51 protein-coding genes and 1 pseudogene (1 of these 52 running past the window's edge) are annotated in these 56,171 nt (G+C 72.3%); 21 read left to right on the top strand and 31 right to left on the bottom strand.

Annotated elements, in window-relative coordinates; genetic code table 11:
- A protein-coding gene (locus ABZ693_RS20905) for an MDR family MFS transporter (RefSeq protein WP_359879260.1) crosses the window boundary here: on the bottom strand, positions 1 to 542 show its 5' end (the start). Its footprint begins 1,126 nt before the window's first position; 542 of the gene's 1,668 nt are visible here — the first part of the coding sequence; its start codon is at positions 540 to 542; its stop codon lies off the left edge, out of view.
- 105 nt (positions 543 to 647) lie between these two features.
- On the opposite strand from ABZ693_RS20905, the gene ABZ693_RS20900 reads away from it, so the two are divergent.
- Positions 648 to 1,211, top strand: coding sequence for a TetR/AcrR family transcriptional regulator (locus tag ABZ693_RS20900; protein WP_359879257.1), 564 nt, complete (start codon positions 648 to 650; stop codon positions 1,209 to 1,211).
- A 53-nt stretch (positions 1,212 to 1,264) separates the two neighbouring features.
- Here ABZ693_RS20900 and ABZ693_RS20895 read toward each other — a convergent pair whose 3' ends face one another.
- Positions 1,265 to 1,939 (bottom strand): M23 family metallopeptidase, encoded by a 675-nt coding sequence (locus ABZ693_RS20895; RefSeq protein WP_359879255.1) that lies wholly within the window; start codon positions 1,937 to 1,939, stop codon positions 1,265 to 1,267.
- Positions 1,940 to 2,431: 492 nt separating this feature from the next.
- On the opposite strand from ABZ693_RS20895, the gene ABZ693_RS20890 reads away from it, so the two are divergent.
- Positions 2,432 to 5,521 carry an NACHT domain-containing protein gene (locus ABZ693_RS20890; protein ID WP_359879252.1) on the top strand — a complete coding sequence of 1,030 codons (3,090 nt, stop codon included), beginning with the start codon at positions 2,432 to 2,434 and terminating at the stop codon, positions 5,519 to 5,521.
- Between the two features lie 89 nt (positions 5,522 to 5,610).
- Here ABZ693_RS20890 and ABZ693_RS20885 read toward each other — a convergent pair whose 3' ends face one another.
- Positions 5,611 to 8,136, bottom strand: a complete 2,526-nt coding sequence (locus tag ABZ693_RS20885) for an ATP-dependent Clp protease ATP-binding subunit (protein WP_359879250.1) — start codon at positions 8,134 to 8,136, stop codon at positions 5,611 to 5,613.
- 450 nt (positions 8,137 to 8,586) lie between these two features.
- Between ABZ693_RS20885 and ABZ693_RS20880 the strand changes: the two genes are divergently transcribed.
- Positions 8,587 to 9,264, top strand: a complete 678-nt coding sequence (locus tag ABZ693_RS20880) for an SCO3374 family protein (protein ID WP_359879247.1) — start codon at positions 8,587 to 8,589, stop codon at positions 9,262 to 9,264.
- On the opposite strand, the gene ABZ693_RS20875 is transcribed toward ABZ693_RS20880, so the two are convergent.
- From ABZ693_RS20875 to ABZ693_RS20830, 10 genes are all read right to left on the bottom strand, one after another.
- The gene (locus ABZ693_RS20875; protein ID WP_359879244.1) at positions 9,243 to 9,581 is read right to left on the bottom strand and encodes a histone-like nucleoid-structuring protein Lsr2; all 339 of its coding nucleotides are present in this window, start codon (positions 9,579 to 9,581) and stop codon (positions 9,243 to 9,245) included. The two genes, ABZ693_RS20880 and ABZ693_RS20875, sit on opposite strands and share 22 nt — an antisense overlap.
- A gap of 144 nt (positions 9,582 to 9,725) precedes the next feature.
- Entirely contained in the window at positions 9,726 to 10,385 is a 660-nt protein-coding gene (locus ABZ693_RS20870) for an amino-acid N-acetyltransferase (RefSeq protein ID WP_359879241.1), read from the bottom strand.
- Positions 10,386 to 10,394: 9 nt separating this feature from the next.
- Positions 10,395 to 10,889, bottom strand: coding sequence for a BlaI/MecI/CopY family transcriptional regulator (locus tag ABZ693_RS20865; protein ID WP_359879238.1), 495 nt, complete (start codon positions 10,887 to 10,889; stop codon positions 10,395 to 10,397).
- Between the two features lie 161 nt (positions 10,890 to 11,050).
- Entirely contained in the window at positions 11,051 to 11,230 is a 180-nt protein-coding gene (locus tag ABZ693_RS20860; protein WP_359879236.1) for a hypothetical protein, read from the bottom strand.
- A gap of 14 nt (positions 11,231 to 11,244) precedes the next feature.
- Positions 11,245 to 11,925, bottom strand: a complete 681-nt coding sequence (locus ABZ693_RS20855; RefSeq protein ID WP_359879326.1) for a hypothetical protein — start codon at positions 11,923 to 11,925, stop codon at positions 11,245 to 11,247.
- A gap of 325 nt (positions 11,926 to 12,250) precedes the next feature.
- A complete protein-coding gene (locus tag ABZ693_RS20850; protein ID WP_359879233.1) occupies positions 12,251 to 13,057 on the bottom strand; it encodes a type III pantothenate kinase in 807 nt (268 codons plus the stop codon).
- Positions 13,057 to 14,091: a carboxylating nicotinate-nucleotide diphosphorylase gene (gene nadC / locus ABZ693_RS20845; RefSeq protein ID WP_359879230.1), complete on the bottom strand. Its 1,035-nt coding sequence runs from the start codon at positions 14,089 to 14,091 to the stop codon at positions 13,057 to 13,059. Before nadC ends, ABZ693_RS20850 begins: the two co-directional genes overlap by 1 nt.
- Positions 14,092 to 15,927: an L-aspartate oxidase gene (locus ABZ693_RS20840; RefSeq protein WP_359879228.1), complete on the bottom strand. Its 1,836-nt coding sequence runs from the start codon at positions 15,925 to 15,927 to the stop codon at positions 14,092 to 14,094.
- Complete coding sequence (gene panC / locus ABZ693_RS20835) at positions 15,924 to 16,946, bottom strand: pantoate--beta-alanine ligase (protein WP_359879226.1); 1,023 nt, start codon at positions 16,944 to 16,946, stop codon at positions 15,924 to 15,926. Before panC ends, ABZ693_RS20840 begins: the two co-directional genes overlap by 4 nt.
- The gene (locus ABZ693_RS20830; RefSeq protein ID WP_359879323.1) at positions 16,943 to 17,842 is read right to left on the bottom strand and encodes a Rossmann-like and DUF2520 domain-containing protein; all 900 of its coding nucleotides are present in this window, start codon (positions 17,840 to 17,842) and stop codon (positions 16,943 to 16,945) included. The genes panC and ABZ693_RS20830 overlap by 4 nt, the downstream gene beginning before the upstream one ends.
- Before the next feature lie 466 nt (positions 17,843 to 18,308).
- On the opposite strand from ABZ693_RS20830, the gene ABZ693_RS20825 reads away from it, so the two are divergent.
- Positions 18,309 to 19,517, top strand: coding sequence for a threonine aldolase family protein (locus ABZ693_RS20825; protein ID WP_359879224.1), 1,209 nt, complete (start codon positions 18,309 to 18,311; stop codon positions 19,515 to 19,517).
- A gap of 222 nt (positions 19,518 to 19,739) precedes the next feature.
- Here ABZ693_RS20825 and ABZ693_RS20820 read toward each other — a convergent pair whose 3' ends face one another.
- Both ABZ693_RS20820 and ABZ693_RS20815 read right to left on the bottom strand, forming a co-directional pair.
- Positions 19,740 to 20,183 carry a nuclear transport factor 2 family protein gene (locus ABZ693_RS20820; RefSeq protein WP_359879221.1) on the bottom strand — a complete coding sequence of 148 codons (444 nt, stop codon included), beginning with the start codon at positions 20,181 to 20,183 and terminating at the stop codon, positions 19,740 to 19,742.
- Between the two features lie 197 nt (positions 20,184 to 20,380).
- Positions 20,381 to 20,603: pseudogene (locus ABZ693_RS20815) on the bottom strand (alpha/beta hydrolase); the annotation flags it as partial.
- Positions 20,604 to 20,678: 75 nt separating this feature from the next.
- Between ABZ693_RS20815 and ABZ693_RS20810 the strand changes: the two are divergent.
- From ABZ693_RS20810 to ABZ693_RS20800, 3 genes are all read left to right on the top strand, one after another.
- On the top strand, positions 20,679 to 21,815 hold the full coding sequence (locus tag ABZ693_RS20810; protein WP_359879219.1) for a sensor histidine kinase: 1,137 nt from the start codon (positions 20,679 to 20,681) through the stop codon (positions 21,813 to 21,815).
- A complete protein-coding gene (locus tag ABZ693_RS20805; RefSeq protein ID WP_359879216.1) occupies positions 21,812 to 22,579 on the top strand; it encodes a response regulator transcription factor in 768 nt (255 codons plus the stop codon). Before ABZ693_RS20810 ends, ABZ693_RS20805 begins: the two co-directional genes overlap by 4 nt.
- A 389-nt stretch (positions 22,580 to 22,968) precedes the next feature.
- Positions 22,969 to 24,060 carry a DUF5937 family protein gene (locus ABZ693_RS20800; protein WP_359879213.1) on the top strand — a complete coding sequence of 364 codons (1,092 nt, stop codon included), beginning with the start codon at positions 22,969 to 22,971 and terminating at the stop codon, positions 24,058 to 24,060.
- Positions 24,061 to 24,090: 30 nt separating this feature from the next.
- Here the strand turns inward: ABZ693_RS20800 and ABZ693_RS20795 are convergent, their stop codons facing one another.
- Both ABZ693_RS20795 and ABZ693_RS20790 read right to left on the bottom strand, forming a co-directional pair.
- Complete coding sequence (locus ABZ693_RS20795; RefSeq protein WP_359879210.1) at positions 24,091 to 24,771, bottom strand: response regulator; 681 nt, start codon at positions 24,769 to 24,771, stop codon at positions 24,091 to 24,093.
- A gap of 51 nt (positions 24,772 to 24,822) precedes the next feature.
- A complete protein-coding gene (locus ABZ693_RS20790; RefSeq protein WP_359879207.1) occupies positions 24,823 to 26,016 on the bottom strand; it encodes a sensor histidine kinase in 1,194 nt (397 codons plus the stop codon).
- Between the two features lie 150 nt (positions 26,017 to 26,166).
- Here ABZ693_RS20790 and ABZ693_RS20785 point away from each other — a divergent pair, with 150 nt between their 5' ends.
- Positions 26,167 to 27,204: an SAM-dependent methyltransferase gene (locus tag ABZ693_RS20785; RefSeq protein ID WP_435842486.1), complete on the top strand. Its 1,038-nt coding sequence runs from the start codon at positions 26,167 to 26,169 to the stop codon at positions 27,202 to 27,204.
- Positions 27,205 to 27,209: 5 nt separating this feature from the next.
- Positions 27,210 to 28,367, top strand: coding sequence for an NADH-quinone oxidoreductase subunit D (locus tag ABZ693_RS20780; RefSeq protein WP_359879205.1), 1,158 nt, complete (start codon positions 27,210 to 27,212; stop codon positions 28,365 to 28,367).
- 113 nt (positions 28,368 to 28,480) lie between these two features.
- Here the strand turns inward: ABZ693_RS20780 and ABZ693_RS20775 are convergent, their stop codons facing one another.
- The 4 genes from ABZ693_RS20775 to ABZ693_RS20760 all read right to left on the bottom strand — a co-directional run bounded on the left by ABZ693_RS20775 (position 28,481) and on the right by ABZ693_RS20760 (position 32,204).
- A complete protein-coding gene (locus ABZ693_RS20775) occupies positions 28,481 to 29,605 on the bottom strand; it encodes a hypothetical protein (protein WP_359879203.1) in 1,125 nt (374 codons plus the stop codon).
- 131 nt (positions 29,606 to 29,736) lie between these two features.
- Positions 29,737 to 30,738: an ABC transporter substrate-binding protein gene (locus ABZ693_RS20770; RefSeq protein WP_359879200.1), complete on the bottom strand. Its 1,002-nt coding sequence runs from the start codon at positions 30,736 to 30,738 to the stop codon at positions 29,737 to 29,739.
- Positions 30,731 to 31,486 (bottom strand): ABC transporter permease, encoded by a 756-nt coding sequence (locus tag ABZ693_RS20765; protein WP_359879197.1) that lies wholly within the window; start codon positions 31,484 to 31,486, stop codon positions 30,731 to 30,733. The genes ABZ693_RS20770 and ABZ693_RS20765 overlap by 8 nt, the downstream gene beginning before the upstream one ends.
- A 1-nt stretch (position 31,487) precedes the next feature.
- Complete coding sequence (locus tag ABZ693_RS20760; RefSeq protein WP_359879194.1) at positions 31,488 to 32,204, bottom strand: ABC transporter permease; 717 nt, start codon at positions 32,202 to 32,204, stop codon at positions 31,488 to 31,490.
- A 151-nt stretch (positions 32,205 to 32,355) separates the two neighbouring features.
- On the opposite strand from ABZ693_RS20760, the gene ABZ693_RS20755 reads away from it, so the two are divergent.
- Positions 32,356 to 33,438, top strand: coding sequence for an ABC transporter ATP-binding protein (locus tag ABZ693_RS20755; RefSeq protein WP_359879191.1), 1,083 nt, complete (start codon positions 32,356 to 32,358; stop codon positions 33,436 to 33,438).
- Here the strand turns inward: ABZ693_RS20755 and ABZ693_RS20750 are convergent.
- Entirely contained in the window at positions 33,425 to 34,537 is a 1,113-nt protein-coding gene (locus tag ABZ693_RS20750; RefSeq protein ID WP_359879188.1) for an alpha/beta hydrolase, read from the bottom strand. The genes ABZ693_RS20755 and ABZ693_RS20750 overlap by 14 nt on opposite strands.
- Before the next feature lie 177 nt (positions 34,538 to 34,714).
- Between ABZ693_RS20750 and ABZ693_RS20745 the strand changes: the two genes are divergently transcribed.
- From ABZ693_RS20745 to ABZ693_RS20720, 6 genes are all read left to right on the top strand, one after another.
- Positions 34,715 to 36,592: a phosphatidylglycerol lysyltransferase domain-containing protein gene (locus ABZ693_RS20745; RefSeq protein ID WP_359879186.1), complete on the top strand. Its 1,878-nt coding sequence runs from the start codon at positions 34,715 to 34,717 to the stop codon at positions 36,590 to 36,592.
- A 34-nt stretch (positions 36,593 to 36,626) separates the two neighbouring features.
- Positions 36,627 to 37,490 carry a dihydropteroate synthase gene (gene folP, locus ABZ693_RS20740; RefSeq protein WP_359879184.1) on the top strand — a complete coding sequence of 288 codons (864 nt, stop codon included), beginning with the start codon at positions 36,627 to 36,629 and terminating at the stop codon, positions 37,488 to 37,490.
- Positions 37,491 to 37,600: 110 nt separating this feature from the next.
- Positions 37,601 to 38,143 carry a nuclear transport factor 2 family protein gene (locus ABZ693_RS20735; RefSeq protein WP_359879319.1) on the top strand — a complete coding sequence of 181 codons (543 nt, stop codon included), beginning with the start codon at positions 37,601 to 37,603 and terminating at the stop codon, positions 38,141 to 38,143.
- Between the two features lie 236 nt (positions 38,144 to 38,379).
- Positions 38,380 to 38,739: a dihydroneopterin aldolase gene (gene folB, locus ABZ693_RS20730; protein WP_359879181.1), complete on the top strand. Its 360-nt coding sequence runs from the start codon at positions 38,380 to 38,382 to the stop codon at positions 38,737 to 38,739.
- A complete protein-coding gene (gene folK / locus ABZ693_RS20725) occupies positions 38,736 to 39,335 on the top strand; it encodes a 2-amino-4-hydroxy-6-hydroxymethyldihydropteridine diphosphokinase (protein ID WP_359879178.1) in 600 nt (199 codons plus the stop codon). Before folB ends, folK begins: the two co-directional genes overlap by 4 nt.
- 49 nt (positions 39,336 to 39,384) lie before the next feature.
- Positions 39,385 to 39,873 carry a DUF3180 domain-containing protein gene (locus ABZ693_RS20720; protein WP_359879176.1) on the top strand — a complete coding sequence of 163 codons (489 nt, stop codon included), beginning with the start codon at positions 39,385 to 39,387 and terminating at the stop codon, positions 39,871 to 39,873.
- A 90-nt stretch (positions 39,874 to 39,963) separates the two neighbouring features.
- Here ABZ693_RS20720 and folE read toward each other — a convergent pair whose 3' ends face one another.
- The 6 genes from folE to dacB all read right to left on the bottom strand — a co-directional run bounded on the left by folE (position 39,964) and on the right by dacB (position 47,723).
- The gene (folE, locus tag ABZ693_RS20715) at positions 39,964 to 40,569 is read right to left on the bottom strand and encodes a GTP cyclohydrolase I FolE (protein WP_359879173.1); all 606 of its coding nucleotides are present in this window, start codon (positions 40,567 to 40,569) and stop codon (positions 39,964 to 39,966) included.
- A gap of 133 nt (positions 40,570 to 40,702) precedes the next feature.
- A complete protein-coding gene (ftsH, locus tag ABZ693_RS20710) occupies positions 40,703 to 42,724 on the bottom strand; it encodes an ATP-dependent zinc metalloprotease FtsH (RefSeq protein WP_359879170.1) in 2,022 nt (673 codons plus the stop codon).
- A 189-nt stretch (positions 42,725 to 42,913) separates the two neighbouring features.
- Positions 42,914 to 43,453 (bottom strand): hypoxanthine phosphoribosyltransferase, encoded by a 540-nt coding sequence (hpt, locus tag ABZ693_RS20705; RefSeq protein ID WP_359879316.1) that lies wholly within the window; start codon positions 43,451 to 43,453, stop codon positions 42,914 to 42,916.
- A gap of 50 nt (positions 43,454 to 43,503) precedes the next feature.
- Positions 43,504 to 44,580, bottom strand: a complete 1,077-nt coding sequence (gene tilS, locus ABZ693_RS20700; RefSeq protein WP_359879169.1) for a tRNA lysidine(34) synthetase TilS — start codon at positions 44,578 to 44,580, stop codon at positions 43,504 to 43,506.
- Positions 44,581 to 44,867: 287 nt separating this feature from the next.
- Positions 44,868 to 46,010, bottom strand: coding sequence for a zinc-dependent metalloprotease (locus tag ABZ693_RS20695; RefSeq protein ID WP_359879166.1), 1,143 nt, complete (start codon positions 46,008 to 46,010; stop codon positions 44,868 to 44,870).
- A gap of 207 nt (positions 46,011 to 46,217) precedes the next feature.
- Complete coding sequence (gene dacB / locus ABZ693_RS20690) at positions 46,218 to 47,723, bottom strand: D-alanyl-D-alanine carboxypeptidase/D-alanyl-D-alanine endopeptidase (protein WP_359879164.1); 1,506 nt, start codon at positions 47,721 to 47,723, stop codon at positions 46,218 to 46,220.
- 105 nt (positions 47,724 to 47,828) lie between these two features.
- Between dacB and ABZ693_RS20685 the strand changes: the two genes are divergently transcribed.
- Both ABZ693_RS20685 and ABZ693_RS20680 read left to right on the top strand, forming a co-directional pair.
- Positions 47,829 to 48,320, top strand: a complete 492-nt coding sequence (locus tag ABZ693_RS20685; protein ID WP_359879161.1) for an inorganic diphosphatase — start codon at positions 47,829 to 47,831, stop codon at positions 48,318 to 48,320.
- A gap of 117 nt (positions 48,321 to 48,437) precedes the next feature.
- On the top strand, positions 48,438 to 50,123 hold the full coding sequence (locus ABZ693_RS20680; protein ID WP_359879158.1) for a threonine/serine exporter family protein: 1,686 nt from the start codon (positions 48,438 to 48,440) through the stop codon (positions 50,121 to 50,123).
- A 110-nt stretch (positions 50,124 to 50,233) separates the two neighbouring features.
- Here ABZ693_RS20680 and ABZ693_RS20675 read toward each other — a convergent pair whose 3' ends face one another.
- A complete protein-coding gene (locus ABZ693_RS20675; RefSeq protein ID WP_359879156.1) occupies positions 50,234 to 50,950 on the bottom strand; it encodes a DedA family protein in 717 nt (238 codons plus the stop codon).
- Positions 50,951 to 51,202: 252 nt separating this feature from the next.
- Between ABZ693_RS20675 and ABZ693_RS20670 the strand changes: the two genes are divergently transcribed.
- Entirely contained in the window at positions 51,203 to 51,571 is a 369-nt protein-coding gene (locus tag ABZ693_RS20670) for a YbjQ family protein (RefSeq protein ID WP_359879153.1), read from the top strand.
- A gap of 37 nt (positions 51,572 to 51,608) precedes the next feature.
- On the opposite strand, the gene ABZ693_RS20665 is transcribed toward ABZ693_RS20670, so the two are convergent.
- Positions 51,609 to 52,370, bottom strand: a complete 762-nt coding sequence (locus ABZ693_RS20665; protein ID WP_359879150.1) for a MerR family transcriptional regulator — start codon at positions 52,368 to 52,370, stop codon at positions 51,609 to 51,611.
- Between the two features lie 139 nt (positions 52,371 to 52,509).
- Between ABZ693_RS20665 and ABZ693_RS20660 the strand changes: the two genes are divergently transcribed.
- Positions 52,510 to 53,826: an ion channel protein gene (locus tag ABZ693_RS20660; RefSeq protein ID WP_359879147.1), complete on the top strand. Its 1,317-nt coding sequence runs from the start codon at positions 52,510 to 52,512 to the stop codon at positions 53,824 to 53,826.
- A 95-nt stretch (positions 53,827 to 53,921) separates the two neighbouring features.
- Entirely contained in the window at positions 53,922 to 55,340 is a 1,419-nt protein-coding gene (gene gad / locus ABZ693_RS20655; RefSeq protein WP_359879144.1) for a glutamate decarboxylase, read from the top strand.
- Positions 55,341 to 55,426: 86 nt separating this feature from the next.
- On the opposite strand, the gene ABZ693_RS20650 is transcribed toward gad, so the two are convergent.
- Complete coding sequence (locus ABZ693_RS20650; protein ID WP_359879141.1) at positions 55,427 to 56,044, bottom strand: PadR family transcriptional regulator; 618 nt, start codon at positions 56,042 to 56,044, stop codon at positions 55,427 to 55,429.
- Positions 56,045 to 56,171 lie beyond the last annotated feature (127 nt).

Genomic DNA, 56,171 nt, shown 5'->3' with positions numbered 1-56,171 from the left:
CCGCCGACCAGCGGTCCGCCGATCATGGCGAGCGCCATGATGCCGGCCATCATGCCCTGGTACTTGCCGCGCTCACGCGGCGGGATCAGGTCGCCGATGATCGCCATGACGCCGACCATGAGACCGCCGGCGCCCAGACCCTGGACGGCGCGGAAGCCGATGAGCTGGCCCATGTCCTGGGCCATGCCGCTGAGCGCCGAGCCGATCAGGAAGATGACGATCGAGGTCAGGAAGACGCTCTTGCGTCCGAACATGTCGCCGAGCTTGCCCCAGATCGGGGTGGAGGCGGCGGTGGCCAGGGTGTAGGCGGTGACGACCCAGGAGAGGTGCTCCAGGCCGCCGAGCTCGCCGACGATCGTCGGCATGGCCGTGCCGATGATCATGTTGTCCAGCATCGCGAGCAGCATCGCGATCATGAGGGCGAGGAGGACGACCCGGACGCTGCGCGGCTGCGGCCCCGCCTCGGTGTCCCCCGTCGTCCCCTCCGCCACCGTCGTCTCGGTGTCCTTCGGATGTATCTGTTTCGTCTTCGCGTCGGCCATGTCCCCCACGTCGCTCCCTTACTTGCCGCCCGGCTAGTTACTACACTGGGGAAAGTAGACGTCCAACTAGCCGGTCGTCAAGTAAGTTTCGTGGGAGCGAGAAGCATGGCCCAGGCACGAGGCAACACCCGCCAGCGCATCCAGAGCGTGGCCCTGGAGCTCTTCGCCGAGCAGGGGTACGAGAAGACCTCGCTGCGCGAGATCGCCGAACGCCTCGACGTCACCAAGGCCGCGCTCTACTACCACTTCAAGACCAAGGAAGACATCCTCATCGGGATCTTCCAGGACCTCACCGCCCCCATGGACGAGCTGATCGCCTGGGCGGGCCGACAGCCGCGCACCCTGGAGACCAAGCAGGAGATCCTGCGCCGTTACCAGGTGAACCTGATCGCCGCCGCCCCGCTGTTCCGCTTCATGCAGGACAACCACGCGGTGGTGAGCAAGCTCAGCGTCGGGCTCACGTTCAAGGAGCGCATGCTCACGCTGAACGACCTGATCCAGGAGCCGGGCTCCTCGCTGACCGACAAGGCCCGCTGCATCAGCGCGATCTTCACGCTGCACGCGGGCACGTTCTTCATGGCGAACGTCGAAGGCGACCCCGAGGACAAGCGGAAAGCCGTCCTCGAGGTCGCCCTCGATCTGGTCGAACAGGCCCAGAAGGGCCACTGAGCGGCCGCCGCCCGTCAGGGCGGGGGCTCGGACTCAGTCACGTCCGGCATATGTCAGATGGTGACGCCGTGGGTACGCAGGAACGCGACCGGGTTCACGGCGGAACCGTAGTTCGGGGTGGTGCGGATCTCGAAGTGCAGGTGCGGGCCGGAAGAGTTGCCGGTGTTGCCCGAGAGGGCGATCTGCTGACCGGCGGAGACCTTCTGGCCGGCGTTGACCTGGATCTTCGACAGGTGGGCGTACTGGGAGTACGTGCCGTTGGCGTGCTTGATGACGATGGCGTTGCCGTACGCGGGGCCGTCGCCGCCACCGTTCGGGCCGGCCTTCACGACGGTACCGTCGGCGGCGGCCTTGACCACGGTGCCGACCGGGACGGCGAAGTCCTGGCCGGAGTGCTTGTGGGCCCACATGGCGCCGCCCTGGTTGTACGAGGCGGACAGGGCGTAGGAGCTGACCGGCTTGACCCAGGCAGCGGACTTCTGCGCGGAGACGGTCTTGGCCTGCGCCTTGACGGCGGCGGCCTTGACCTGAGCGGCGACCTTCGCCTGGACGTCGGCCTGGTTGGCGACGGCGGCGGACGCGGTGACGTTCACAGGGCTGGTGACAGCCGCCGCGTGCTCGGCGGCGAACGCGGAGCCCGCACCGGCCACCAGCGACGCTCCCAGGCCGGCGGCGGCGAGGGCGACGGCGGTGGTACGGATGCTGGGCTTCGTGACGCGCTTCGACATACGGGGGAAACCTCCGGTGGAACGGGATCCCGACGCGAATGCTGTGAGCGGTGAGCGCCGGGCTTGCTCATCCTTGGTAACCCGGCTCCCCAACCAACCCAAAACGCCCTATCTACGACATAGGGTCGTAACGATCTCCGCGGAAGTTCACCCCTTGACGGCCCTGCCGGGCGCCCCCGAGAACCGGCGTCCAGGCCGCCCCGCACCCCGGTTTATCCGCACGTCAGGGCCCCACCGCCCCGGCCGACCCGCGACTCCGCGCCCGCCTCGCTCCGCTTGCGACTCCGCTCCCCCCTCTCCGCCCGCCAATGTCCTGAATCAGCCATAAAAGTCATCACTATTCCACTTAGTACCCTCCGAAAACGCTGTGGCGCCTCTCACGACGCGAAAGGCGCTAATGCGACCTGGGTCACTCGATAAGCCCCCGGAAAACCGGTCCGCCACTACGCTGACGAGCCCCGGGGACCACCGGGGAGCACCAGGGGGAGACAGATGGACCCAGCAGTCGCCGGCAGCCGCCTCGCCACCGCCGCCATCGGGCCACTGATGAAGAAACTGCTGGTCAACGACGTTCCCGGGGCCGGGCTCCCGGGGTCCGCCCGCCGGATCCGGCTCTCGGGCCTCGTCTCCTTCCGCGGCGAGAAGCGCACGCTGACCGACAAGGACGTCCGCAAGCTCGCCGCCACCCTCGTCGAACGGGCCGCGGCCGGCCCCGGCGAGCCGCCGTTCCCCGCCGACGAGACCGAGGCCGTGACGGACGCGCTGGCCGCCGGCCTGCTCGCCCTCGGCGACCTCGACATGGACGACGTCCAAGCCGTCCACCTCGGCCACGAGGCCCTCGCGGGGCGCCTGCGCGCCGCCGCCCCGCCCCCGGACGGACTGGCCACGTCCTCGGTCCTCTTCCTGGAGGCGGCCACCGAGACCGCCTGCCGCCACATCCTGGAGTTCTTCACCCAGCGCCCCTCCTTCGTGGCCCGCACCCTGGTCGAGCAGTCCCGCGGCCAGGCCGACCTCGCCACGAAAACGGACGCCCTCCTGGACCGCCTCCCCCACCCGGACGCCCGCGACGCCGCCTTCGAGCGCCGCTACCTGTCCCACCTGGCCGCGAAGCACGGCCGGCTCACCATCTACGGCATCGACCTGTACCGGTCGGAGGCCGAGTGGCCGCTGGACATGGCGTATCTGTCGCTGGAGGCGACGGGGAGCGGGGAGGGGGCGGCCGATGCCATCCGGCTCGCGACAGGCGCCGGGAGGGAAGAGATGGCCGATGCCGCCTGGCTCGCGACCTTCACCAGGCACCAGACCGACCCCACGGCCGCCTACCGCACCCGCTCCGTACGTGCCGATCTCGCCCTCGTGGAACACCACCGAATCCTGCTGCGCGGCCAGGCGGGCTCCGGCAAGACCACGCTCAGCCAGTGGCTCACCCTCGCGGCGGCGGCCGAAGAGCCCGTGGAGGGCATGACGTATCTCTGGGGACGCGTCCCCTTCGTCCTCCCGCTGCGCACCCTCACCCGGCACGGCGAGCGACTGCCCGCCGTCGCGGACTTCCTCTCCGCCGCCGACTGCCCGCTCCCCGCACCGGACGGCTGGATCGACCGGGTGCTGTCCGCCGGACGCGGCTTGGTCCTCGTCGACGGCATCGACGAGATCCCCGAGGCCGAACGCGGCCGGGCCCGCACCTGGCTGCGCGACCTGCTCGCCGCGTACGGGGAGGGGAACCGCTGGCTGGTGACCTCACGCCCCACGGCGGTGCGTGACGACTGGCTGGCCGGGGACGGCTTCACCGAGCTCACCCTCTCCCCTATGGCCCGCGCCGAGGTCACCACCTTCGTCCAGCGCTGGCACCGCGCGGCGGGCCCCGGCGCCGCCTCGTACGAGCAGCCCCTCCTCGACGCCCTGCGCGCCAACGAGGACATCGGCCGGCTCGCCACGAACCCCCTCATGTGCGGTCTGATCTGTGCCCTCCACCGCGACCGCCGGGGTTTTCTGCCACGCGGCCGCAAGAGCCTGTACGAGGCCGCCCTGTCGATGCTCCTGGAGCGCCGCGACCGCGAACGGGACATGGGGTCGCCGTCGGGCGTCGAACTGTCCGAGGACGCGCAGATCCGGCTGATCCAGCGCCTCGCCTACTGGCTCACGGTGAACGGCCGCACCCAGATCGACCGCGAGCGAGCGAAGACGATCACCGCCGAGGCCATCCCCGCCGTTCCGGAGGCCCATGCCGTCGGCGACCCGGACAAGGTCTTCGCGCATCTCCTCCAGCGCAGCGGCCTGCTCCGCGAGCCCACAGCCGAGACGGTGGAATTCGTCCACCGCACCTTCCAGGACTTCCTCGCCGCCAAGCACCTGGTGGAGCGCTGGGACATCGGGCTGCTGGTCAGCCACGCAGGCGACGACCAGTGGGAGGACGTCATCCGCATGGCCGCGGGGCACGCCCGGCCGCGCGAGTGCGACGAGCTGCTGCGCGAACTGCTGACCGTCGCGGACTCCGCCGACGGCCGTGCCACCCAGCTGCGGGTCCTGGTCGTGGCGGCGACCGCGCTGGACCACGCGACCGAGGTCTCCCCGGACGTGCGGGAGGAGATCCTGGCGCGGACCGCCGAGGTCGTCCCGCCCCGCTCGCCCGAGGAGGCCCGCGCGCTCGCGGCAGGCGGACGGGCGGTACTGCACCTGCTGAACGGCCCCGGCGACCTCGACGCGCCGGACGCGCTGCACTCTGTGATTGCCGCCTCTCACATCGTGTCCGGTGCGGCCCTCCCCTATCTGGCCCGCTTCGCGGACCATCCCGATCTCGACGTCCGTTCCCAGCTGATCTGGGCGTGGCCGCGCTTCGACCCCCAGGAGTACGCCGAGGAGGTCGTCGTCCGGCTCGATCCGACCGATCTCCGGTACTTCGTGCCGGGCGACGAGCACGCCGGCGAGCTGCTGCGGCTCGGACTGCGCCCCGACCTGCTGGAGATCGGCGAGCGCGTCTCGGACGAAGCGCTCGCCCGGCTGCTCACCGCCTGCGATCCGGTCTTCCTTCGGTTGCGACGAGCCGGCAAGCAGCACTCCCTGACAGCGCTGGCCGGGCTGACCCGGCTGTCCTCCCTGGTCATCGGGCTGAACTCGACCACCGTCTGGTCCGCCGCCGACCTGCCCGCCGGGGCACCACTCGCCGCTCTGGAACTGCCGGCCGCCTGGCCCCAGGAAGGGCTGAGGCATCTGGAGCGCCTGGAGCACCTGCACACGCTGAACTTGTGGCGGTCCCCCCTCCTGACTGCCGGGGCCTGGGTCCAGCTCGCCGCCCTCACCCGGATCCGCACCCTGCGAATCGACTGCAACGACCTCGCCTTCTGTCCGGACGGTGTCACGCTCGACAACGTCAAGACCGTCCATTTGACCCACGACAACCATCCGGAGCTGGACCGGCTCGTACGGCTCTTCCCGACGCTGGAGGCGCTCCATCTCACGGCCCGCTCAGAGGAGACGGTCGATGTGGCCGCCCTGGCCGGGTTGCCGGGGCTGCGAATCCTGAGAACGGGCCACGAGCTGACCGGCACCGAGCATCTCCCCCCGGCGGTCGAGATCATCACCTGACCCACCCCCACGCCAAAGGGGCGGCCCCGGAACCGTCACCGGTTCCGGGGCCGCCCCTTACTGCGTCTACCGCTTCACGCCGTGGCGCGTCACGCTTCCTTCGAGAGGTTCGGGCCCGCGCCGCCCGCCGCCTCGACCGGAGGAACGTCGGGCAGGGCCGACTTCTCCTCGCCGCGGAAGGTGAAGGTCTTCTCCTCGCCCTCGCCCTCGGTGTCCACGACCACGATGTGGCCGGGGCGCAGCTCGCCGAAGAGGATCTTCTCCGAGAGGGTGTCCTCGATCTCGCGCTGGATCGTCCGGCGGAGCGGACGGGCGCCGAGCACGGGGTCGTAGCCCTTCTTGGAGAGGAGCTCCTTGGCGGACTGGGAGAGCTCGATGCCCATGTCCCGGTCCTTCAGGCGCTCGTCCACCCGGTTGATCATCAGGTCGACGATCTTGAGGATGTCGTCCTGCGTCAGCTGCGGGAAGACGATGACGTCGTCCACACGGTTGAGGAACTCCGGGCGGAAGTGCTGCTTCAGCTCGTCGCTGACCTTCGCCTTCATCCGCTCGTAGTTGGACTTCGTGTCGCCCTGGGCCGCGAAGCCGAGGTTGAAGCCCTTCGAGATGTCCCGGGTCCCGAGGTTGGTCGTCATGATGATGACCGTGTTCTTGAAGTCCACGACCCGGCCCTGGGAGTCGGTCAGGCGACCGTCTTCCAGGATCTGGAGAAGGGAATTGAAGATATCGGGGTGGGCCTTCTCGACCTCGTCGAAGAGAACCACGGAGAACGGCTTGCGGCGCACCTTCTCGGTGAGCTGGCCGCCCTCTTCGTAGCCCACGTATCCGGGCGGGGAACCGAAGAGCCGCGAAACCGTGTGCTTCTCGCTGAACTCCGACATGTCGAGGGAGATCATCGCGTCCTCGTCGCCGAAGAGGAATTCGGCGAGCGCCTTGGACAGCTCGGTCTTACCGACACCGGACGGGCCGGCGAAGATGAACGAACCGCCGGGGCGCTTCGGGTCCTTCAGGCCGGCACGGGTACGCCGGATGGCGCGCGAGAGCGCGATGACGGCGTCCTTCTGACCGATGACGCGCTTGTGGAGCTCGTCCTCCATGCGCAGCAGGCGGCTCGACTCCTCCTCGGTCAGCTTGAAGACCGGGATGCCGGTGGCGGTCGCGAGGACCTCGGCGATCAGCTCGCCGTCGACCTCGGCGACGACGTCCATGTCGCCGGCCTTCCACTCCTTCTCGCGCTTGGTCTTCGCGGCGAGGAGCTGCTTCTCCTTGTCACGGAGCGAGGCGGCCTTCTCGAAGTCCTGCGAGTCGATCGCGGACTCCTTGTCCCGGCGGACGGCGGCGATCTTCTCGTCGAACTCGCGGAGGTCCGGCGGCGCGGTCATCCGGCGGATGCGCATCCGGGAGCCGGCCTCGTCGATCAGGTCGATCGCCTTGTCCGGCAGGAAGCGGTCGGAGATGTAGCGGTCGGCCAGGGTCGCGGCCTGGACCAGGGCCTCGTCCGTGATGGAGACGCGGTGGTGGGCCTCGTAACGGTCGCGCAGACCCTTGAGGATCTCGATCGTGTGCGGCAGCGACGGCTCGGCGACCTGGATGGGCTGGAAGCGGCGCTCGAGGGCCGCGTCCTTCTCCAGGTACTTGCGGTACTCGTCGAGGGTGGTCGCACCGATGGTCTGGAGCTCACCGCGGGCCAGCATCGGCTTGAGGATGCTGGCGGCGTCGATCGCGCCCTCGGCGGCACCCGCACCCACGAGGGTGTGGAGCTCGTCGATGAACAGGATGATGTCGCCGCGGGTGCGGATCTCCTTGAGGACCTTCTTCAGGCGCTCCTCGAAGTCACCGCGGTAGCGGGAGCCGGCGACCAGGGCACCGAGGTCGAGGGTGTAGAGGTGCTTGTCCTTGAGGGTCTCGGGCACCTCGCCCTTGACGATGGCCTGGGCCAGGCCCTCGACGACCGCCGTCTTGCCGACGCCGGGCTCGCCGATGAGGACCGGGTTGTTCTTCGTACGGCGGGACAGCACCTGCATGACCCGCTCGATCTCCTTCTCGCGCCCGATGACCGGGTCGAGCTTGGATTCGCGGGCGGCCTGGGTGAGGTTGCGGCCGAACTGGTCCAGGACGAGGGAGGTCGAGGGGGTGCCCTCGGCGGGACCGCCGGCGGTGGCGGCCTCCTTGCCCTGCTGGTAGCCGGAGAGCAGCTGGATGACCTGCTGCCGCACCCGGTTCAGGTCGGCGCCCAGCTTCACGAGGACCTGGGCGGCGACGCCCTCGCCCTCGCGGATCAGGCCGAGCAGGATGTGCTCGGTGCCGATGTAGTTGTGGCCGAGCTGGAGGGCCTCACGGAGCGAGAGCTCCAGGACCTTCTTGGCACGAGGAGTGAAGGGGATGTGCCCGGACGGGGCCTGCTGGCCCTGACCGATGATCTCCTCCACCTGCTGGCGGACCGCCTCGAGCGAAATCCCGAGGCTCTCCAGGGCCTTAGCGGCGACACCCTCACCCTCGTGGATAAGGCCCAGAAGGATGTGCTCGGTGCCGATGTAGTTGTGGTTGAGCATCCGGGCTTCTTCCTGAGCCAGGACGACAACCCGCCGCGCGCGGTCGGTGAACCTCTCGAACATCGTTAATCGCTCCTCAGAGCGGTCAGTCAGTTAGGGGTCGATCCCCTCCCTGTCCTTCCGCAGCTTAGTCCCGCAAGCGGGGACCGCTCATTCCAACTGCCGACATCCGTCCGGATCCCCCCTTACTTCTCGGGGTGACCGCTTGCCGAACAGCCGACAAATGCTCCAACTCGATGGTGCGAGACGATGTTCCCGCAGGCCAAGCTGTCAGCCTCGGCTTAAGTACGCCGATGGCGAACGTGCGACGCTTCTGCCCGCGAGACGCCCCTCCCCACATGGAATGTCTTACCCGTAGGCACGGACACTCCATGCGGCGCACCCCGGTTCCCTCCGCTACGGGCGAACAACCTTGCGCGCCCGAATGCACCCGTACGCCCCCATCATGGACACTCCTCGCTCCGGATCAAGGACCGAACGTGACCGATCGGCGGGCGAGGGCGTTCCCCCGGCATGCCGTCCGACGCCCCCGGCCCGGGCCCCGTCCCCGGCCCCCGTACGCCCCCCGGCGCCGGTCCGGCCCTCCCGGGCCCCCGGGTCCCGCAGGACCTGTGGGCCCGGTGGTACGCGCGCGAGCTGGGCTGGCCGGCCGAGGCCGGGCCGCCCGCGCGGCTGGTGACAGGGGTGGCTTTCGACGCGCTGGAGCTGCCCGCCGAGGCCGGTCGGGAGACGCTGCGCCGGATGGGTGCCGAGACCGGTCCGGTGGCCCTCGCGGGGCGGCGCGCGTACTTCCTCGTCGCCCCGGGAAACGCCGATGAACTGCCCGGGCTCCTGGAGTGGCTGGAGTGGGGCGGGATCCACCTCGACCTGCGAATCCTCGGCGCGGAAGGCCACATGACCGCCCCCGCGCCGCCCGCCTGGCGGGACGACGCCGACGCCGCGGTGTGGCTGCGGGCTCCCCGGCCGGATCACGGCGCGGAGTCCGCGCTGCCGGCCCTGCACCGCTCCCCCATGGGCGGTGCGGGCGGCTGCCCCTGCCTGGCGCGGCTCGTCGCCACGGCCGCCGCGGCGTGCCATCGGGCACGACTGCTGGACGCGGCCCGCGGCCACCGGCCGGAGCCGGATGCCGTAAAGCCTGCCGCTCCGCTAAAGGCGGCTCAGCGGGCGATTCAGCGGTTGGCGTCCTCGTAAGCCGCCTTGATGTCGGCCGGCACACGACCGCGGTCGTTCACGCTGTAACCGTTCTCCTTGGCCCACGCGCGGATCTTCGCGGTGTCCGGGCTGCCGGCGGAAGCGGCGGCGCGACCCTTGCCACGGGCGCCGGCACCGCGCCCGCCGGTACGGCGGCCATTCTTGGTGTACGGCTCGAGCAGGCCACGGAGCTTTTCCGCGTTGGCGGTGGTGAGGTCGATCTCGTAGGACTTCCCATCGAGCGCGAACGTCACGGTCTCGTCCGCCTCGACGCCGTCGAGGTCATCGACAAGAAGGACCTGAACCTTCTGTGCCACCGGATTTCCTTTCATCGAAAATGCAGTACGCGGAAAGGAAACCGCTTTTCCCGGAAAAACACAAACCCCTGGGAGAGGTTCAGAACCCCGACAGCGCGGGAAACGTGCGCGATTCGGACATAGATGGTCCGTTCTGTGCCCGCTTCACAGGTGCAGAAGCATCCGGCTGTTGCCCAAGGTGTTCGGCTTCACTCGTTCGAGTCCCAGGAACTCCGCGACACCCTCGTCATAGGAACGCAGGAGCTCGCTGTAGACATCTCCGTCGACCGGAGTCTCCCCGATCTCGGTGAAGCCGTGCTTCGCGAAGAAGTCCACTTCGAAGGTGAGGCAGAATACCCGCCGCACACCGAGCCATCGGGCGGTGTGCAGCAACTTGTCGAGCACCTGATGTCCCACTCCGGCGCCCTTGAAGGAGGGATCCACCGCGAGAGTACGGACTTCCGCGAGGTCTTCCCACATCACGTGCAGCGCACCGCAGCCGACGACCGTGGCGTCGTCGTCGCGTTCCGCGACCCAGAACTCCTGGATGGCCTCGTAAAGGGTCACGGTCGCCTTGTCGAGAAGGATCCCGCGCCGTACGTACGGATCGACAAGCCGGCGCAGCGCGGCGATGTCGGAGGTGCGGGCCCGGCGCACGGTGATGGCGCGGGCGGGGCGCGGGGCGGCGGGGACGGACGCGGGCGGCAGGGGCTGGGAGGAAGAGGCGGGCGCCCCGGACGGCGCGGATGAAGCCGAAGACGCGGAGGACGCCGAGAACGCGGAAGACCCGGAAGACGCAGATGACGGGGATGACGGGGATGACATGGGGGGACGTTATCGCCCGGACTCCGCGTTCCCCTCGTCCCCCTCGGCGGGTTCGGCGGATTCCCCGGACGCGGCCGGCACCGCGGGTTCCGCCGATTCGGCCGGGGCCGCGGCGGGCGGCGGTACGGCGCTCGCCGCGGGGTTGCCGCGCTGGACGATGCGGACGGCGTCGTCGAGTGCCTCGCGCTGACCGGGCGACATCATGCCGAAGAAGGCGACGAGAGCGGCGGCGGGGTTGTCGCTCTGCGCCCATGCCTCGTTCATCAGTGCGGCCGAGTAGGCGGCGCGGGTGGAGACCGCCGTATATCGATAGGCGCGGCCTTCGACTTCCCGGCGCACCCAGCCCTTCTGGTGGAGATTGTCCAATACGGTCATGACGGTGGTGTAGGCGATGGAGCGTTCCCGCTGGAGATCCTCCAGGACTTCCCGGACGGTCACCGCGCGGTTCCATTGCCAGACGCGGGTCATGACCGCGTCTTCCAGTTCTCCCAGTTGACGGGGCACAGCGCCACCTTAGTGCGAGACGACCGAATACACGTCCATTTATGAATAAATCAACCTATGAGGGAGCAAAAAGGACGTACGGCCTGGCGCGGTCGTACGTCCTTCGGGCATGCGGGTGCGCGGGACCGCCGCCGGCGGGGGCGGCCCGTGCACCGTGCGGGCTACGCGACGGGGTCGCCGCCCTGCTGCCGGGCCGACTGGGCGCGGGCGAGGGCGGCGTCCACGACGGCGTCCTCCTTGGCCTTGTTCGGCCCGCCCTGGCTCTTGACGATCGTCACGACGAGACCGATGAAGAACGCGGCCATCACAACGGGGGGAACGAGTGCGGATACGTAGTCCATGGCGTCCAGAGTAGCTATCCGGCGACGCGTTCCTCGGCCGGGGGCGGCGGTACCGGACGCCGGCGCGGCGGGAACACCTCGGAGGGTTTGGGAACCGGCCGTTCGCCCGGCTCGGGCGGCTTCGCGCCGGGCTGGGAGGGGGCGGCGGGAGAGGGCGGTTTCGGCCCCTTGCCCTGGTCGCCGGCGGCGCCGCGGCCGCCCGGCAGGGCGAGCAGCCGGGTGCGCTGCGGGAGGACGGGGGCGAAGGGGCCGGCGGGGACGGCGGACCGGGGCGGGACCAGAGGCGCGGGCGCCCGGACGGGGGTACGGGCCTGGGCCTGGGCGACGCGGGCGAGCCGGGCCCGGACGGACCGCTCGGCCAGCACCTGGCAGCGGGCGAGCAGCGCGGCGGCCGTGGCGTTGCCGCGCAGGGCCCGCAGCGCGGCGAGGTCGTCGGCGTGGGGGTCGTAACCGGCGGCGAGGGCGTCCTGGAGGAGTTCCAGGTAGCCGGTGAGGGAGCCGGGCAGGGCCCGGCGGTAGCGGATCAGGTCGGCGAGGAGGAAGGCGCGGTGGCGGCCGGCCTCCCGGACCGCCTCGTCCACGGAATCGGCCAGGCGCAGGCACTCCTGGACGTCCTCGTCCTGAAGGGGGGCAGGGTTCAGTGCGGTGGCGAGGGCGCATCGGAGCACACGCAGCTCGTCCGCGCTGAACGCCATGCCGCCGCGGGGTCCGTAGGGCGTGGGCATGACGCGACGATACGCGCTAATCGGACAAAACTCCCGCCTATCGATCTTCCGGGCGAGTCCCGGCGGGAAAACCCCGCGCACGGGCGGATTGCACGGCGAGACGAGCGCCAGGGGGGTGGGGCGGGAGTCGTCGGCACGGCATATGACCGCCGGGCCGGGGCGGTGGACCGGGCATATGACCACCGGGCCAGGGCCGCCAAGGCCAGGGGCGGGGCCGGGGGCGGCCCCAGGCCAGGGACCGCCGGGCCGGGGCCGGGGGCAGCCGCCGAGGCGCCCGCCCCGTGGCCCGGCACCGCTACATCCGCGTCACGTTCCGCTCGTACACCAGACGCAGTCCGATCAGGGTCAGCCACGGCTCGTGCTCGTCGATCTCCTTCGAGTCGGCGAGCACCATCGGCGCGAGGCCGCCGGTCGCGATGACGGTGACGTCCGACGGGTCCCCGTTCGGGCCCACCAGCTCGCGCTTCATCCGCGCGACGACGCCGTCGACCTGGCCCGCGTACCCGAAGACGATGCCGGACTGCATGGCCTCGACGGTGTTCTTGCCGATGACGCTGCGCGGCCGGGCCAGCTCGATCTTGCGGAGCATGGCGCCCTTGACGCCCAGTGCCTCGACGGAGATCTCGATGCCTGGGGCGATCGCGCCGCCCGCGTACTCGCCGCGCGGCGTGACGGCGTCGTACGTCGTCGCCGTGCCGAAGTCGACGACGATGGCCGGGCCGCCGTACAGCTCGATGGCCGCGACCGCGTTGATGACGCGGTCGGCACCGACCTCCTTGGGGTTGTCGGTGAGGACCGGGACGCCCGTCTTGACGCCCGGCTCCACCAGGACGGCGGGGACGTCGCCGTAGTAGCGGCGGGTCACCTCGCGCAGCTCGTGCAGCACCGACGGGACGGTCGCGCAGATCGCGATGCCCGCGATGCCCTCGCTCAGCTCGACTCCGAGCAGCGGGTGCATGCCCATCAGACCCTGCAGCAGCACCGCCCACTCGTCGGCGGTGCGGCGCGGGTCCGTCGAGATGCGCCAGTGCTCCACGATCTCCTCGCCGTCGAAGAGACCGAGGACCGTCTGCGTGTTGCCGACGTCCATGGTGAGCAGCATCAGGCGCGCACCTCGCGCAGGTCGAGACCGATGTCGAGGATCGGGGAGGAGTGGGTGAGGCCGCCCACGGCGAGGTAGTCGACGCCGGTGGCCGCGTAGGCCGCCGCGCTGTCCAGGGTGAGCCGGCCGGAGGACTCCAGGACCGCGCGGCCGGCGACCAGGGCGACGGCCTCCTCGGTCTCGCCGACGGTGAAGTTGTCCAGCAGGATCAGGTCGGCGCCCGCGTCCAGGACCTCGCGGACCTGGTGCATCGTGTCGACCTCGACCTCGATCGGGACGTCCGGGAATGCCTTCCGCACGGCCTCGAACGCCTCGGCCACGCCGCCGGCCGCCACCACGTGGTTGTCCTTCACCAGCGCGGCGTCCGACAGCGACATGCGGTGGTTGACGCCGCCGCCGCAGCGCACCGCGTACTTCTCCAGGGCGCGCAGGCCGGGGGTGGTCTTGCGGGTGTCGCGGACCTTGGCCTTCGTGCCGTCGAGGAGGTCCGCCCAGCGGCGGGTGGCGGTGGCGATGCCGGACAGGCGGCACAGGATGTTGAGGGCGCTGCGCTCGCCGGTGAGCAGGTCGCGGGTGCGGGCGGTGACGCTGAGCAGCTTCTCGCCGGCCTCGACCCGGGCGCCGTCCTCGACGTGCCGCTCGACCTCGAACGCGTCGGTGCAGACGATGGAAAGGACCGCCTCGGCGATCCGCAGACCGGCCACGACACCGGCCTCGCGGGCGGTGAAGTCGGCGGTCGCGACCGCGTCCTCGGGGACGGTCGCGACGGTCGTCACGTCCACGCCGCCGTCGAGGTCCTCGGCGATGGCCAGGTGCGCGATGTCCTCGACCTGGACCGGGTCGAGGCCCGCGTCGGCGAGCAGCTCGGCGAGCGCCGGGTCGAGCCCGCACTCGAACTCGTCGGCCTCGCCGCAGCCGCAGCCGTCGCCGCAGCCGCCGGCCGGCTCGCCGTCGTCGGCCACGGAGGTGATCTGGATCAGGGGAACGTCCACGGGCTCGGGACGGCTCTCCTCGGGGGTGCTCGGCGTGGTCACTTACTGCTCCCTGGGTGCATCGGGGGTTACGGCGGGAAAGTCCGGGGTGGCGGTACGGGTGACCGTCAGGCGCCGGTCCGGCGTCAGGCGTACGACGAGGTGGCGGCGCCAGGCCGCGTCGTCGCGGTCGGGGTGGTCCTCGCGCCAGTGGCAGCCGCGGGTCTCGGCGCGGGTGCGGGCGGCGGCCACCAGGACGCGGGCGACGCACAGCAGGTTGGTGGTCTCCCAGGAGTCCACGCCCGGCTCGGCGGCCTTGCGGCCGCCGGCTTCGGCCGCGCCCCGGCGCAGGGCGTCGAGGCCGGCGGCGGCCTCGGCGAGGCTCGCGGCGGAGCGGAGCACGCCCGCGCCGCGGGTCATGATCCGCTGCACGTCACGGCGGGCCTCGGGGGCGAGCAGGGTGAGGACGGCGGCGCCGTTTCCGGCGGCGGGCTCGGTCACGGCCCAGGGGCCCGCGTCGGGGCCGTCGGCGGAGCCGAACTCGGCCCAGATCTCGGTGTCCGGGCTCTCCGTACGGTGCTCGGGGGCCGGGGCGACGTCCCGGTGCGGGCCGTGCGCGGCGAGGTCGGCGGCGATGCGCTCGGCGAAGACCAGGCCTTCGAGGAGCGAGTTGGACGCGAGGCGGTTCGCGCCGTGCACGCCCGTACAGGCGACCTCCCCGCACGCGTAGAGGCCGGGAACGGTCGTACGCCCGCGCAGGTCGGTGCGGACGCCGCCGGACGCGTAGTGCGCGGCGGGGGCGACGGGGACGGGCTCGGTGACGGGGTCGATGCCGTGCGCCCGGCAGGCGGCGAGGATCGTCGGGAAACGGTTCTCCCACATCTCGGCGCCGAAGTGGCGGGCGTCGAGGTACATGTGCTCGGCGCCCTGCTCGATCATCCGGCGGGTGATCGCCTTGGCGACGATGTCGCGGGGCGCCAGTTCGGCCAGCTCGTGCTGCCCGAGCATGAAGCGGACCCCGTCGGCGTCGACGAGGTGGGCGCCCTCGCCCCGTACCGCTTCGGAGACCAGCGGCTGCTGGCCCTCCGCGCCGGCGCCGAGGAACAGCACCGTCGGATGGAACTGGACGAACTCCAGGTCGGAGATCTCGGCCCCGGCGCGCAGCGCGAGCGCGACACCGTCGCCGGTGGAGACGGAGGGGTTGGTCGTCGCGGAGAAGACCTGTCCCATGCCGCCGGTGGCCAGGACCACGGCGGGGGCGTGGACGGCGCCGACGCCGTCGTGCTGGCCCTCGCCCATCACGTGCAGGGTGACGCCGGCCGTACGGCCGTCGGCGTCCTTGAGGAGGTCGAGGACGAGCGCGTTCTCGATGGTGCGCACGCCACGCGCGCGTATCGCCTCGACGAGGGCGCGGGAGATCTCGGCGCCGGTCGCGTCGCCGCCCGCGTGCGCGATCCGGCGACGGTGGTGGCCGCCCTCGCGGGTCAGCGCGATCCCACCGTCGGCGGTGACGTCGAAGGCGGCGCCGGTCTCGATGAGCCGGCGGACGGCGCCGGGGCCTTCGGTGACCAGGGCGCGGACGGCCTCGGTGTCGCACAGTCCGGCGCCGGCCACGAGCGTGTCGTCGAGGTGCTGCTCGGGGCTGTCGCCCTCGCCGAGGGCGGCGGCGATGCCGCCCTGGGCCCAGCGGGTGGAGCCGGCGTCGAGGAGTGCCTTGGTGACGACGACCGTACGGAGCCCGGCGGCCGTGCAGCGCAGGGCGGCGGTCAGGCCGGCGACGCCGGAGCCGACCACGACGATGTCGGCGTCGACGGTCCAGCCGGGGGCGGGCGCGTGCAGCCGTATCCCGGTCGGCTCGGGGCCGGCCGTCTCTCTTCCGGTCGGTTCGGTTCCGGTCACTTCGCCGCTCCGAAGGTGAGGGGGAGGTTGTCGATGAGCCGGGTGGCGCCCACGCGCGCGGCGATGGCGAGCACCGCGTCGCCGACGTGGTCGTCGGCGACCTCGGTGAAGTCGGCCGGGTCGACGAGGGCCAGGTAGTCGAGGTTGAGCGGCGGCTCGGCCTTCGCGGCGTCATCGAGGACGGCACGGGCGGCGGCCCGTACGGCACCGGCCCCGGCGCCGCAGCGGTCGGCGGCCTGGGCGACCGCGTGCGCGTCGGCGGCGGCGCGGGCCTCGCCGAGCCGGGACAGTGCCTCGGCGCGGTCCCCGACCCGGCCCTGGGCGCCGGGCAGGGCGGTGGCGCGCGCGTGCAGCGCCTCCTGGGCGGCGAGCCGGTCGCCGCCCGCGAACAGGGCACGGGACAGGGCGAGGGCGGTGTGGCGCTCGGGGGTGGAGAGGTAGCGGTTGCGGCTGGACAGGGCGAGGCCGTCGGCCTCGCGGACGGTCGGCACGCCGACGATCTCGACCGGGAAGTCTAGGTCGCGGGCCATGCGCCGGATCAGGGCCAGCTGCTGGGCGTCCTTCTGGCCGAAGAAGGCCAGGTCGGGACGGGTGAGGTGGAGCAGTTTGGCGACGACGGTGAGGACGCCGTCGAAGTGGCCGGGCCGGGAGGCGCCCTCCAGGCGTTCGCCCATGGGGCCGGCGGTGATCCGTACCTGCGGCTCGCCGCCCGGGTACACCTCGTCGACGGAGGGGGCGAAAACGGCGTCGGCGCCGGCCGCCCGGGCGAGGGTGAGGTCGGAGTCGAGGGTGCGGGGATAGCGGTCGAGGTCCTCGCCGGCGCCGAACTGCAGCGGGTTGACGAAGACCGTGACGACGACGGTGCCGTCGGGGCCGACGCGGTCGCGGGCGGCGCGGACCAGGGTGGCGTGGCCCTCGTGCAGGGCGCCCATGGTCATGACGACGGCGCGGGGGCCGCCGCCGTGCGGCAGGGCGAGCAGGTCGGCAGCCGTACGGACCGGGGTCAGGGTGGTGGTCATCGGTGGTCGTCCCCCTCGGCGAGCACGCCCAGCAGATCCTCGGCCAGCTCGGGCTTGAGCAGGCCGTGCGCGAGCGCCCGGTCGGCGGTGGCGCGGGCCATCGCGAGATAGCCGGCGACGGTGCCGGGCGCGTGCTTGGTCAGTTCGGCCACGTGGGCCGCGACGGTGCCCGCGTCGCCGCGGGCGACGGGGCCGGTGAGGGCGGCGTCGCCGGAGCGCAGGGCGTTGTCGAGGGCCGCGCCGAGCAGCGGGCCGAGCATCCGGTCCGGGGCGGAGACCCCGGCGGCGCTCAGCAGCTCCATGGCCTGCGCGACCAGGGTGACCAGGTGGTTCGAGCCGAGGGCGAGGGCCGCGTGGTAGAGCGGACGGTTCGCCTCCTCGATCCACTCGGGCTCGCCGCCCATCTCGATGACCAGGGCCTCGGCGGCCAGGCGCAGCTCCTCGGGGGCGGTGACGCCGAAGGAGCAGCCGGCCAGCCGCTGGACGTCGACCGAGGTGCCGGTGAAGGTCATGGCGGGGTGCAGCGCGAGCGGCAGGGCGCCGGCCCGGCGGGCCGGGTCCAGGACCTGGACGCCGTACCGCCCGGAGGTGTGCACGAGCAGCTGGCCGGGGCGCACGGCGCCGGTCTCGGCCAGACCCTCGACGAGCCCGGGCAGGGCGTCGTCGGGGACGGTGAGCAGGACCAGGTCGGCGAGGGCGAGCACGCGGGCGGGCTCGACGACGGGGACGTCGGGCAGGAGGATCGCGGCGCGGCGCCGGGACGTGTCGGAGACCGCCGAGACGGCGACCGGACGGTGTCCGGCGAGCTGGAGCGCGGAGGCGAGGGCGGGGCCCACGCGGCCGGCTCCGACGACTCCGACGGTGAGCCGGGCGGGGCGGTCCTCGGCACGGTCCACGTGGGGCTGCCGGGGCTCGGGGGGCTGGGGTTCTGGGGGTGCGTTCACGGTGTGGGGTTCGGCCTTCCGTTCCAGTCCGCGGGGGGTACCGGACGATTTCTCGTCATGCTACGCCAGCGTTCGGGGCCCCTCACGGGCTGTCCGCGGGGGACGGGACGGGGGCGGGGCGGGGGCGGGGCGGGGGCGGGGCGGGGGTGAAACCGCCGGGGAAACCGCCGGGGAAACGGTGGTCGGCGGGCGGGCCGCCGACCGTCTGCGGGGCGGTCTACCGGCGGTCCGTCGGCGGTCCGTCGATGGGGTGCCGGCCGGCCGGTCGGCGGGCTGGTTCGGCAGGTCGGTCGGTGAGCCGGTCGGTGGGCCAGGCCCTCGGCCGGTCGGGGGGCATGCGCGTCGGCGGTATGACCATCATCCCGAGGCTGTGGATAACCCCGTGCTCGAAAGCCCCCGCATGACCCATCATCGGGCCATGGAATCCGATCGGCTCGCGGAAGAGCGACGCGAAGAGGCAGCGCCGGCGACGGCTCGGGACGAGCAGGCGGCGCCGATGGACGGGGAGTACCGGGCGCGGGTGTTCCGCGGGGCGGCGCGCAGGCTGTGGCACGCGCCGCTGGACACCACGGTGGCCGACGGGCTGCGGGAGCTGGCGGACTGGGCCGAGACCACGCCGCACGCGGGGCAGGTGCCCGACGTGTACGGGTCGGGCGTGGTGGAGGAGCTGGAGCGGCGGGTCGCCGAGGAGCTGGGCTTCCCGGCCGCGGTCTTCTTCCCCACCGGCACGATGGCCCAGCAGGTGGCCCTGCGCTGCTGGGCCGGCCGCACCGGCAACCCGGTCGTCGCCCTCCACCCGCTCGGCCATCCGGAAGTGCACGAGGACGCCGCGTTCGGCACCGTGAGCGGGCTGCGCACGGTCCACCCGACCGAGGAACCGCGGCTGCCGACGGCGGACGAGATACGGGACGTCCCGGAGCCGTTCGGGGCGCTGATGGTGGAGTTGCCGCTGCGCGAGGCCGGATTCGTGCTGCCGTCCTGGGACGAGCTGGTGGAGACGGTGGAGGCGGCCCGGGAGCGGGACGCGGTCGTCCACTTCGACGGGGCCCGGCTGTGGGAGTGCACGACACACTTCGGCCGCACGCTGCCGGAGATCGCGGGCCTGGCGGACAGTGTGTACGTCTCGTTCTACAAGTCGCTCGGCGGCCTTTCCGGCGCGGCGCTCGTCGGGCCCGAGGAGCTGGTTGAGGAGGCCCGGCTGTGGCGCCACCGCTACGGCGGCATGCTCTTCCAGCAGTACCCGGTGGCGCTCTCCGCGCTGCGCGGCCTCGACACCGAGCTGCCGCGGCTGCCCGCGTACATCGCGCAGGCGCGGATCGTGGCGGAGGCGCTGCGGGAGGCCTTCGCCAAGGAGGGCGTCGGCTGGTTCCGGGTGCACCCGGAGATACCCATGACGCACCAGTTCCAGGTGTGGCTGCCGTACGAGGCCGACGCCCTCACGGCGGCGGGCGTGGCCCTCGCGGAGGACACCGGCACCGCCCTGTTCCGCCGCTGGTTCCCGGCGCCCGCGGGCGGCCCGCCGGGGGTGGCGTCGACGGAGGTGACGGTGAACGCACCGGGTCTGGAGTGGACGGCCGAGGACGTGAAGGAGGCTGTACGGGGGTTCCTGGCGCGCGTGCGGGCGTAGGGCCCGCGGCCAGGAGTGCGGGCTGAGCGCGCGGCCCTGCGGGAGGGCCCGGGCCTTCCGCACGGCCGGCGGCCCGTCTCCCTCGGGGCGGCGCCCTCGGCGGGGCCCGTGCCCGGGCCTGACCGGATGCGGAAAACGGAAATTCGAGAACGCGAGAACTCGGGAGGTCGGTAGGTCAGTAGGTCAGTAGGTCAGTAGGTCACCAGGTCGGCGGGTCGGGAATCAGGAAGGCTTGCACGCCTCGGCGATCGACAGGCTGTTCTCGTAGAGGTGATGCCGGGTGATCCGGCCGTCCTCGACGGTGAGCCGCAGGGCGAAGGGGCCCTCGTAGGTCTTCCCCGTCGCGCGCACGGTCCCCGAGACGTGCCCGGTCAGGACGGCGTCGGTGCCGTCGACGAGGAACGCGTCGACGGAGGCCCGGCCGTCCTCCGCCACCGTGTGCTCGACCAGTTCCGTGAACTGGGCGGCGCATTCGGCGCCGGTGGTGCGCGGCCGGATCCACGGGACGCCGGGGTTCTCGGCGAGCAGCCAGTCGACCTCGTCCGCGAAGAGTTCGACGAGCCGCGCGACGTCGCCGGCCATGCGGGCGGCGAGGAACTCCTGGACGACGTGCCGGGTGGCCTCGGTGACCGAACTCGCGGTGCTGGCGGCAGATGTGGTGGTCATGGTCGCTCCTCAGGCTGTGATCCCGTTGACGCACACCACCTTGCTGCAGCGAGCGAGCACGGTCGATGACCCCGGAGGTCATGCCCGGACACAGGGTGGGCGGGGGCGAGGGGGTGGGGTGGGGGGGCGGGGGGGGAGGCCCCCGGGACTGAGATTCGCCGGGGGCGGAGGGGGTCCGGAGGGGGCCCGGGGCCCTGTTACTTCCGCGCGTCCGTGGCCTGGCAGGTCACGTCCTCGGCGGGGAGCCGGCCCGTCGTCAGGTAGGTCGTGGCGGCCTTGTCCGCGCAGGAGTCGCCGTCCGGCGCGTAGAGGACGCCGTGTCCCTCGCCGCCCGCGACGGTGAGCATCCGGAAGCCGCGCAGGGCCCGGTGCATGGCCTGGCCGGGCGAAGAGGGGCGTCTGCGAGTCCCACTCGTTCTGCGCGCCTTGGCGAGCCTGCCGTTGCTGCCGTTCGCGGTGCTGCCACCGCTGATGTGGCCGTCCACGCCCGTGGGCGTGCAAGGCGCTCTCGCCCTGCTGGTCTGGTCCGTGCTGATCGGTGTGATCGGGCTGGCCCGTACGACGCGGCGGGTGCTGATCGCGTGCGCGCGGCGGATGCTGGGGGTGCCGCTGCCGGACCCCGTGGACGACCGCCGGCGGGCGGGCTCGCCGGCTGCCGTGGCGGCTGGTTCGCCCGCTCCGGGCGCCGACCGCTGGCGGACCCCGGTCTGGCTGCTTGCGCACGTGGCACTGGGGTGGGCGGGGGCGCAGCTGAGCATCCTGCTGTTCCTCGCGGCCCTTCTCCTGCCCGGTGGCTGGGCGGGCGCCGAGGCCGGGCTGAGTGTGGGTGGCTGGTCGCTGCGGCCGGAGAGCGGCTGGCAGAGCTGGGTGGCGGCGCTCGTCTGCCTGCTGACGGCGGTCGCGCTGTGCCCGGCGGTGACGTACGCCCTGCGCCGGCTGGCGCCCAGGCTGCTCGGCCCGTCGTCGGCCGAGCGGCTCGCGCTGGCGGCGGAGCGGGAGCGGGAGCTGGCGGAACGCAACCGGCTGGCCCACGAGTTGCACGACTCGATCGGTCATACGCTGACGGCCGCCACGATCCAGGCGGCGGTGGCGGGCGAGGTGCCGGGCGCCGACCCGGTGGCGGCGCGGGCCGCGCTGCGCAGCATCGAGGAGTCGACCCGGGCCGCCCTGGAGGATCTGGACTACGTGCTGGGCGTGCTGCGCGGGGAGCAGGGCGGCACGGCGCCGGCCCGGAACCTGGCCGACCTGCCCGAGCTGCTGGACCGGCTGCGGCACGCGGGCACGGTGGTCGAGCCGGAGATTTCGGGCGACTTCACGCGGGTACGGGGGACGCTCTCCCGGGCGGCGTACCGGATCCTGCGGGAAGGGCTGACGAACGCGCTGCGGCACGGCGCGGGCGGTCCGGTCCGGGTCACGGTGGCGGCCGGACCGGACGCGCTGGAGCTCGGTGTGGTCAACCGTCGCGGGACGGGGCCGAAACCGGGTACGGGGGCTTCCTTCCCGACGTCCGGGCACGGCCTGCCGGGGCTCGCCGAGCGCGTACGGCTGCTGAACGGCGCGTTCGAGGCCGGTCCGGACGGGCCGGAGCACTGGCGGCTCGCGGTCCGGCTGCCGGTACGGTCGGCCGCATGACCGGCTCGTACGCGGGCGCGGCGGCCACCCCGGGTCCGGACGCCGCCGAGGCCCCTCCCGTCTCTCCCGCCACCCCCCTCGCCCCCGTATCCCTGCTGATCGCGGACGACGACGCGGTGACCCGCAGCGGGCTGTGCACGCTGCTCGGTCCGCAGCCGGGGATCACCGTGGTCGGGGAGGCCGCCGACGGGGTCAAGGCGGTCGAGCGGGCGCGGCTGCTGCGGCCGGACGTGGTCCTCATGGACGTACGGATGCCACGCCTCGACGGCATCGAGGCCACCCGCCGGCTCCTCGCCGGGCCGGCCGAGCCCACCACCCCGACCGGGCCGGCCGAGCCGCCGAAGGTCGTGGTGATCACCACCTTCGAGAACGACGGTTACGTCACCGCCGCGCTCGGCGCCGGGGCCAGTGGCTTCGTCCTCAAGCGGCTCCCGGTCCCCAAGATCGCGGAAGCGGTGCGGGTGGTCGCGGCGGGCGAGGCGATCCTCTTCCCGGCGGCCCTGCGCCGCATGGTCACCGCCCGCCCGCGGGACTCCGCCGAGGCGCTGCCGCGGGCGGCGCTGACGGGCCGGGAGGAAGAGGTCCTGCGGCTGATGGCCACGGGCCTGTCCAACCCGGAGATCGCGCGGTCGTGCGGGGTGCGCCTGGAGACGGTGAAGACGCACGTCGGGAACGTGCTGACCAAGCTCGGCGCGCAGAACCGGACCCACGCGGTGGTCATCGCGTACGAGACGGGCCTGGTCGTGCCCGGGGTCGTGGGCTGACACGACACCGGGCGCCCGCCCCTGCCCCGCGCCCCTCACCCGATCCGTCCTAGCCCCGTCCCTCGCCCGATCTGTCCTCACCCCGTCCCCGGCCCGGCCGGGGCTCGGATCTCTGCCCCGGAGCCTCGCCCGTCCCCGGGACGGCCCCCGTCTTCGGCCGGGGAGGCCGGCCCCACCTCAGGACCGCCCGCAGGACGGCGCGGTCGTGGGTGCCGGGGGCCGGTGGAGGGGTTTCGCCGAGCCGGGCGGCCCGGTAGCTGTCGAAGAGGTACTGGTGGAGTGCGTTCATGCGCTCACCGTGCGTCTGGCGGCCCCGCCCCCGCCCGCCGTTTGACGGCCCTCGTCAAACGGGACGACAGAACCCGCCCCGGCCCCGGCACCATAGGGGGGTGAGCGTGACCATCGACATCACCGGACTGCCGCACGAGCGGATCACCTTCTGCCCCTCGCCGCTGGCCGAGCTGGGCAACGCCCTGCACGCCCTGTCCGAACCGGCCCACCACCCCCGGCAGCACGCCTGGACGACGGCGACCTCCGCCGCGCTGAAGCCCGAGCTCGCCGACCGGCTGCACGAGGCCGACTTCATGTGGCGGTCCACCCGCTCCGACTTCCTGATCCCCGCCCAGCCCCGCGAGACCCTCGCCGAGGAGCTGGACGACATCGACCGGTTCGACGACGAGAAGTTCGTCGGCTCCGCCCTGGAGATCTCGTGCAGCACCGCCCATTACGGCCGGGGCCTGCCCTCTCCGCTGGTCGACGAGCAGTCGCGGCGCCGGGCGCTCGACCTGGCGGCGGCGCGCGGCCCGCGCCAGGCGGCGTTCGTCGAACGGGTGCTGGCCGACCCGGCCGGGATGCGGGCCTGGATCCGCCGGCTCCTGGAGGACTGCGACGAGGCGTTCTTCGGCGACACGTGGCGCCGGGTCCGTTTCCAGCTCGCCTCCGACGCCCGCCACAAGTCGGAGCTGCTGCGCCGCAAGGGCCTGGCCGAGGCCCTCGCCTCCGCCTCCCCCGCGCTGAGCCTGGAGGAGGACGCCCACGGCAGCCGGATCGTCGTCGACAAGCTGGTGCAGGGCCGTACCTCGGCCCAGGGGACCGCGGTGACGCTGATCCCGACCGTGTTCGGCTGGCCGCATCTCACGGCGGTGTACGGGCCGGGCTGGCAGCCGGTCATCCACTACCCGGCCGCCGCGCACGAGGTCGGCGGCACCGAGCCGGTCGACCTGGTGCGGGCCCGGGTGGAGGCGCTGGCCCACCCCATGCGGATGAACATGTGCCGGAGCCTGGCGCGCGGCTCGTACTCGACGAGCGAGCTGGCCGACGCGTACGCGATCACCGCCCCCGAGGTGTCGCGCCACCTCGCCGTCCTGAAGAAGGCCGGGCTGCTCACCACCCAGCGCCGGGGCCGGTACGTGCTGCACCAGCTGGACTTCCCCGTCGTCGCCCGGCTCGGCAGCGACTTCCTGGAGTCCGTCCTCCGCTGAGTCCGGGCCGGAGGCGACGGTGTCAGGACGTCAGCGGCCGCCGCCTCCGGCCCGGACCAGGCCCGTCTCGTACGCGAGGACCACGACCTGCACGCGGTCGCGCAGGCCCAGCTTGGTCAGGATCCGGCCCACGTGGGTCTTGACGGTCGCCTCGGAGAGGACGAGCCGGGCGGCGATCTCGCCGTTCGACAAGCCCTGCGCCACCAGCAGCATGACCTCGCGCTCGCGTTCGGTGAGCCGGTGCAGCGCGCTGTCGGCGGCGCGGGCGTCCTGGCCGGTGGACGGCAGCATCGCCGAGAAACGGTTCAGCAGCCGGCGGGTGGTGGACGGCGCGACCACCGCGTCACCGCTGTGCACGGAACGGATCGCGGCGAGCAGTTCGCCCGGCGGCACGTCCTTCAGCATGAAGCCGCTCGCCCCCGCCTTGAGCCCGGAGAAGGCGTACTCGTCCAGGTCGAACGTGGTCAGGATGAGCACCTTCGGCGCGTCGGGGTCGGCGCAGATCCGCCGGGTCGTCTCGACCCCGTCGAGCTTGGGCATGCGGACGTCCATCAGCACCACGTCCACGTCCGTGGCCCGCAGCACCTCCAGCGCCTCCACCCCGTCGCCCGCCTCGGCCACGACCTCCATGTCCGGCTGGGCGGCGAGCACCATGCGGAAACCGGTGCGCAGCAGCACCTGGTCGTCGACGAGCATCACGCGGATGGACATAAGGGAGGTTCCTTAGAGGGTCGGGGGGCAGGGGGGTCAAGGGGCAGGGTTCTAGTGGGCGGGCTTCAGGGGGAGCAGGGCGCTGATGCGGAAGCCTCCGCCGGAACGCGGGCCGGCGTCGAGGGTGCCGCCGACCATGCCGACGCGCTCGCGCATGCCGATGAGGCCGTGGCCGCGCCCGTCGGCGCCGCCGTCCTCGTACATCTCCTGCGGCGCGCCGCGCCCGTCGTCCTCGACGAGCAGTCCGAGGCCGTCGTCGAAGTAGACGAGGCGGACGCTGGCGCCGACGTCCGGGCCGCCGTGCTTGCGGGTGTTGGTGAGGGCTTCCTGGACGATGCGGTACGCGGTGAGCTCGACGCCGCTGGGCAGCGGGCGCGGGGTGCCCTCGATCTTGAAGTCGATGGCGAGGCCGGTGCCGCGTACCTGCTCGACCAGGTCCTCGATCTGCTGGACGTCGGGCTGGGGCACGTACTCCCCCGCTTCCTGGTGTTCGCCGGTGCGCAGGATGCCGAGCAGCCGGCGCATCTCGGCGAGGGCCTGGCGGCCGGTGCCGGCGATGGTCTCCAGGGCCTGCTTGGCGGTGTCGGGCGAGCTGTCCATGACGTAGGCGGCGCCGTCGGCCTGGACGACCATCACGGACACGTTGTGGGCGACGACGTCGTGCAGTTCGCGGGCGATCCGGGCGCGTTCGGCGGCGACGGCGACCTTGGCCTGGGCCTCGCGTTCCTTCTCCAGGCGGGCGGCGCGTTCCTCCAGCTGCGCGAAGTAGGCGCGGCGGGTGCGCAGGGAGTCGCCGAGGACCCAGGCCAGCGCGAACGGCACCGTCATGATGACGGCGAAGAAGATCTGCGGGCCGCGGGCGTGCGGCATCTCCGGGGGCCAGGCCAGCTGGGAGATGGTCGAGGCGCTCAGCCCGCCGACGAGCGCGAGCCGGGAGGCCCAGCGGGGGCCCTCGGTCGCGGCGACGGTGTAGATGATCACGAGCATGGCGAAGTCGGAGACGAACGGGCTCACTCCGAAGACGAGCTGGAAGAGCCCGACCGCGACCGTGAGCAGCAGCATCCTCTCGGGCACGCGCCGGCGCAGCGCGACCACGAGGCTCAGCAGCGTGGAGGCGACGGCGTACGCGGCGAGCGAGTCCGTCAGCGGGGGCGCGCCCACCCACGAGAGCCCGAAAAGGACGACGGCCCAGGAGACGTCGACGCCCGTCGGGTGTCCGCGGAGGAATTCGTAGATGCGCTGCACGTGTCAAAGCGTAGGGAAGGCGGACGGGTGCGGGAGTCAACCGTGGGTCCGATCCTTCCGCCCCGGCACCTACTTCCCAAGGTGGAGGCACAGGGGAGACTGGGGTCCGTGAGGGACGAGACGCGCCAGGGACCTGGGCAGGAGACGCGGGTGACGCGGGAGGCACGGGGGCCGCGGGACCGACGGGGCGGGCGGGACTGGCGTGGCTGGCGGGCGGCGATGGAGGAGGCGCTGTACGGGCCGGGCGGGTTCTTCCTGCGCCCCGAGGGGCCGGCCGGTCATTTCCGTACGTCGGTGCACGCGTCGCCGCTGTTCGCGGGCGCGGTGGCCCGGCTGCTCGTCCGGACGGCCGAGGAGCTGGGCAGCGACGAGGTCGCCTTCGTGGACATGGGCGCCGGGCGCGGCGAGCTGCTCACCGAGCTGCTCACCGGGGGGCCGGCCGCGGTGCCGGAGGGACTGCGGGTGCGGGCGTACGGGGTGGAGCGCGCGGCCCGGCCCGCGGGCCTCGATCCGCGGATCACGTGGACGGACCGGGTGCCGGAGGGGGCGCGGGGGCTGCTGTTCGCCAACGAGTGGCTGGACAACGTGCCGGTGGAGGTGGCCGAGGTCGACGCGGCGGGCGCGGCGCGGTACGTGGAGGTCGACGCGGGCGGTACGGAGCGGCTGGGCGCGGTCGTGGGCGGGGCGGACGCGGCGTGGCTGGAACGGTGGTGGCCGCTCGGGGAGCCGGGTGAGCGGGCGGAGATCGGGCGGAGCCGGGACGAGGCGTGGGCGGCGGCGGTCGGGGCGCTGGCGGCGGGGACCGCGGTCGCCGTGGACTATGCCCACCTGCGGGCCGCGCGGCCGCCCTTCGGGACGCTGGCGGCGTTCCGTGAGGGCCGGGAGGTCGCGCCGGTGCCGGACGGCAGCTGTGACCTGACCGCGCATGTGGCGCTGGACGCGTGCGCGGCAGCGGTACGCGCGCGCGTGCCCGATGTCGGTGGCGGGGAGATCGTCACCCAGCGGGAGGCGCTGCGCTCCCTCGGGGTGACCGGCGCGCGCCCCCCGCTCGCGCTGGCCTCCACCGATCCCGCCGGTTACGTGCGCGCTCTCGCGGCGGCCGGCGAGGCGGCGGAGCTGACCGCGCCGGGCGGTCTGGGCGACTTCCTCTGGCTGGTCCAGCGGATCGGCGCCCCCGCGAGATACTGAGCGGCATGACGCAGAGGGCGCAGCGGGAGACGACGGTCGGCATCGGCGGCGCGGCGGAGAGCACCGACATGGTGCTGAACATCGGGCCGCAGCATCCCTCCACGCACGGCGTGCTGCGGCTGCGCCTGGTGCTCGACGGCGAGGTGGTGCGGGAGGCCGAGCCGGTCGTCGGCTATATGCACCGCGGGGCGGAGAAACTGTTCGAGGCCCGGGACTACCGGCAGATCATCATGCTGGCGAACCGGCACGACTGGCTGTCGGCGTTCTCCAACGAGCTCGGGGTCGTCATGGCCGTCGAGCGGATGCTGGGCATGGAGGTGCCGGAGCGGGCCGTGTGGACGCGGACGCTGCTCGCGGAGCTGAACCGGGTGCTGAACCATCTGATGTTCCTCGGCTCGTATCCGCTGGAGCTGGGCGGCATCACGCCGGTCTTCCACGCGTTCCGGGAGCGCGAGGAGCTCCAGGCGGTGATGGAGGAGGTGTCCGGCGGCCGGATGCACTACATGTTCAACCGGGTCGGCGGCCTCAAGGAGGACCTGCCGGCGGGCTGGCTCGGGCGGGCGCGGCAGGCGGTCGCGGACGTGCGCTCCCGGATGGACGTGTACGACCGGCTGGTGCTCGGCAACGAGATCTTCCGGGGCCGTACCCGCGGGGTCGGGGTGCTGCGGCAGGAGACGGTGCACCAGTACGGGGTGTCGGGGCCGATCGCCCGCGCGTCGGGGGTCGACTTCGATCTGCGCCGGGACGAGCCGTATCTGGCGTACGGGGAACTCAAGGGCGTGCTGCGGGTGGTGACCCGCTCGGAGGGCGACTGCCTGGCCCGGTTCGAATGCCTCCTCGACCAGACGCACAACGCGCTGGAGCTGGCGGACGCGTGTCTGGACCGGCTGGCGGAGCTGCCGCCGGGGCCGGTCAACCAGCGGCTGCCGAAGGTCCTGAAGGCGCCGGAGGGCCACACGTACGCCTGGACGGAGAACCCGCTCGGCATCAACGGCTACTACCTGGTGTCCAAGGGCGAGAAGACGCCGTACCGGCTCAAGCTGCGCTCGGCGTCGTTCAACAACATCCAGGCGCTGACCGAGCTGCTGCCGGGGACGCTGGTCGCGGACATGGTGGCGATCCTGGGCTCGCTGTTCTTCGTGGTCGGAGACATCGATAAATAGCGCCACGTAAGGCCGAGTGGCGCCACGTAGCGCCACACGGACATGAAGAAGGCGGGAGCCGGTGGACGGTGGTCCACCGGCTCCCGCCGTACGTGTACGTCGTCGGGGTGCCGTTACGAGTTGACCGCCCCGCGCAGCTCGGTCAGGTCCAGCTGCTCGGTCTCGTCGTGCGCCGTCAGGTCGATGACCTGGCCGATGGCGGGCTGTTCGGCCGTCGGGCGCTCGGTGGCGTCGGCCAGGACCTCGTCGCCGACGACGTCGGCGAGGTCGGTGTCCAGGGCGGCCTCGATCGCGGCGGCCTTCTTCGCGCCGGCCGCCACCTGCGTGCCGAAGTAGTCGAAGCCGCCGCTGGGGCGGGGCACGGGGCGGCGGGCGGCGTACGGGACGATCGAGGCCGCGGCGGGCACCGTGCGCAGGGCGGACGGTGCGGACGGCTGGGTGTGCGGGTCCGCCTCGGGCGTCGCCGGACCGGTCACGGCCTCGGCCTGGACCTCGGCCTCGGGCTCCGCCTGAGCGTCGTCCGCCGTCTCCGCGGTGTCCTCCACGGACTCTGCGGACTCTGCGGATTCGGCGGACTGGACGGGCTGAGCCGACTGGTCGGGCTGGGCGTCCTCGGCGGGCTGGGCCGGCTCGGCCGCGGGCTCCGGCGCGTGGGCGCGCGCGGCACGGGCTTCCAGGGCGAGCAGCGCCTCGGCGGCCCGGCGGTACGCCTCCGGGGTGGGCGCGGACCCGGCCGTGGAGGTGGCCGGCGGCAGCGCGGCCGGGGTCTTGGCGGCGGCGGTGCCGCTCTCCAGGGCGAGCACCCGGCGGCCTTCGAGGGCGCTGGCGCGCTCGGTCTCCGCGGTGGCGTAACGGCGCAGCAGGTCGGCGTGTTCGCTGCGCAGACCGGCCAGTTCGACCCGCTTGGAGCGCAGCTTGGCGTCGAGGCGGGCGCGCAGCTCGCGCGATTCCTCCAGGTCGGACTCGAGTTCGGCGATCCGCTCCTCGGTCTTCCACTGGTCGGCGGCGCGGGCCCGGGTCAGTTCGGCGACCTGGCGGCCGGCGCTGTGGTCGCGGCTGCGCATGAGGACCGTGCCGGTGACGGCGGCGGCCGCCGCGGCGGCCACGAGCAGCCTCAGTATCACGGCATCACCGAACATCCAGGCGCCCGCGGCACAGACGACAGCGGCCCCGGCGACCGCGACGGGCGGCAGGAGCTTGTGCAGGGGTGGGGAATGGCGATGACGTCCACGTGGCATGGCCTGAAATTTACCGTGCGTAGGCGGCGTATGGGGGACGACCCCGGCAAACTCTTGGCGCGTTCTCGTCGTGGCCGGTCCGGCCCGCCGCCATAACCGGACCGGACCTGCCGATTCCCCTTGTCCGGCGACTACTTCTTGAGCAGCCCCTTCGCCTCCAGATAGGCCTTGGCGACGTCCTCGGGCTTCGCGCGCTCGGCGTCCACCTTGCGGTTGAGTTCGGCGAGATCCGCCGTTGTCAGGACGGCGGTCACCTTGTCGAGTGCGGCGGCTATCTCCGGCGAACCGGCGTCCTTGGCATGGACCACCGGCAGGACGTTGTCCGCGTTCTGGAGCTTCTTGTCGTCGTCGAGGAACACGAGTCCGAAGGAGTCGACGGTGGCGTCCGTGGTCGTCGTCAGAACCATCTGGTCGACGCCGTCCTTGACGGCCTGTTTGGCCTGCGGAGTGCCGACTCCCCGCGGGTCGACGCCGGTCACGTCGATGCCGTAGGTCTTCTTCAGACCCGGTGCGCAGAAGGGCCGTATCGCGCATTCGTCACCGGCCGCGATCTTCACCTTCAGCTTGGCCGCGCCGAGATCGGAAAGCGTCTTCAGCTTGTTCTTCCGGGCGAATTCGGCGCTCACGGCGAAGGCGTTCTGGTCGACGGCCTCGCCGACCGCGAGCACCTTCAGTCCGCGCGGCTCCGCGAGCTTCTTCAGCGCCGCGGTGGTGGCGGCCGGATCACCGGAGGCGACCGGCTTCTCCTCGGGCGCCTTCGGCCCGTTCGTCTTCGCGTTGAGGAATTCGGCGAGCGTCGCGGCATATTCCGGAACGACATCGATCTCGCCCTTCTCCAAGGACGGTTCGTACAGTTCGCGATTCTTCACCGTGGTGACGCTCGCGTCGTATCCGGCGGCGCCCAGCGCCTGGGCGTACAGCTCGGCGAGCACCTTCGACTCGGTGAAGGCCGCCGCGCCGACGACGAGCGTGCCCTTGCCGCCGTCCTTGCCGCCCGCGCCACCGCTCCCCGCGCCGGCGTCCTTCGACTTCTCCAGGCTGTCGCCGCCGCACGCGGCCAGCGAGACCGTCAGCGCGGCCACACCCAGTACCGCACCCATGAGGCGCGAGGTCCTGCCCACCAGATCACCCATTCCCGTTGTCCTGTTGAGGAGCGTCCCTGTCCCCGGTCCGCCTGCCGGCCCGGCTTCCGGCGCGGCTCCCGGCCCGGCCCCCGGCGCGGCCGAACAGCCGGCCGCCGAGCCGGTCGGCGGCCACCAGCGCCCCTTCGACCAGGAGCGCGAGCGCGGCCACGAGCACGGCTCCGGCGACGACTTGCGGGGTGTCGTACGTGTTGAACCCGGCCGTGATGATCCGGCCGAGGCCGCCCAGACCGACCATCGCCGCGAGGGTCGCGGTGGCCACGACCTGCACCGCCGCCGAGCGCAGACCGGTCATCAGCATCGGGCGGGCGAGCGGCAGTTCCACGGCGCGGAAGAGCTGCCCGCCGGACATGCCCATGCCCCGGGCGGCCTCGACGACCGCGCGGTCCACCTCCCGAACGCCCACGTACGCATGCGTGAGCAGCGGGGGTATCGCGAACAGCACGAGCGCGATGACCGTCGGCAGATAGCCGGCGTTGCGCAGCGGCGAGACCATGAACAGGGCGAGGACCGCGAAGACGGGAACGGCCCGGCCGGCGTTGGAGATGTTGACGGCGAGCGTGCCGCCGCGCCCGAGGTGCCCGAGCCACAGGCCCAGCGGCAGGGCGACGGCCGAGGCCAACAGCAGCGCGGCGCCGCTGACGTAGAGATGCTCGGCGAGCCGGTGTCCGACCCCGTCCTCGCCGGTCCAGTGCGCGCCGGTGGCCAGCCAGGTCCACGCGTCCGTGAGCACACCCATGTCAGCCGCCTTCCCCGGGCCGGACGGCGGCCGTCCGCCGGCGAGCCGGCCGGGGCGGCCGATTCCAGGGGGTGAGCAGCCGCTGGAGGCCGAGCAGCAGCAGGTCGGCGGCGACGGCGAGCAGCACGCACAGGACGGCGGCGGTCAGGACCTGGGCCTTGAAGAACGTGGGCAGCGCGTCCTCGATCAGATTGCCGAGGCCGCCGCGGCCGACGAGCGAGCCGACCGTGGTGAGCGCGATCGTGGAGACCGTCGCCATCCGTATACCGGCCATCAGGGCGGGCAGCGCGAGCGGCAGTTCGACCTCCCACAGCAGGCGGCCCGGCCCGTATCCCATGCCGCGCGCCGCCTCGCGGGTCTCGGCGGGCACGGCGGCGAGGCCGGCCAGGACGCCGCGGACCAGGATCGTCAGCGCGTACAGCACGAGGCCGGTGACGACGAGCGCCGACGACAGGCCGAAGAGCGGCAGGAGCAGCGAGAACATCGCGAGCGACGGGATCGTGTAGAGGAGCGTGGTGAGCGCGAGGACCGGGCCGGCGAGGCGCGGCCGGGCCCGTACGAGCAGGGCGAGCGGGAACGCGACGACGATGCCGAGCAGCACCGACACGGCGGTGATGCCGATGTGCTGGAGGGTGGCGTCTGTCAACTCCTGGGCGCGGGTGCGCAGATACTCCCCGCAGATCCAGTCGTTCGTCACCAGGCAGTTCGCCTCGGCCATGCGCCGTTTCACCCCCGTCACCGCGCGCTCGCGGTCAACCGTCGCATCGATCACCGCTTCTGGCGACCCTATTCCTCACCACTGACAAGCCCCCTACGCCCTGTGGATACTTTCTTCACACCGCGCGGAGCCGGGGTCAGAATGGGGTCCCATGATCCGGTTCGAGCACGTGACCAAGCGGTACCCCGACGGCCCGAACGCGAGGGACGGAGCCGGCGGCGCGGGGGGAACGACGGCCGTCGACGACCTCTCCTTCGACGTCGCCGAGGGGGAGCTGGTCACGCTCGTGGGCCCGTCCGGCTGCGGCAAGACGACCACGATGAAGATGGTGAACCGGCTGGTCGAGCCCGACGCGGGCCGTGTCCTGCTCGGCGGCGAGGACGTCGCCGGCGTCGACCCGGTCCGGCTGCGCCGCACCATCGGCTACGTCATCCAGCAGGTCGGCCTCTTCCCGCACCGCACCGTCCTCGACAACACCGCCACCGTCCCCGCCCTGCTCGGCTGGAAGAAGGCGCGGGCCCGCGAGCGGGCCGCCGAGCTGCTGGACCTGGTCGGCCTCGATCCCGGCCTCTACGGTCACCGCTACCCCGAGCAGCTCTCGGGCGGGCAGCGGCAGCGGGTCGGAGTGGCCCGCGCGCTCGCCGCCGATCCGCCGGTGCTCCTCATGGACGAGCCGTTCGGCGCCGTCGACCCGGTGGTGCGCGAGCGGCTCCAGACCGAGTTCCTGAACCTCCAGGCCACCGTCCGCAAAACGGTGCTGCTCGTCACGCACGACCTGGCGGAGGCGGTCCGGCTCGGCGACCGGATCGCGGTCTACGGGCAGGGCCGCATCGAGCAGTTCGACACCCCGGCCACCGTGCTGGGCGCCCCGGCGAACCCGTACGTCGCCGATTTCGTCGGCGCGGACCGCGCGCTGCGGCGGCTCGCCGTCACCCCGCTGACCGAGGCCGACCTCGACCCGGTGGCCGGTCCGGCTGCCCCCGGGCCCGTACCCGCGCCCGTACCCCTCCCCGTACAGAAGACTCCCCTCGGGGAGCCCCCCGTCCCCGGCGCGCCGCGCGTCCCCCTCGGGGCCTCCCTCCAGGACGCCCTCGCCGCCCTCCTCCAGGACGACGCGGGCGTGATCGCCGTGCACGCCCCCGGCGACCCCGCCCGGGTCCTCGGCACCCTCACCACCGCCGGCGTGCACCGGGCGCTGCGCCGCCGCACCACCGACGGTGTCAGTCCGCGCTGAGCTGCCGGCTCATCCACACCAGGCCCGGCGGGATCTCCCGGTTCCAGGTGTTGAAGTTGTGGCCGCCGCTGGGCAGCACGATCGAGGCCACCTGGGCCGGCGGCCGCACCTTCCGGATGAAGGCCATCGTCGGCTTCAGGTTGTCCTCGCCGTGCCGCGACGTCGTCACCAGGAACGACACCTTCCGCGGCGGCACGTGGTCCAGGCTCCACAGCAGGTCCGCCCGCTTGCGCGCGGCCTCGTCGCCGTGGAACAGGTCACCGGTCGTCACGTCGTCCGCGGCCTTGTAGTACGCGGAGAAGCCGGCGGCGGCCGCGAACCGGTCCGGGTGGTGCAGCGCGATCTTCAGGGCGCAGTAGCCGCCGGTCGAGTTCCCCATGAAGCCCCAGTTCCGGGCCTGGGTCCCGACCCGGTACGTCGCCGAGATCGCCGTCGGCAGGTCCTCGGCGAAGAAGGTCTCGGTCTGCGGCCCGTTCGGCACGTCCACGCACTCGGTGTCACGGGGCGGTGCCACGGTCGGGCGCAGCATCACCAGGATCATGGGCCGCATCCGGCCGCTCTTGACCTGCTCGTAGGCGGTCTTCGGGTAGTGCAGCCCCTTCAGCAGGTTCTCCGCCGTCCCCGGATATCCGGTGAGCACGACGGCCGCCGGGAACGTCGCCTTGGCGTAGCGGTGCTGGAAGTACTCGGGGGGCAGGTACACGTACGCCGGTGAGGTGATGCCGGTCTCCTGCCCGGCTATCACGACCTTCTGTATCTGCCCGCCGACGGCGGGGCTGCCGCCGCCGGGGACGTCCAGGGCCTGGCGTCCGACGACCTTCACCTCTCTGGATCCGGCCGCATGGGTGACGACCTCGCCCATGCCCTGCTCCTGGCCGAACAGGTCCGCCCAGGATCCGTAGAAGAGGAAGGAATTGTTGGCCGCCAGACCGACCGACGCGAACAGGGCCAGTTGGGTGGCGAGCAGCAGCGCGATCCGGCCGAAGACCGTGCGCCAGCCGGCGCGCGCGAGGCGCGGCCAGAGCCACACGGTGGCGATGAACAGCACGACTGCCGCGGTGACCGCTAGGGCGAGAACGTAGTTACTGGTGAGACCCATGTGACGCCTGAGCTTTCTACCCTGGTCTTCCCCGGAAATTTCCCTGACGGCGGAGTGAACCCGCCCCACCGCTGTTCCGTCCTAGAGGGCGCAAACCTCCGGTACGGCCCGAAAAGCACCTTGTGGCCACCGCTGGATCAACGATTACTCGCGGAACGACGGGAAGCACGGGAAGCGATGTCTGTCACGGTAGATGGGGACAAGTCAGGATCGGTTCCGGGTCGCCTGCGCCGGATCGTGCGCGGGCCACGCCCCGAAAGGGTCCCCGCACTCGTCGGTACGGCCTGCACGCTGATCGGTCTGATCGATGTCGCGGCGGGGGTCTTCCCCCGTTTCCGCGCCAGCCGGATGCACGCCGTCGCCGAGGTCCTCCCCGGCACGCTCGGGCCGCTCTCCGCGGCCCTGTCGCTCAGCGTCGGCATCCTGCTGCTGCTCCTCGCGCACGGCCTCAAGCGCGACAAGCGCCGCGCCTGGCGTGCCGCCGTCGTGCTGCTGCCGCTCGGGGCCGTCGCCCAGTTCGCCTGGCGGCACTCCGTCACCGGCGCCGTGCTGTCGCTCGCGCTCCTCGCGCTGCTGGTCCGGCACCGCGGCCAGTTCGCGGCGCTGCCCGACCCCCGCAGCCGCTGGCGCGCGGTCGCCAACTTCGTCCTCATGGGCGCCGGCTCGATCGTCCTCGGCCTGGTCATCGTCAGCGCCCACCCGCGCCGCGTGGTCGGCAGCCCCAGCCTCACCGACCGCCTCGAACACGTCCTGTACGGCCTGTTCGGCTTCGAGGGCCCCGTCGCCTACACCGGCGACACCGACTGGACCGTCGGCTACTCCCTCGGCGCCCTCGGCATGCTGACCGCCCTCACCACCGCGTACCTCGCCTTCCGCCCCGAGCACCCGGCCGCCCGGCTCACCGAGGACGACGAGACCCGGCTGCGCGCCCTGCTCGCGCAGCACGGCGCCCGCGACTCCCTCGGCCACTTCGCGCTCCGCCGCGACAAGGGCGTCGTCTTCTCCCCCAGCGGCAAGGCCGCCGTCTGCTACCGCGTCGTCTCCGGCGTCATGCTCGCCAGCGGCGACCCCATCGGCGATGTCGAGGCCTGGCCCGGCGCCATCGAACGCTTCATGGACGAGGCCAAGGCGCACTCCTGGACCCCCGCCGTCATGGGCTGCTCCGAGACCGGCGGCCAGGTCTGGACCCGCGAGACCGGCCTCGACGCACTCGAACTCGGCGACGAGGCCATCGTCGACGTCGCCGATTTCTCCCTGTCCGGCCGCGCGATGCGCAACGTACGCCAGATGGTCAAGCGCATCGAGCGCAACGGCTACACCACCAAGGTCCGCCGTGTCCGCGACCTCAGCGACGGCGAGCTCGCCCGGATCCGCCGCGCCGCCGAGGACTGGCGCGGCACCGACACCGAGCGCGGCTTCTCCATGGCCCTCGGCCGCATCGGCGGCCCCGGCGACGGGGACGCGGTGATAGCGACCGCCCACAAAGACGACGCCGAGGGCCCCGACGGGGCCGGCGGCGCCGGGGACGGCTCCGCCTCCCCGTACGGCGACCTGAAGGCGATCATCCACTTCGTCCCGTGGGGCCCCGACGGCATGTCGCTCGAACTCATGCGCCGCGACCGCGCCGCCGACCCCGGCATGAACGAACTCCTGATCGTCGCCGCCCTCCAGCAGTCCCCCCGCCTCGGCATCGAGCGGATCTCCCTCAACTTCGCCATGTTCCGCGCCGCCCTGGCCCGCGGCGAGAAGATCGGCGCCGGACCCGTCCTGCGGATGTGGCGCGGGCTGCTCGTCTTCCTCTCCCGCTGGTTCCAGATCGAGTCGCTGTACAAGTTCAACGCCAAGTTCCAGCCACGCTGGGAGCCCCGCTTCGTCGTCTACCGCAAGAGCAGCGACCTGCCCCGCATCGGCTTCGCCGCCATGCAGGCCGAGGGCTTCGTGAACGTCTCCCTGCCGCTCCCCCGGCTCTTCGCCCGCCGCTCCCGCGCCCGCGGCCCGCAGCCCTGTGCCCACCTCACCCCCACCTCCTCCGACCAGGAGATGCGCGCGGCCTGAAACGCGGCCGGAAACCACCCCCTACGCTGGAGGCATGAGTACGACGATCGACCGGGGCACGGCCCTCGGCCTGCCGGAGTGGGACCGCTGCGCGGTCATGGGCGTGGTCAACGTGACCCCCGACTCCTTCTCCGACGGCGGGCGCTGGTTCGACACCACGGCCGCCATCAAGCACGGCCTCGACCTCGTCGCCCAGGGTGCCGACCTCGTCGACGTCGGCGGCGAGTCCACCCGGCCGGGCGCGCCCCGCGTCGACGAGGACGAGGAACTCCGCCGCGTCGTCCCCGTCGTCCGCGGCCTCGCCGCCGAGGGCGTCACGGTCTCCGTCGACACCATGCGCGCCTCCGTCGCCGCCCGGGCGGTGGCCGCCGGCGCCGCCCTCGTCAACGACGTCAGCGGCGGCCTCGCCGACCCCGCCATGGTCCCCGCCGTCGCCGCCGCCGAGGTCCCGTTCGTCGTCATGCACTGGCGCGGCTTCAGCGACACCATGAACAGCCGCGCCGTCTACCAGGACGTCGTCGGCGAGGTCGTCGCCGAGCTTCGCGCGCGTATGGAGGCCGTCGTCGACGGCGGCATAGCCCCCGAGCGGCTGATCGTCGACCCCGGCCTCGGCTTCGCCAAGCTCGCCCCGCACGACCTCGCGCTCGTCGCGCACCTCCCCGAGCTGCGCGCCCTCGGCCGGCCGCTGCTCGTCGCCGCCTCGCGCAAGCGCTTCCTCGGCCATGTCCTCACCACCCACGAGGGCGCCGCCCCGCCGCCCGCGCGCGAGCGCGACGCCGCCACCGCCGCGGTCTCCGCCCTCGCCGCCCACGAGGGCGCCTGGGCCGTCCGGGTCCACGAGGTGCGGGCCACCGCCGACGCCGTACGGGTCGCCAGAGCCGTCGAAGGAGCCCGGTGACCGGCGGCCGCGGGGACTCAGACAGCCGGGACACGGGCGCGGGCGCCGGGCGCGGCCGGGACCACGACGCGGGCCGGGACCACGACGCGGGCCGGGACGACGACGCGGGCCTGTATGGGCGTGCGGGCCGGGACAGGGGTACGGGCCACGGGCGGGCCGGCGGCGGCCACCGGGCAGCGGACCGGGCGGCCGTGGAGGCCGCCAACACCGCCTTCTACGAGGCCGTGGAACAGGGCGACTTCGACACCGTCAGCGACCTCTGGCTCGACGACGGCGGCACCCCCGTCTCCTGCGTCCACCCCGGCTGGCCCGTGCTCAGCGGGCGCGGCGAGGTGCTCCGCTCGTACGCCCTGATCATGGCGAACACGGACTACATCCAGTTCTTCCTCACCGACGTCGAGATCTCGCTCGCCGACGACATCGCCGTGCTCACCTGTACCGAGAACATCCTCAGCGGCGGGCCCGCCGAGGACGGTGCCGCGCTCGGCCCGCTCGTCGGGCAGCTCGTCGTCGCGACGAATGTCTTCCGCCGTGCGCCCGACGGGTGGAAGGTGTGGTCCCACCACGGTTCTCCGGTCATCCCGGAGACGGATGCGGATGACACCGGCAATCCGGACCATCCAGACGACGCCGGCGGCCCCCTGACCACCTGAGGCCACGGCCTCACCTGACGCACCTGCGGCACCACCCACCGCGACGGCCGTTCACACGCCCCGCAAAAGCGCAGGTCAGAGCAGCAGAGCCGGACGGGGTCGCGGTCCGGGCCAGAGCCCCCGGCCCGGCCGTCGGACCCCGCAGGTAGATTCGACGGTGGACACCCGGCCGTCCGAACGGGCCGGAGCTGGCCAAACCGAACGCACGACAGGTACGACAGGCAGGAGTGATTCGCGTGGATCGTGTCGCGCTGCGCGGCCTCAAGGCCCGAGGGCATCACGGCGTCTTCCCCAAGGAGCGCGAGGAGGGCCAGACCTTCATCGTCGACGTCACGCTCGGCCTCGACACCCGCCCAGCCGCCGCCGACGACGACCTGACGAAGACCGTCCACTACGGCATCGTCGCCGAGGAGGTCGTGGAGATCGTCCGGGGCGAGCCCGTCGACCTCGTCGAGACCCTCGCCGAGCGCATCGCCGAACAGTGCCTCAAGCACGCCGAGGTCGAGGAGGTCGAGGTCGTGGTCCACAAGCCGGACGCACCGATCACCGTCCCCTTCGACGACGTGACCGTCACCATCACCCGGAGCCGCGCATGAAGCACCCGCAGAGTGATCCCACCGTGCAGCCCGTCCCGGCCGCCGTCACCGCGGCCGTCGACGCGGCCGACATCACCCTCTCGAACCCGAAGTGGGCCGTCCTCGCCCTCGGCTCGAACCTCGGCAACCGCCTGGAGACCCTCCAGGGCGCCGTGGACGCGCTGGAGGACACCCCCGGCCTCCGGGTGAAGGCCGTCTCCCCCGTCTACGAGACCGAGCCCTGGGGCGTCGAGCCCGGCACCCAGCCCTCGTACCTCAACGCCGTCGTCCTCGTGAAGACCACCCTGCCGCCGTCCTCGCTCCTGGAGCGGGCCCAGGCGATCGAGGAGGCCTTCGACCGGGTCCGCGACGAGCGCTGGGGCGCCCGCACGATCGACGTCGACATCATCACGTACGCCGATGTCGTCTCCGACGATCCGGTCCTCACCCTCCCGCACCCGCGGGCCCACCTGCGCGCGTTCGTCCTCGCCCCGTGGCACGACGTCGCCCCGGACGCCGCGCTGCCCGGTCACGGCACCGTCGCCGACCTGCTCGCCGCCGTCGGCCGCGACGGCATCGTGGCGCGCGGCGACCTGGAACTGCGGCTGCCCGAGTAGTCGTTAATCTCGTCAGAGACCGTCCGCCCGCCCCGACGAAGGACACCCGGTGAAACAACTGCGGCTCAAGGTGCTCGCCGGACTGTTCGTCGCCGCCGGCATCCTCTCCTGGGGCGCCACCCGCCTCTGGGACGCGCTCGGCACGCTCCCCAGCGTGCCGCTCGCCGCGCCCATCGTGCTCGCGGTCATCGCCGTCGTCCTCACCGCCACGGCCCTCTCGCTCCGCGCCCGGCTCAAGGCCCAGCGCGAGCGCCGTCCCGGTGCCAAGGGCGTCGAACCGCTGATGGCCGCCCGCGCCGTCGTCTTCGGCCAGGCCAGCGCGCTCGTCGCCGCCCTCGTCGCCGGCCTGTACGGCGGCATCGGCGTCTTCCTGCTCGGCTCCCTCGACATCCCCGCCCGCCGCGACCAGGCCCTCTACGCGGGCCTCTCCGTCGTCGCGGGCATCGGCGTCATCGCCGCCGCCCTCTTCCTGGAGCGCGTCTGCAAGCTCCCGGAGGACGACGACCACGACACCCCGGGCCGCGCCCCGGTCTCCTGACCCACCGCCATACGGCACGACGAAGCCCCTGGGCCGACCGGTCAGGCCGGCCCCAGGGGCTTCGTCACGGGGACGCCGATCCGCCGCGGATCAGCGCGCCAGTATCAGGGACATCGCCTCGGCGCGCGTGGTCGCGTCCCGGAGCTGGCCGCGGACGGCCGAGGTGGTCGTCTTCGCGCCGGGCTTGCGGACGCCGCGCAGGGTCATGCACATGTGCTCGGCCTCGATCACGACGATCGCGCCGCGGGCTTCCAGGATCTCCATGAGCGAGTCGGCGATCTGCGTGGTCAGCCGCTCCTGGACCTGGGGACGGCGGGCGAAGACGTCGACCAGGCGGGCCAGCTTCGACAGGCCGGTGATCTTCCCGGACTCCGCCGGGATGTAGCCGATGTGCGCCACCCCGTGGAACGGGAGCAGATGATGCTCACAGGTCGCCATCAGCTCGATGTCCTTCACCAGGACCATCTCGTCGTGGCCCAGGTCGAAGGTCGTGGTGAGCACCTCCTCCGGCTTCTGCCAGAGGCCCGCGAACAGCTCCTTGTACGCCCGCGCCACGCGCGCCGGCGTCTCGCGCAGGCCCTCGCGGTCCGGGTCCTCACCGACCGCGAGCAGCAGCTCCCGTACGGCGGCCTCGGCGCGCTTCTCGTCGTACTCGCCGATCGTGCCCTCGCCGTCCAGCGTCACCGGGTCGGTCATGTGTGCCTCGTTCCGTCTGTCTACTGACATGGCGCGAAATAGGCCGCGCCCCCACAGGCTAAAACCTGCGGGGGCGCGGCTTCCATTCCGGGGCCCGGCCGTCGGTCTCCCGGCGGCCGGCTCAGGTCCGGCGTCAGGCGTCCGGGGTGTCCTCGGGGGTCACCTCGATCGTCTTGGTGGTGTCCACCGGCGGCGTCGTGGAGGAGCCGTTGGCGCTGTTGGTCAGGGCCAGCTCCTTCGGCGAGAGCACCGGCGGGCGGGTGGAGGGCGTACGGCGGGCCGAACCGGTCCAGGCCGGACGGGCCGGGCGCTTGATGATCGACGAGAAGACCTCGGCGATCTCCTCCTTGCCCAGGGTCTCCTTCTCCAGGAGCGCCAGGACCAGGTTGTCGAGGACGTCGCGGTTCTCGACCAGGATCTCCCACGCCTCGTTGTGCGCGGTCTCGATGAGCTTCTTGACCTCTTCGTCGACCAGCGCGGCGACCTCTTCCGAGTAGTCGCGCTGGTGCGCCATCTCGCGGCCGAGGAAGGGCTCGGTGTTGTCGCCGCCGAACTTGATGGCGCCGAGCCGCTCGGTCATGCCGTACTGCGTGACCATCGCGCGGGCCGTGGCGGTGGCCTTCTCGATGTCGTTCGCGGCGCCGGTGGTCGGGTCGTGGAAGACCAGTTCCTCGGCGGCGCGCCCGCCCAGCATGTAGGCGAGCTGGTCGAGCATCTCGTTGCGCGTGGTCGAGTACTTGTCCTCGTCGGGCAGGACCATGGTGTAGCCCAGGGCCCGGCCGCGGGACAGGATGGTGATCTTGTGGACCGGGTCGGAGTTCGGGGAGGCCGCCGCGACCAGGGCGTGTCCGCCCTCGTGGTACGCGGTGATCTTCTTTTCCTTGTCCGACATGATCCGGGTCCGCTTCTGCGGACCGGCGACCACGCGGTCGATGGCCTCGTCGAGCGACGCGTTGTCGATCAGCTTCTTGTCCGAGCGGGCGGTGAGGAGCGCCGCCTCGTTGAGGACGTTGGACAGATCGGCACCGGTGAAGCCGGGGGTGCGGCGGGCGACGGCGCCGAGGTCGACGTCCGGGGCGACCGGCTTGCCCTTCTGGTGGACCTTGAGGATCTCCAGACGGCCCTGCATGTCCGGGCGGTCGACGGCGATCTGCCGGTCGAAGCGGCCGGGGCGCAGGAGGGCCGGGTCGAGGATGTCGGGCCGGTTGGTGGCGGCGATCAGGATGACGCCGCCCTTCACGTCGAAGCCGTCCATCTCGACGAGCAGCTGGTTGAGGGTCTGCTCGCGCTCGTCGTGGCCGCCGCCGAGGCCGGCGCCGCGGTGACGGCCGACCGCGTCGATCTCGTCGACGAAGACGATGGCCGGGGCGTTGGCCTTGGCCTGCTCGAAGAGGTCGCGGACACGGGAGGCGCCGACACCGACGAACATCTCGACGAAGTCGGAGCCGGAGATCGAGTAGAACGGCACTCCGGCCTCGCCGGCGACGGCGCGGGCGAGGAGGGTCTTGCCCGTTCCGGGCGGGCCGTAGAGCAGCACACCCTTCGGGATCTTGGCGCCGACGGCCTGGAACTTGGCTGGCTCCTGGAGGAATTCCTTGATCTCGTGGAGTTCCTCGACGGCCTCGTCGGAACCGGCGACGTCCGCGAAGGTCGTCTTCGGGGTGTCCTTGGTGATCAGCTTGGCCTTGGACTTCCCGAAGTTCATGACTCGGGAGCCGCCGCCCTGCATCTGGTTCATCAGGAAGAGGAAGACGACCACGATGAGGACGAAGGGCAGCAGGGAGAGCAGGACCGAGACGAACGGGGACTGCTTCGTCGGAGAGACCGTGTAGCCCTCCTTGAGCTGCCCGGCCTCGAACTTCTCCTGGAGCTTGTCGGCCAGCGTGACACCCTGGGTGCCGATGTAGTTGGCCTGGACCTTGCTGCTCTTGTTGATCTGGACACCGTCGACGAGGTCGATCTTCACGACCTGTTCGTCACCGGTGGTGATCTTTGCGGTTTTGACCTGGTTCTTGTCGATCGCCTGGACGACCTTGCCGGTGTCCACCGTCTTGTAGCCCTCGGACGAGCCGACGACCTGCATCAGCACGACCACGGCGAGGACGGCCAGCACGATCCACATGACCGGCCCACGGAAGTATCGCTTCACGTCCATCCATACGGGGCGTAAGCGGCGCCCCGTCCCTCCTGCCCGTAGGTGAATGCTGTTAGGGAAATGCTGCTGTGAAGAGCTGCGGTGTGAAAAAGCTGTTCTTCGGACGGTACCCCAGCATCGGCGCCCGCGACCGCCTTCCCATGCTTCAACGGAAGGAAGACGGTGCGGGTTCCCCGGGGCGCCGGGTTCTCAGCCGCCGTAGACGTGCGGGGCGAGGGTGCCGACGAACGGGAGGTTCCGGTACTTCTCGGCGTAGTCCAGGCCGTATCCCACGACGAACTCGTTGGGGATGTCGAAGCCGACCCACTTCACGTCGAGGGCGACCTTCGCGGCCTCCGGCTTGCGCAGGAGGGTGCAGACCTCGAGGGAGGCCGGCTCGCGCGAACCGAGGTTCGACAGGAGCCAGGACAGGGTCAGGCCCGAATCGATGATGTCCTCGACGATCAGGACGTGCCGTCCCTTGATGTCGGTGTCGAGGTCCTTGAGGATCCGGACCACGCCGGAGGACTGGGTGCCTGCTCCGTAGGAGGAGACGGCCATCCAGTCCATGGTGACGGGGGAGGACAGCGTGCGCGCCAGGTCCGCCATCACCATCACGGCGCCCTTGAGGACACCGACGATGAGCAGGTCCTTGCCCGCGTACTCCGCGTCGATCTTCGCGGCCAGCTCGGCCAGCTTCGCGTCGATCTCTTCCTTGGTGATGAGCACCGACTGGAGGTCGGTGCCCATGTCCTTCTCGTTCACCCGGGTCACTTTCGTTGCAGCTTGCGACTTTGCTGTCAGCCTTGCCGAATGACCAGTCTGCCACCCTGACGCAGTGCCTCGACGCGGCCGGGCAGGTTGATGGCCCCCTGACCACGCCATCCGGTGATCAGCCGGTCGACTTCCTCGATGTGCCGGGCGAAGAGGGAACCGGCGGGAGCGCCCTCGGCGATCACGGCACGGCGCAGGACGCGGCGGCGTACGGCGGGGGGCAGTCCGGAGAGCTTCGCGCACTCGAGGCGGCCCGCCTCGTCGCGGACGTCGGCCTCCGCGTGGGCGGCCCAGGCGTCGAGGGCGTCGGCGTCGTCGCGGGAGAGCTGGGCGGTCCGGGCGAGGGCTTCGACGACGCCCTTGCCGAGGGCTTTCTCCAGGGCGGGCAGGCCCTCGTGGCGGAGCCGGGAGCGGGTGTAGGCGGGGTCGGTGTTGTGCGGGTCGTCCCAGATGGCCAGTTCCTGGGCGATGCAGGCCTTGCGGACGGTCTGGCGGTCGAGTTCCAGGAAGGGGCGGCGGTAGCGGCCGGCGACGCCGGAGACGGCGGCCATGCCGGACAGGGAGCGGATCCCGGAGCCGCGGGCGAGGCCGAGGAGGACGGTTTCGGCCTGGTCGTCGCGGGTGTGGCCGAGCAGGATGCCGGTGGCGCCGTGGCGTTCGGCGGCGGCGTCGAGGGCGGCGTAGCGGGCGTCGCGGGCCGCGGCCTCGGGGCCGACGCGGCGGGCGGCGGTGCCGGTGTAGGCGGCTCCGTGGGCGGCGGCGGTGGATTCGGGGCCGACGGTGACGGCGATGGTCTCGACGGGGTCGAGGCCGAGGGCGGTCATCCGGTCGGCGACCTCGCGGGCGCGCTGGCCGGAGCCCTGCTGGAGGCCGTGGTCGACGGTGACGCCGCCGGCCCGGACGTCGAGTTTGCGCGCCTCGAAGGCGAGCGCGGAGGCGAGGGCCATGGAGTCGGCGCCGCCGGAGCAGGCGACGAGCACGAGCGGGTGTCCGCCGGGGGGCGTGCCGGGAGCCCGGCCGGTGGTCCGGTGCTCGGTGAGAACGTCGTGGAGTACGCGGCGGACCGCCAGGCGTATCGCCGCGACCGCAGGATGGGGACCCATGTCCGGTGCCCTTCGTGGAGAGTGTGGGGTGCCTCGATCGGAGTCTTAACGGCCGGGGGTGGGGGTTCGGTCACTCGCTTCGGTCACTCAGAGTGCGTCGATGGTGACAGAACCCGGCCGCTGCCCGAGCATTGCACGCCTTACCCGCCGTCTACGGTCCCTCGGACGGGTGATTGGCGGGGTGTGCGGGGTTCTCGGTTGTTCGACCGCCGGTCAGGGTGTCCGTCCGGCATGTTCCCGGGGCATGTCCGTCCGGCGCGTCCGCCCGGCGTACTCGTCCTACGAGCCTACGAGTCCGCCTTCCGGTGCACCCGCGCCACCCACTCCGCGGGCCGGGTGATCTCGGACTTGGTGGGGAGGGTGTTGGGGGAGGTCCAGACGCGGTTGAAGCCTTCCATGCCGACCTGGTCGACGACGGCGCGGACGAAGCGTTCGCCGTCGCGGTACTGGCGGAGTTTGGCGTCGAGGCCGAGGAGTTTGCGCAGCGCGAGGTCGAGCCGGGAGGCGCCGCGGGCGCGGCGCTGCTGGAACTTCTCGCGGATCTCGGCGACGGTGGGCACGACGTCGGGGCCGACGCCGTCCATGACGTAGTCGGCGTGGCCTTCGAGGAGCGACATGACGGCGGTGAGGCGGCCGAGGATCTCGCGCTGTTCGGGGGTCTGGACGAGTTCGACGAGGGTGGGGCCGGGTTCTCCCTGTTCGCCTTCGGGGCGGTTGCCGCCGGCGAGGGCCTGGGCGGCTTCGCGCAGGCGTTCGACGACGGTGGCGGGGTCGACGTCGGTGGCGGCGAGGAAGCCCTGGATCTCGCCCTGGAGGTGGTCGCGCAGCCAGGGGACGGCGGTGAACTGGGTGCGGTGGGTCTCCTCGTGGAGGCAGACCCAGAGGCGGAAGTCGCGGGGGGTGACGTCCAGCTCGCGTTCGACGTGGACGATGTTGGGCGCGACGAGCAGCAGCCGCCCACCGCCGCCCGCGGCGGCGGGCAGGTCGCGGGTGGCGGGGGCGAAGGTCTCGTACTGGCCGAGGATGCGGGAGGCCAGGAAGGACAGGAGCATGCCCAGTTCGACGCCGGTGACCTTGCCGCCGACGGCGCTGAGGACGGCGCCGCCGGGGGTGCCGGAGCGGCGTTCGCGCATCTTGTCGAGCAGCGGGGTGAGGAGTTCGCGGAAGCCGGCGACGTTGGCCTTGACCCAGCCGGCCCGGTCGACGACGAGGACGGGGGTGTCGTCCGGTTCGTGGCCCTCGGGGATCATCCGGGTGTAGGCGCGGACATGGGCCTCGGCGGCCTTCGCGTGCTCGCGGAGTTCGGCGACGACGCGGCGGGCCTCGTCGCGGCTCACCTCCGGGCCGGGCCGGACGAGACGGGTCGCCGTCGCGACGGCGAGATTCCAGTCGACCATCCCCGATGTGCCTGCACCACCGATGCTCGTCATGCGTCAACCGTACGTTCTCGGCGCCCGATCGGTGAGGGTTCGGGCGCCGGTTCGGGGACGGTTCCGGGGCGGCCCGGCGGATGCCTCGGGGGTGTCTCGGGGTGGGGATCAGGGATCGTTCGGGGCCGGGTCGGGGGTGGCCCGGGGCCGGAGCCGGGAAGGGTCCCTCCGAGCGGGCCCGGACGGCGGTCCGGTGAGTCCGCCGGGTCAGTGCGGGGACGTGGCGGTCCGGGCGGGCCGGGCCAGGGCGGTGGAGAGCCGGTCGAGGGCGGTCTGGGCGGCGTCGGGCGCGCTGGTCCGGCCGGCGAGGAAGGCGAAGGCGAGGAGGCGGCCGGAGGGGGTGACGACGGTGCCGGCGAGGGTGTTGACGCCGGTGAGGGTGCCGGTCTTGGCGTGGACGAGACCGGCGCCGGCGGTGGTGGCGGCGGTGCCGTAGCGCTCGGCGAGGGTGCCGCTGAAGCCGCCGACGGGCAGGCCGGTGAGGACGGGCCGCAGGGCGGGGCGGGCCGGGTCGGCCGCCCGGGTGAGGACGCCGGTGAGCAGGGCGCCGGTGACCTTGCCGGCGCGGTCGAGTCCGCTGCCGTCGGCGAACCGGGTGCCGGCGAGCGGGAGGCCGAGGCGGGCGAGTTCGTCGTGGACGGCCCGCTCCGCGCCGGCGAAGCTCGCGGGCTTCTTGTGGGCGAGGGCGGTCTGCCGGACCAGGGCCTCGGCGAGGTCGTTGTCGCTGTAGGTGAGGGTGCGTTCGACGAGGTCGTCGAGGCGTGCCGACTCGGTACGGGCGAGAGGGCGGGCGCTCTTCGGGGCCCTGCCGGGCCGGGGGTCGCCCTCGACCGTGAGGCCGGCCTTCTCCAGGTAGCCGGCGAAGGCGGCGGCGGTGTCGCGGGCCGGGTCGGTGCTGCGGTCCGCGGGGCCGTGGTGACTGTGGTCGAGCCGGCCCTCGTCGGTCATGAGGGCGGTGACCGGGGCGATGTTCTCGTTGGGCCCTATGGGGTGGAGGACGGGGCCCTGGTAGAGGCTCGTGTCGTACGCGAGGCGGACGGCGGTGTCGGGGCCGGAGGCACCGGACGCACCGGACGCGCTCGGGGCCTTCAGGGCCCGGGCGGTGGCATCGGCGAGGGCCTTGAGGCGCGTGTGGTCGAGGGTGGGGTCGCCGCCGCCGACGAGGGTGACGGTGCGCCCGTCGGGGCTGCCGACGGTGGTGGTCGCGATGCGGTGCTCGGGGCCGAGGGCGGACAGCGCGGCGGTCGTCGTGGCGATCTTCACGGTCGACGCGGGCGTCATCGGGGTGCCCGCGCCCACGCCGTACAGCCGCTTGCCGGTGGTGGCGTCGACGACGGTGGCGGTGCGCAGCGGGCCGAGTCCGGGGTCGGCGAGCAGCGGCCCGAGCAGGGCGGCGAGGGCGGCGGGGTCGTCGCCCGGCCGGGTGATCGTCGAGGGTTTGGTGTTGCCGTGGCTGCCGGACCCGTCGGTCAGGCCGAGGGCGCCGAGCACCGCGGGGGCGCTGGGGGCGGGCGCGGGCCGGCGCGGGTCCCCGGCGGCGGAGTCGGGGGAGTGATGTGCGCCACCTCGCGCACCGGCGGTGACCGCGCGGTCCCGCTCGGCCTTACGCTGACCGGAGTCCCACGGGCCGGCCACGGCGACGGCGCCCACGGCCAGGGCCAGACCGAGCACGGCGGAGCCCGCCACGACCTGCCAGGTTCTCGGCTCAGGCATGTGGCGACCAGCCCCTTTCGCGATCGACTGCGGGTGTGAGAGACACTTAACCACCGCGCGTCGTCGCGAGCATTGACATGTGTTGATTCAGGAGGAGATCCACCCGTGGAGTTCGACGTCACCATCGAGATCCCGAAGGGGTCGCGGAACAAGTACGAGGTCGACCACGAGACCGGTCGGATCCGCCTGGACCGCCGCCTCTTCACGTCGACCGCCTACCCGGCGGACTACGGCTTCGTCGAGAACACCCTCGGTGAGGACGGCGACCCGCTGGACGCCCTCGTCATCCTGGACGAGCCGACCTTCCCGGGCTGCCTCATCAAGTGCCGCGCCATCGGCATGTTCCGCATGACGGACGAGGCCGGCGGCGACGACAAGCTGTTGGTCGTCCCGGCGACGGACCCGCGCATGGAGCACCTGCGCGACATCCACCACGTGCCGGAGTTCGACCGCCTCGAGATCCAGCACTTCTTCGAGGTCTACAAGGACCTGGAGCCCGGCAAGTCCGTCGAGGGCGCCGACTGGGTCGGCCGCGCCGAGGCCGAGGCCGAGATCGTGAAGTCGTACGAGCGCTTCAAGGAGGAGGGCGGCCACTGACGGTCCCCCGACTCGCGGAAGGGCGGCGCACCTGCCGAGGTGCGCCGCCCTTCGCGCGTACATACTGGGCTTCAGCCGAACCGGAATGGGATCGGGCGGTACGGGTACCAGGCCGGAATGAGGGCGGACAGAGTGGTGGCGGAACCGGAGGAGCCCGACGAGGCGCCGGAGGACCGGAAGCCGCAATCGGACGAGGCGCGCAGCGCGTTCGTCCCGCCGGTCGGGGTGGAACCGCGCGAACCGGTGGAGGACGAGCCGCATTCGACGACGTCGGAGTTCGCGCTGCCGAGCGGGCTCGCGCCGGAACCCCCGCCGGCACCGGAGCAGGAAGGTTCCGCCTTCGCGACGCCGTCGACCTATTCGGCCAAGACGTCGCCGCCCGCGTTCACTCCCGCGTACGGGATACCGCTGGTCCGGATGGCGGAGGACGCCCCCTGGCAGGACCGGATGCGGACCATGCTGCGGCTGCCGCTGGCCGACCGGCCGGTGCCGGAGGCCGCCCGCAAGACCGACGAGGCGGGGCCGCCGGTCGCCCGAGTCTTCGACCTGACGCTGCGTATCGGCGAGCTGCTGCTCGCGGGCGGTGAGGGCGCGGAGGACGTCGAGGCGGCGATGTTCGCGATCTGCCGCTCGTACGGGCTCGACCGCTGCGAGCCGACGGTGACGTTCACGCTGCTGTCGATCACGTACCAGCCGTCGCTGGTGGACGACCCGGTGACCGCGAACCGTACGGTCCGGCGCCGGGGCACCGACTACACCCGCCTCGCGGCGGTCTACCAGCTGCTCGCCGACATCGCCGACCCGGAGCACGACGTGCCGCCGGAGGAGGCGTACCGGCGGCTCGCGGAGATCCGGCGCAACCGGCACCCGTATCCCGGCTGGTTCCTCACGGTCGCGGCCGGTGTGCTGGCCGGGGCGGCGTCGGTGCTGCTCGGCGGCGGTCCGACGGTGTTCTTCGTGGCGGCGCTCGGCGCGATGCTGGGCGACCGGCTGGCGTGGCTGTGCGCGGGGCAGGGGCTGCCGGAGTTCTACCAGTTCCTGGTCGCGGCGATGCCGCCGGCGGCGATGGGGGTGGCGCTGACACTGCTCCACGCGGACCTGCGGCCGTCGGCGGTGATCACCGGTGGCCTGTTCGCGCTGATCCCGGGGCGGGCGCTGGTCGCGGCCGTCCAGGACGGTCTGACCGGCTTCTACATCACGGCGTCGGCCCGGCTCCTGGAAGTCGGCTACTTCTTCGTGGCGATCGTGGTGGGCGTGCTGTCGGTGCTGTACCTGGCGGTGCAGGTCGGGGCGCCGCTGAACCCGGAGGGCGTGCTGCGGCCGGTGGAACGGCCGGTGGTCCAGATCCTGGCGTCGATGGTGCTGTGCGCGACCTTCGCGATCCTGCTCCAGCAGTCGCGGTCGACGGTGCTGTTCGCGACGCTGAACGGCGGCGTGGCGTGGGTCATCTACGCGTCGATAGCGGTGACGGCGGGCGGGTCCGCGGTCGTGTCGACGGCGGTGGCGGCCGGTCTGGTCGGCCTGTTCGGGCAGCTGATCGCCCGCTACCACCACACGTCGTCGCTGCCGTACGTGACGGCGGCCATCGGGCCGCTGCTGCCCGGTTCGGCGATGTACTTCGGTGTCCTCGCCATAGCCCAGAACAACCTGGACCAGGGCTTCACCTCGCTGGCGAAGGCGGCGGCGCTGGCGCTGGCGATCGCCATCGGCGTGAACCTCGGAGGCGAACTGGCCCGCATGTTCATGCAGGCCCCGGGCGCGGCCGCGGCCCGCAGGGCGGCGAAGCGGACCCGAGGCTTCTGACCTGCGGCGATACGCCGACGCGTCGATACACCGATGGCCCGGTTCTCCCGTCGGGGAGAACCGGGCCATCGGTGTATCGGTGTACTGGTGTACCGGTGTATCGGCTGAGGTCAGCGCTTGGCGTGGCGGCCGCGCTCGGCGGGCGGGGTGGGGGCACCGGGGGTGCCGTACGCGTCGTACTGCTCCGGGGCCGGGGCCGGGTTCTTCTTGGACTGCGAGCGGGCCCGCAGGACCTCGATGACGACCGGAACGACGGAGATCAGGACGATCCCGACGAGGATCAGCTCGATGTGCTTGTTGACGAACTCGATCTTGCCGAGCGCGGAGCCGAGCAGCGTCACGCCGGCGCCCCACAGCACGCCGCCGATGAGGTTGTAGACGATGAAGGAGCGGTAGTTCATCCGGCTGACGCCGGCGATGATCGGCGTGAAGGTCCGGACGATCGGCACGAAGCGGGCCAGGATCAGGGACTTCGGGCCGTGCTTCTCGAAGAACTCGTGCGCCTTCTCGACGTTCTCCTGCTTGAACAGCTTGGAGTCGGGTCGCTTGAAGAGGGCCGGGCCGACCTTGCGGCCGAAGAGGTAGCCGACCTGGTCGCCGAGCACGGCCGCGGCGACGATCATCGTGCACATCAGCCACAGCGGGTAGTCGAGCTTGCCCGTGGTGACGAGCAGACCGGTGGTGAAGAGCAGCGAGTCACCGGGCAGGAAGAAGCCGATGAGCAGGCCGGACTCGGCGAAGACGATGGCGAGGACACCGATCGGACCGAAGGTCTGGATCAGATAGTCCGGGTCCAGCCAGCTCGGTCCGAGGGCAAGCGTGTTCACGGGTTCCGGACTCCTGCGGTCGGTGGGGGCGGGGCGAAGGGCGTGCGAAGGATTGTCGTACGGACAGCCCTGTCCAAGCTATCAACGCGAAGTGAACACCCCCAGTTCCTGCGGCGCGCGCCCGGGGGCCCCGGTGGATCGTCCGGGGATCACTCCGGGGTGGATGAGGGGCGTGTCCGGGATCGGTCAGGGATTTCCCTGATGCGTACGATCTTCGCGAAAGCCAAGCTTATGTTCAGGAGGTACACGCACATGGGTATCGAGGAGTACGGCGGCGGCCAGACGTCCCAGTCGGACGTGCTGGTGGTGACGACCAACGACGTGCCGGGGTACGAGGTCAAGCAGGTCATCGGCGAGGTGTTCGGCCTGACCGTGCGCTCGCGGCACATCGGCAGCCAGATAGGCGCCGGGCTGAAGTCGCTGGTCGGCGGCGAGCTGAAGGGTCTGACGAAGACCCTGGTGGAGACCCGCAACCAGGCGATGGAGCGGCTGATCGAGCAGGCGCGGGCGCGCGGCGCGAACGCGGTGCTGATGTTCCGCTTCGACGTCACCGAGGCCGCCGACGTGGGCACGGAGGTATGCGCCTACGGGACGGCCGTGGTGATCGCGCCGCGCGTCTGATCTTCCGGTTCGCCTGATCCTTTCGGAACGGGAAGGGTCAGGCGGCCAGGCGCCGGGCGTTCGCGTGGATGGCGGCGCGCAGGTGTTCCGCCAGCCCGTCGTGGATCGAGTCGTAGAAGGCCCGGTAGTTCTCGTCGGAGACATAACTCTCGGCGAGGTGCCGGTGGACGGTCGGATGGCAGTCGAAGAACCAGGTGGCGATGTGGGCGCGGTGGGCCTCGGCGAGATCCATCGCGGCCGCTGAGCCGGGCAGCTCGCCGGCGTCCATGAGAGCGGCGTAGGCGGTGCCCCACGCGTCGATCTCGTTCTTCATGCGCTGCCAGTCGTCCTTGGTGTAGTCGGCGACGCGTTCCCGAGTACGCGCGTAGGTGTCGGTGTCGCCCCAGCGGCGGGCCGACTCCTCCGCGTACCGCTCGGGGTCCTTGTGGCCGAAGACCTCGAACTTCTCCTCGGGCGTGAGATTGATGCCCATGCTTCTCGCCTCCATGGCGTGTGCGACGGCCGCCGCCATGCGCTGGAGTTCCCCGATGCGAGCCGTGAGCAGCCGGTGCTGCCGTCGCAGGTGGGCGCGCGGGTCGGCGCCGGGGTCGTCCAGGAGGACGGCGACCTCGTCGAGGGGGAAGCCCAGCTCCCGGTAGAACAGGATCTGCTGGAGCCGGTCGAGGTCGGCGTCGTCGTAGCGGCGGTGGCCCGCCGTGCTGCGGCCGCTCGGCGAGAGCAGTCCGATGGTGTCGTAGTGGTGCAGGGTGCGCACCGTGATCCCGGCGAATCCGGCGACCTGTCCGATCGCGTACTCCATCGGCTCCTCTCCCTTTCCTTTCCGTATCCGCTCGGCTTCCCCGTGCTGGTCGCGTCCCACTCTGGCTCCTGACGCGACGTGAGGTGCAAGCCCCGGATCTCGGGATGTCATGCCGCTTTTGCCCCCTTATGGTGGGCCCGTGGCCGTCGAAGCACCCGCTCCCACTCCCGTCCCCGGGACGCCTCTCAAGACGCTGCTGCCGCAGATCCTGCCCGCACTCGTGGTCGGGGTGGGCTCGGGGCTGCTGTTCCTGGGGATCAGCGGGCTGGCCGAGCAGCTGCAGCACGTGCTGTGGTCCACCGTCCCGGACGCGCTGGGGATCGGCCGCTACTCGGCGCTGTGGATGATCACCATGCTCACGGCGACCGGGATCGCGGTGGGTCTGGTCGTCTGGAAGGTGTACGGGCACGCCGGCCCCGATCCGGCGACCTCCGGGCTCGGCGGGCCGCCACTCGCCGCCGGGGTGGTGCCGGGCCTGCTGCTCGCCAGCACCCTGTCGCTGGCCGGCGGCGTCAGCCTCGGCCCGGAGAACCCGACGATCGCCGCGGCCATCGCCCTCGCGTACTGGCTCGGCCGGATGGTGACCCGGCCGGGCCGGCCGGCGCCGCCGGGCGAGGCGTGGGTGGCGCTGGCGACCGCGGGGACCTTCGGCGCCCTGTTCGGTACGCCGGTGGCCGCCGCGCTCGTCCTGTCCGAGGCGCTCGCGGTGAAGCCGCCGGCGCCCGGGCACCATCCGGCGGCCGGCGGTTCGCTGTGGGACCGGCTGTTCGCGCCGCTGGTGGCGGCCGGGGCCGGCTCGCTGACCACCCAGCTGGTCTCGCACCCCAGCTTCGACATGGGGCTGCCGCCGCTCGACTCCCCCGGCTTCGGGGATCTGCTCACCGCCCTCGTCGTCGCCCCGCTCGCCGCGCTCTTCGGTCTGCTCGCCTGCTACGTCTTCCCCGCCCTCCACCGGGCTTTCGGCCGGCTGCGGCACCCGATGCTGATGCTGCCGCTCGGCGGGCTCGTCCTCGGCCTGCTGGGGGTGCTCGGCGGGCATCTGACGCTCTTCAAGGGCCTCGCCGAGACCCGGGAGCTGGTCGCCTCCGCCGATTCCTACGGCGCGGGCGAGCTGCTGCGCCTGTCCGTGGTGAAGGCGGTCGCGCTGCTGGTCGCCGCGGCCTCGGGTTTCCGCGGCGGCCGGGTCTTCCCGGTGGTCTTCGTCGGCGCCGCGTTCGGGCTGCTCGCCCCGGCGCTGGTGCCCGGGGTCCATCCGGCGGTGGCGGTCTCCTCCGCCGTCCTCGGCGTGGTGCTCGCCACCACCCGGCAGGGGTGGGTGAGCCTCTTCGTCGCCGCGGCCGTCGCCGCCTCCCCGGCGATCCTGGCGCTGCTCTGCCTCGCCTCCCTGCCCGCCTGGCTCGTCGTCACCGGCCGTCCCCTCCTGGAACTCGACGAGGACGGCCACGCCCTGCACTGAGCCCGCACCCCCGTACCCCCGCGTCCCCCGTATCCCCAGGTCCACCCGTACACCGCACACCGCACACCCGCATCCCGTACCGGAAGGAGTCCACCGTGGCGCTGCACAAGGGCCCCCAGGAGGAGCCGGAGGCCGAGCTGTTCCGCCGGCTCTCCCTCAACCCGTTCTACGGCGAGGCCAATCCCGTCGGCGGCATGACCGAGGCCCCGCCCCGCCACCGGCTGCCCGACGGGCCGCTGCCGCCGATGAGCGCCTACCAGCTGGTCCGCGACGAGCTGATGCTCGACGGCAATTCACGCCTCAACCTGGCCACCTTCGTCACCACCTGGATGGAGCCGCAGGCCGGGGTGCTGATGAACGACTGCCGCGACAAGAACATGATCGACAAGGACGAGTACCCGCGCACCGCCGAACTGGAGCGCCGCTGCGTCGCCATGCTCGCCCAGCTGTGGAACGCACCCGACCCGTCGGCCGCCGTCGGCTGCTCCACCACCGGTTCGTCCGAGGCGTGCATGCTCGCCGGCATGGCGCTCAAGCGGCGCTGGACGAAGCGCAACGCCGACCGCTACCCCGGCGCCCGCCCCAACCTGGTCATGGGCGTCAACGTGCAGGTCTGCTGGGAGAAGTTCTGCAATTTCTGGGAGGTCGAGCCCCGGCTCGTCCCCATGGAGGGCGACCGCTTCCACCTCGACGCCGAGTCCGCCGCCGCGCTCTGCGACGAGAACACCATCGGTGTCGTCGCCGTCCTCGGCTCCACCTTCGACGGTTCCTACGAGCCCGTCGCCGACATCTGCGCCGCGCTCGACGCCCTCCAGGAACGGACCGGCCTCGACATCCCCGTGCACGTCGACGGCGCGTCCGGCGCCATGATCGCGCCGTTCGTCGACGAGGACCTGGAGTGGGACTTCCGGCAGCCCCGGGTGTCGTCGATCAACACCTCCGGGCACAAGTACGGGCTCGTCTACCCGGGGGTCGGCTGGGCGTTGTGGCGCACGCCCGACGAGCTGCCCGAGGAGCTGGTGTTCCGGGTCAACTACCTGGGCGGCGAAATGCCGACCTTCGCGCTCAACTTCTCCCGGCCCGGCGCGCAGGTCGTCGCGCAGTACTACACGTTCCTGCGGCTGGGCCGCAGCGGCTACCAGGCGGTCCAGCAGACCGCCCGCGACATCGCCCGCGGACTCGCCGAACGGATCGACGCCCTGGGCGACTTCCGGCTCCTCACCCGGGGCGACCAGCTGCCGGTGTTCGCCTTCACCACCGGCCCGGACGTCACCGCGTACGACGTCTTCGACGTGTCGCGGCGGCTGCGCGAGAGCGGCTGGCTGGTCCCCGCGTACACCTTCCCCGCGAACCGGCAGGACCTGTCCGTGCTGCGCGTGGTCTGCCGCAACGGCTTCTCCGCCGACCTGGCCGAGCTGTTCCTGGAGGACCTGCGACGGCTGCTGCCCGAACTGCGGCGCCAGCCCCGCCCGTTCACCCACGACAAGGCGGCCGCGACCTCCTTCCACCACTGAGGCCCGCGGGCCTGCGGCATCGATGAGGCCCGCGGGCCCGGAGCATCGCCGAGGCACCGGCTCACGGCAGGCGCCGGCGCGCGGCCTCAGCGCGCGTACGGGTTCTCCCGCCCGTCGGTCAGGACGCCGACGAAGGGCTCCCCGCCCTCCCCCGCGAAGGTGTACGCGCCCGCCTCGATCCGCTCGATCAGCCCGGCCGTCCACGCCCGGCCGGCGTCGGCGGCGTGTGTCCAGAAGTGCATGATCTCGCCGATGTGGCCGAGCTGTCCGGGCCCGTCCTCCGGCGTGTAGTACGTGGTGACCTCCGCGCGCCACGCGTCCAGGCCGCGCAGCCGGGCCCGCAGCAGTTCCGTCACCTCGGCGCGCGGCAGGTCCACCATGAAGCCGATGCCGGCCGACAGGACGTCCGTGGCCTGGTCGTACGTGGCGAGGGCGGCGCGCAGCAGGCGCAGGTACTCCGCGCGGCCCGCGTCCGTGATCTCGTACTCGACGCGCGGCGGCCCGCCGACCGTGCTCGGCGCGCTCTCGTCGGCCCGCAGCAGTCCCTGCTTCGCCATGTGCTTGAGCGCGTGGTAGATCGAGCCGGGCTTGGCGTGGGACCACTCGTGCGCGCCCCAGTACTCCAGGTCGTTGCGGACCTGGTAGCCATGGGCGCGGCCGTGCTGCTTGACCGCGCCCAGGACGAGAAGACGGATGGCTGACATGCCCCGAGTCTAGTGAGGCACTGATCAACCTTGACTAGGGCCTTTCTTTTGGATCAGGCTGGATCAGGGAGCGGGGTCCGGTGCGTGTGATCGCAAGGCGGAGGAGGGAGACAACGCGGTGGGGGTA

The organism is Streptomyces laurentii, from assembly GCF_040635425.1.
GTDB classification, from domain to species: domain Bacteria; phylum Actinomycetota; class Actinomycetes; order Streptomycetales; family Streptomycetaceae; genus Streptomyces; species Streptomyces laurentii.
The sequence above is the reverse complement of the archived record's forward strand: the minus strand, read 5'-3'. Positions and strand labels throughout refer to the sequence as shown.

Excerpts from the sequence above, each read along its gene's own strand:
- dacB (WP_359879164.1), bottom strand. The coding sequence starts at position 47,723 with ATGCCTGAGCCGAGAACCTGGCAGGTCGTGGCGGGCTCCGCCGTGCTC.
- ABZ693_RS20695 (WP_359879166.1), bottom strand. The coding sequence starts at position 46,010 with ATGACGAGCATCGGTGGTGCAGGCACATCGGGGATGGTCGACTGGAAT.
- ABZ693_RS20890 (WP_359879252.1), top strand. The coding sequence starts at position 2,432 with ATGGACCCAGCAGTCGCCGGCAGCCGCCTCGCCACCGCCGCCATCGGG.
- ABZ693_RS20820 (WP_359879221.1), bottom strand. The coding sequence starts at position 20,183 with ATGACCACCACATCTGCCGCCAGCACCGCGAGTTCGGTCACCGAGGCC.
- ABZ693_RS20765 (WP_359879197.1), bottom strand. The coding sequence starts at position 31,486 with ATGGGTGTGCTCACGGACGCGTGGACCTGGCTGGCCACCGGCGCGCAC.
- ABZ693_RS20850 (WP_359879233.1), bottom strand. The coding sequence starts at position 13,057 with ATGCTGCTCACCATGGACGTCGGCAACACGCAGACGGTCCTCGGTCTC.
- ABZ693_RS20825 (WP_359879224.1), top strand. The coding sequence starts at position 18,309 with ATGGAATCCGATCGGCTCGCGGAAGAGCGACGCGAAGAGGCAGCGCCG.
- ABZ693_RS20895 (WP_359879255.1), bottom strand. The coding sequence starts at position 1,939 with ATGTCGAAGCGCGTCACGAAGCCCAGCATCCGTACCACCGCCGTCGCC.
- ABZ693_RS20650 (WP_359879141.1), bottom strand. The coding sequence starts at position 56,044 with ATGTCAGCCATCCGTCTTCTCGTCCTGGGCGCGGTCAAGCAGCACGGC.
- ABZ693_RS20770 (WP_359879200.1), bottom strand. The coding sequence starts at position 30,738 with ATGGGTGATCTGGTGGGCAGGACCTCGCGCCTCATGGGTGCGGTACTG.
- ABZ693_RS20900 (WP_359879257.1), top strand. The coding sequence starts at position 648 with ATGGCCCAGGCACGAGGCAACACCCGCCAGCGCATCCAGAGCGTGGCC.
- ftsH (WP_359879170.1), bottom strand. The coding sequence starts at position 42,724 with ATGGACGTGAAGCGATACTTCCGTGGGCCGGTCATGTGGATCGTGCTG.
- ABZ693_RS20750 (WP_359879188.1), bottom strand. The coding sequence starts at position 34,537 with ATGGGTCTCACCAGTAACTACGTTCTCGCCCTAGCGGTCACCGCGGCA.
- ABZ693_RS20795 (WP_359879210.1), bottom strand. The coding sequence starts at position 24,771 with ATGTCCATCCGCGTGATGCTCGTCGACGACCAGGTGCTGCTGCGCACC.
- ABZ693_RS20670 (WP_359879153.1), top strand. The coding sequence starts at position 51,203 with ATGGGTATCGAGGAGTACGGCGGCGGCCAGACGTCCCAGTCGGACGTG.
- ABZ693_RS20745 (WP_359879186.1), top strand. The coding sequence starts at position 34,715 with ATGTCTGTCACGGTAGATGGGGACAAGTCAGGATCGGTTCCGGGTCGC.
- hpt (WP_359879316.1), bottom strand. The coding sequence starts at position 43,453 with ATGGGCACCGACCTCCAGTCGGTGCTCATCACCAAGGAAGAGATCGAC.
- ABZ693_RS20680 (WP_359879158.1), top strand. The coding sequence starts at position 48,438 with ATGAGGGCGGACAGAGTGGTGGCGGAACCGGAGGAGCCCGACGAGGCG.
- ABZ693_RS20855 (WP_359879326.1), bottom strand. The coding sequence starts at position 11,925 with ATGGCGTTCAGCGCGGACGAGCTGCGTGTGCTCCGATGCGCCCTCGCC.
- ABZ693_RS20860 (WP_359879236.1), bottom strand. The coding sequence starts at position 11,230 with ATGGACTACGTATCCGCACTCGTTCCCCCCGTTGTGATGGCCGCGTTC.
- folE (WP_359879173.1), bottom strand. The coding sequence starts at position 40,569 with ATGACCGACCCGGTGACGCTGGACGGCGAGGGCACGATCGGCGAGTAC.
- ABZ693_RS20665 (WP_359879150.1), bottom strand. The coding sequence starts at position 52,370 with ATGGAGTACGCGATCGGACAGGTCGCCGGATTCGCCGGGATCACGGTG.
- panC (WP_359879226.1), bottom strand. The coding sequence starts at position 16,946 with ATGACCACCACCCTGACCCCGGTCCGTACGGCTGCCGACCTGCTCGCC.
- ABZ693_RS20805 (WP_359879216.1), top strand. The coding sequence starts at position 21,812 with ATGACCGGCTCGTACGCGGGCGCGGCGGCCACCCCGGGTCCGGACGCC.
- ABZ693_RS20780 (WP_359879205.1), top strand. The coding sequence starts at position 27,210 with ATGACGCAGAGGGCGCAGCGGGAGACGACGGTCGGCATCGGCGGCGCG.
- folP (WP_359879184.1), top strand. The coding sequence starts at position 36,627 with ATGAGTACGACGATCGACCGGGGCACGGCCCTCGGCCTGCCGGAGTGG.
- ABZ693_RS20775 (WP_359879203.1), bottom strand. The coding sequence starts at position 29,605 with ATGCCACGTGGACGTCATCGCCATTCCCCACCCCTGCACAAGCTCCTG.
- tilS (WP_359879169.1), bottom strand. The coding sequence starts at position 44,580 with ATGGGTCCCCATCCTGCGGTCGCGGCGATACGCCTGGCGGTCCGCCGC.
- folK (WP_359879178.1), top strand. The coding sequence starts at position 38,736 with ATGAAGCACCCGCAGAGTGATCCCACCGTGCAGCCCGTCCCGGCCGCC.
- ABZ693_RS20870 (WP_359879241.1), bottom strand. The coding sequence starts at position 10,385 with ATGTCATCCCCGTCATCCCCGTCATCTGCGTCTTCCGGGTCTTCCGCG.
- ABZ693_RS20885 (WP_359879250.1), bottom strand. The coding sequence starts at position 8,136 with ATGTTCGAGAGGTTCACCGACCGCGCGCGGCGGGTTGTCGTCCTGGCT.
- ABZ693_RS20880 (WP_359879247.1), top strand. The coding sequence starts at position 8,587 with ATGCCGTCCGACGCCCCCGGCCCGGGCCCCGTCCCCGGCCCCCGTACG.
- ABZ693_RS20760 (WP_359879194.1), bottom strand. The coding sequence starts at position 32,204 with ATGGCCGAGGCGAACTGCCTGGTGACGAACGACTGGATCTGCGGGGAG.
- ABZ693_RS20755 (WP_359879191.1), top strand. The coding sequence starts at position 32,356 with ATGATCCGGTTCGAGCACGTGACCAAGCGGTACCCCGACGGCCCGAAC.